The 55,416-nt window shown below is 67.2% G+C and carries 55 protein-coding genes and 2 pseudogenes (1 of these 57 running past the window's edge); 39 read left to right on the forward strand and 18 right to left on the reverse strand.

The window, feature by feature from the left end:
- Positions 1–387: 387 nt before the first annotated feature.
- From hda to ACTJJK_RS00175, 3 genes are read right to left on the reverse strand one after another with little or no spacing between them, the layout of a single operon-like run.
- Positions 388–1,113, reverse strand: coding sequence for a DnaA regulatory inactivator Hda (gene hda / locus ACTJJK_RS00165; RefSeq protein WP_440729157.1), 726 nt, complete (start codon positions 1,111–1,113; stop codon positions 388–390).
- Positions 1,110–2,303, reverse strand: coding sequence for an AI-2E family transporter (locus ACTJJK_RS00170; RefSeq protein ID WP_440729158.1), 1,194 nt, complete (start codon positions 2,301–2,303; stop codon positions 1,110–1,112). Before ACTJJK_RS00170 ends, hda begins: the two co-directional genes overlap by 4 nt.
- A gap of 3 nt (positions 2,304–2,306) precedes the next feature.
- Positions 2,307–3,389 carry a DUF2066 domain-containing protein gene (locus tag ACTJJK_RS00175; RefSeq protein ID WP_430536894.1) on the reverse strand — a complete coding sequence of 361 codons (1,083 nt, stop codon included), beginning with the start codon at positions 3,387–3,389 and terminating at the stop codon, positions 2,307–2,309.
- A 424-nt stretch (positions 3,390–3,813) separates the two neighbouring features.
- Between ACTJJK_RS00175 and purM the strand changes: the two genes are divergently transcribed.
- The 7 genes from purM (at position 3,814) to ACTJJK_RS00210 (ending at position 8,657) form a co-directional block, all read left to right on the forward strand.
- Entirely contained in the window at positions 3,814–4,878 is a 1,065-nt protein-coding gene (gene purM, locus ACTJJK_RS00180) for a phosphoribosylformylglycinamidine cyclo-ligase (RefSeq protein ID WP_223619906.1), read from the forward strand.
- Positions 4,879–5,033: 155 nt separating this feature from the next.
- Positions 5,034–5,636, forward strand: coding sequence for a DUF2238 domain-containing protein (locus tag ACTJJK_RS00185; RefSeq protein ID WP_036148128.1), 603 nt, complete (start codon positions 5,034–5,036; stop codon positions 5,634–5,636).
- 62 nt (positions 5,637–5,698) lie between these two features.
- The gene (locus ACTJJK_RS00190; protein ID WP_223619905.1) at positions 5,699–6,163 is read left to right on the forward strand and encodes a hypothetical protein; all 465 of its coding nucleotides are present in this window, start codon (positions 5,699–5,701) and stop codon (positions 6,161–6,163) included.
- 61 nt (positions 6,164–6,224) lie between these two features.
- Entirely contained in the window at positions 6,225–6,644 is a 420-nt protein-coding gene (locus ACTJJK_RS00195; protein ID WP_031370923.1) for a hypothetical protein, read from the forward strand.
- 27 nt (positions 6,645–6,671) lie between these two features.
- The gene (locus ACTJJK_RS00200; protein WP_223619904.1) at positions 6,672–6,920 is read left to right on the forward strand and encodes a hypothetical protein; all 249 of its coding nucleotides are present in this window, start codon (positions 6,672–6,674) and stop codon (positions 6,918–6,920) included.
- An 88-nt stretch (positions 6,921–7,008) separates the two neighbouring features.
- Positions 7,009–7,416 (forward strand): DUF4259 domain-containing protein, encoded by a 408-nt coding sequence (locus ACTJJK_RS00205; protein ID WP_223619903.1) that lies wholly within the window; start codon positions 7,009–7,011, stop codon positions 7,414–7,416.
- A 779-nt stretch (positions 7,417–8,195) separates the two neighbouring features.
- Positions 8,196–8,657, forward strand: a complete 462-nt coding sequence (locus tag ACTJJK_RS00210) for a hypothetical protein (protein WP_031370926.1) — start codon at positions 8,196–8,198, stop codon at positions 8,655–8,657.
- A 354-nt stretch (positions 8,658–9,011) separates the two neighbouring features.
- Here the strand turns inward: ACTJJK_RS00210 and ACTJJK_RS00215 are convergent, their stop codons facing one another.
- Positions 9,012–11,189: a tetratricopeptide repeat protein gene (locus ACTJJK_RS00215; RefSeq protein WP_440729159.1), complete on the reverse strand. Its 2,178-nt coding sequence runs from the start codon at positions 11,187–11,189 to the stop codon at positions 9,012–9,014.
- Between the two features lie 417 nt (positions 11,190–11,606).
- On the opposite strand from ACTJJK_RS00215, the gene purN reads away from it, so the two are divergent.
- The 3 genes from purN to ACTJJK_RS00230 all read left to right on the forward strand — a co-directional run bounded on the left by purN (position 11,607) and on the right by ACTJJK_RS00230 (position 13,794).
- Positions 11,607–12,290 (forward strand): phosphoribosylglycinamide formyltransferase, encoded by a 684-nt coding sequence (gene purN, locus ACTJJK_RS00220; protein ID WP_031370928.1) that lies wholly within the window; start codon positions 11,607–11,609, stop codon positions 12,288–12,290.
- An 89-nt stretch (positions 12,291–12,379) separates the two neighbouring features.
- On the forward strand, positions 12,380–13,099 hold the full coding sequence (locus ACTJJK_RS00225; protein WP_440729160.1) for a DUF3108 domain-containing protein: 720 nt from the start codon (positions 12,380–12,382) through the stop codon (positions 13,097–13,099).
- Complete coding sequence (locus ACTJJK_RS00230; protein ID WP_051884533.1) at positions 13,096–13,794, forward strand: DUF3108 domain-containing protein; 699 nt, start codon at positions 13,096–13,098, stop codon at positions 13,792–13,794. The genes ACTJJK_RS00225 and ACTJJK_RS00230 overlap by 4 nt, the downstream gene beginning before the upstream one ends.
- 561 nt (positions 13,795–14,355) lie before the next feature.
- On the opposite strand, the gene murA is transcribed toward ACTJJK_RS00230, so the two are convergent.
- Positions 14,356–15,609 carry a UDP-N-acetylglucosamine 1-carboxyvinyltransferase gene (murA, locus tag ACTJJK_RS00235; protein ID WP_031370931.1) on the reverse strand — a complete coding sequence of 418 codons (1,254 nt, stop codon included), beginning with the start codon at positions 15,607–15,609 and terminating at the stop codon, positions 14,356–14,358.
- Between the two features lie 144 nt (positions 15,610–15,753).
- Complete coding sequence (locus ACTJJK_RS00240) at positions 15,754–15,990, reverse strand: BolA family protein (RefSeq protein ID WP_031370932.1); 237 nt, start codon at positions 15,988–15,990, stop codon at positions 15,754–15,756.
- Positions 15,991–16,239: 249 nt separating this feature from the next.
- Here ACTJJK_RS00240 and ACTJJK_RS00245 point away from each other — a divergent pair, with 249 nt between their 5' ends.
- The 18 genes from ACTJJK_RS00245 to ACTJJK_RS00330 all read left to right on the forward strand — a co-directional run bounded on the left by ACTJJK_RS00245 (position 16,240) and on the right by ACTJJK_RS00330 (position 31,601).
- A complete protein-coding gene (locus ACTJJK_RS00245; RefSeq protein ID WP_051884534.1) occupies positions 16,240–17,265 on the forward strand; it encodes a KpsF/GutQ family sugar-phosphate isomerase in 1,026 nt (341 codons plus the stop codon).
- A gap of 109 nt (positions 17,266–17,374) precedes the next feature.
- Positions 17,375–17,923, forward strand: coding sequence for a KdsC family phosphatase (locus ACTJJK_RS00250; RefSeq protein WP_031370934.1), 549 nt, complete (start codon positions 17,375–17,377; stop codon positions 17,921–17,923).
- The gene (gene lptC / locus ACTJJK_RS00255; protein WP_223619898.1) at positions 17,920–18,486 is read left to right on the forward strand and encodes an LPS export ABC transporter periplasmic protein LptC; all 567 of its coding nucleotides are present in this window, start codon (positions 17,920–17,922) and stop codon (positions 18,484–18,486) included. Before ACTJJK_RS00250 ends, lptC begins: the two co-directional genes overlap by 4 nt.
- Entirely contained in the window at positions 18,467–18,994 is a 528-nt protein-coding gene (gene lptA, locus ACTJJK_RS00260) for a lipopolysaccharide transport periplasmic protein LptA (RefSeq protein ID WP_031370936.1), read from the forward strand. Before lptC ends, lptA begins: the two co-directional genes overlap by 20 nt.
- Entirely contained in the window at positions 18,994–19,713 is a 720-nt protein-coding gene (gene lptB / locus ACTJJK_RS00265) for an LPS export ABC transporter ATP-binding protein (protein WP_031370937.1), read from the forward strand. The genes lptA and lptB overlap by 1 nt, the downstream gene beginning before the upstream one ends.
- Before the next feature lie 82 nt (positions 19,714–19,795).
- Positions 19,796–21,205 (forward strand): RNA polymerase factor sigma-54, encoded by a 1,410-nt coding sequence (locus ACTJJK_RS00270; protein WP_036148117.1) that lies wholly within the window; start codon positions 19,796–19,798, stop codon positions 21,203–21,205.
- Positions 21,206–21,436: 231 nt separating this feature from the next.
- Entirely contained in the window at positions 21,437–21,766 is a 330-nt protein-coding gene (hpf, locus tag ACTJJK_RS00275) for a ribosome hibernation-promoting factor, HPF/YfiA family (RefSeq protein WP_031370939.1), read from the forward strand.
- Between the two features lie 42 nt (positions 21,767–21,808).
- Complete coding sequence (locus ACTJJK_RS00280) at positions 21,809–22,273, forward strand: PTS sugar transporter subunit IIA (RefSeq protein ID WP_031370940.1); 465 nt, start codon at positions 21,809–21,811, stop codon at positions 22,271–22,273.
- Positions 22,274–22,467: 194 nt separating this feature from the next.
- Positions 22,468–23,418, forward strand: coding sequence for an HPr(Ser) kinase/phosphatase (gene hprK / locus ACTJJK_RS00285; protein ID WP_031370941.1), 951 nt, complete (start codon positions 22,468–22,470; stop codon positions 23,416–23,418).
- Entirely contained in the window at positions 23,415–24,326 is a 912-nt protein-coding gene (gene rapZ, locus ACTJJK_RS00290) for an RNase adapter RapZ (RefSeq protein ID WP_223619895.1), read from the forward strand. The genes hprK and rapZ overlap by 4 nt, the downstream gene beginning before the upstream one ends.
- 416 nt (positions 24,327–24,742) lie before the next feature.
- The gene (locus ACTJJK_RS00295; protein ID WP_440729161.1) at positions 24,743–25,099 is read left to right on the forward strand and encodes a hypothetical protein; all 357 of its coding nucleotides are present in this window, start codon (positions 24,743–24,745) and stop codon (positions 25,097–25,099) included.
- Between the two features lie 66 nt (positions 25,100–25,165).
- Positions 25,166–25,495 (forward strand): hypothetical protein, encoded by a 330-nt coding sequence (locus ACTJJK_RS00300; protein WP_440729162.1) that lies wholly within the window; start codon positions 25,166–25,168, stop codon positions 25,493–25,495.
- A 273-nt stretch (positions 25,496–25,768) separates the two neighbouring features.
- On the forward strand, positions 25,769–26,161 hold the full coding sequence (locus ACTJJK_RS00305; RefSeq protein WP_031370945.1) for a PTS sugar transporter subunit IIA: 393 nt from the start codon (positions 25,769–25,771) through the stop codon (positions 26,159–26,161).
- 53 nt (positions 26,162–26,214) lie between these two features.
- Positions 26,215–26,484, forward strand: a complete 270-nt coding sequence (locus ACTJJK_RS00310; protein WP_031370946.1) for an HPr family phosphocarrier protein — start codon at positions 26,215–26,217, stop codon at positions 26,482–26,484.
- Between the two features lie 13 nt (positions 26,485–26,497).
- Positions 26,498–28,207, forward strand: a complete 1,710-nt coding sequence (gene ptsP / locus ACTJJK_RS00315) for a phosphoenolpyruvate--protein phosphotransferase (protein ID WP_031370947.1) — start codon at positions 26,498–26,500, stop codon at positions 28,205–28,207.
- A 222-nt stretch (positions 28,208–28,429) separates the two neighbouring features.
- Positions 28,430–29,791 carry a magnesium transporter gene (mgtE, locus tag ACTJJK_RS00320; protein ID WP_031370948.1) on the forward strand — a complete coding sequence of 454 codons (1,362 nt, stop codon included), beginning with the start codon at positions 28,430–28,432 and terminating at the stop codon, positions 29,789–29,791.
- Positions 29,792–29,984: 193 nt separating this feature from the next.
- Positions 29,985–30,677 carry a hypothetical protein gene (locus ACTJJK_RS00325; RefSeq protein WP_031370949.1) on the forward strand — a complete coding sequence of 231 codons (693 nt, stop codon included), beginning with the start codon at positions 29,985–29,987 and terminating at the stop codon, positions 30,675–30,677.
- Between the two features lie 198 nt (positions 30,678–30,875).
- A complete protein-coding gene (locus ACTJJK_RS00330) occupies positions 30,876–31,601 on the forward strand; it encodes a prolyl oligopeptidase family serine peptidase (protein ID WP_051884538.1) in 726 nt (241 codons plus the stop codon).
- A 271-nt stretch (positions 31,602–31,872) separates the two neighbouring features.
- Here ACTJJK_RS00330 and ACTJJK_RS00335 read toward each other — a convergent pair.
- From ACTJJK_RS00335 to ACTJJK_RS00350, 4 genes and pseudogenes are all read right to left on the reverse strand, one after another.
- A pseudogene (locus ACTJJK_RS00335) lies at positions 31,873–32,082 on the reverse strand (alkylphosphonate utilization protein); the annotation flags it as partial.
- A gap of 50 nt (positions 32,083–32,132) precedes the next feature.
- A complete protein-coding gene (locus tag ACTJJK_RS00340) occupies positions 32,133–33,068 on the reverse strand; it encodes an aspartate carbamoyltransferase catalytic subunit (protein WP_223619890.1) in 936 nt (311 codons plus the stop codon).
- A complete protein-coding gene (ruvX, locus tag ACTJJK_RS00345) occupies positions 33,065–33,550 on the reverse strand; it encodes a Holliday junction resolvase RuvX (protein WP_223619889.1) in 486 nt (161 codons plus the stop codon). Before ruvX ends, ACTJJK_RS00340 begins: the two co-directional genes overlap by 4 nt.
- Before the next feature lie 5 nt (positions 33,551–33,555).
- Entirely contained in the window at positions 33,556–34,122 is a 567-nt protein-coding gene (locus ACTJJK_RS00350; RefSeq protein ID WP_031370954.1) for a YqgE/AlgH family protein, read from the reverse strand.
- A gap of 203 nt (positions 34,123–34,325) precedes the next feature.
- On the opposite strand from ACTJJK_RS00350, the pseudogene ACTJJK_RS00355 reads away from it, so the two are divergent.
- Positions 34,326–34,889: pseudogene (locus ACTJJK_RS00355) on the forward strand (DNA-3-methyladenine glycosylase I); the annotation flags it as partial.
- Positions 34,890–35,117: 228 nt separating this feature from the next.
- Entirely contained in the window at positions 35,118–36,914 is a 1,797-nt protein-coding gene (locus tag ACTJJK_RS00360; protein WP_440729163.1) for a DUF4153 domain-containing protein, read from the forward strand.
- Between the two features lie 237 nt (positions 36,915–37,151).
- Here the strand turns inward: ACTJJK_RS00360 and ACTJJK_RS00365 are convergent, their stop codons facing one another.
- The 3 genes from ACTJJK_RS00365 to ACTJJK_RS00375 form a co-directional block, all read right to left on the reverse strand.
- Positions 37,152–41,984: an RHS repeat-associated core domain-containing protein gene (locus tag ACTJJK_RS00365; protein WP_440729164.1), complete on the reverse strand. Its 4,833-nt coding sequence runs from the start codon at positions 41,982–41,984 to the stop codon at positions 37,152–37,154.
- Positions 41,985–42,247: 263 nt separating this feature from the next.
- Positions 42,248–43,426, reverse strand: a complete 1,179-nt coding sequence (locus ACTJJK_RS00370; protein WP_051884544.1) for a PilT/PilU family type 4a pilus ATPase — start codon at positions 43,424–43,426, stop codon at positions 42,248–42,250.
- Positions 43,427–43,529: 103 nt separating this feature from the next.
- On the reverse strand, positions 43,530–44,567 hold the full coding sequence (locus ACTJJK_RS00375) for a type IV pilus twitching motility protein PilT (protein ID WP_031370959.1): 1,038 nt from the start codon (positions 44,565–44,567) through the stop codon (positions 43,530–43,532).
- 160 nt (positions 44,568–44,727) lie between these two features.
- Between ACTJJK_RS00375 and ACTJJK_RS00380 the strand changes: the two genes are divergently transcribed.
- The 3 genes from ACTJJK_RS00380 to ACTJJK_RS00390 all read left to right on the forward strand — a co-directional run bounded on the left by ACTJJK_RS00380 (position 44,728) and on the right by ACTJJK_RS00390 (position 46,875).
- A complete protein-coding gene (locus ACTJJK_RS00380; RefSeq protein ID WP_440729165.1) occupies positions 44,728–45,426 on the forward strand; it encodes a YggS family pyridoxal phosphate-dependent enzyme in 699 nt (232 codons plus the stop codon).
- A gap of 142 nt (positions 45,427–45,568) precedes the next feature.
- On the forward strand, positions 45,569–46,405 hold the full coding sequence (proC, locus tag ACTJJK_RS00385) for a pyrroline-5-carboxylate reductase (RefSeq protein WP_440729166.1): 837 nt from the start codon (positions 45,569–45,571) through the stop codon (positions 46,403–46,405).
- On the forward strand, positions 46,402–46,875 hold the full coding sequence (locus tag ACTJJK_RS00390) for a DUF4426 domain-containing protein (protein ID WP_440729167.1): 474 nt from the start codon (positions 46,402–46,404) through the stop codon (positions 46,873–46,875). The genes proC and ACTJJK_RS00390 overlap by 4 nt, the downstream gene beginning before the upstream one ends.
- A gap of 138 nt (positions 46,876–47,013) precedes the next feature.
- Here ACTJJK_RS00390 and ACTJJK_RS00395 read toward each other — a convergent pair whose 3' ends face one another.
- A complete protein-coding gene (locus tag ACTJJK_RS00395) occupies positions 47,014–48,000 on the reverse strand; it encodes a lipase secretion chaperone (RefSeq protein WP_440729240.1) in 987 nt (328 codons plus the stop codon).
- Positions 48,001–48,021: 21 nt separating this feature from the next.
- Positions 48,022–48,966 (reverse strand): lipase family alpha/beta hydrolase, encoded by a 945-nt coding sequence (locus tag ACTJJK_RS00400; protein WP_031370964.1) that lies wholly within the window; start codon positions 48,964–48,966, stop codon positions 48,022–48,024.
- A gap of 267 nt (positions 48,967–49,233) precedes the next feature.
- Between ACTJJK_RS00400 and ACTJJK_RS00405 the strand changes: the two genes are divergently transcribed.
- Positions 49,234–50,028, forward strand: a complete 795-nt coding sequence (locus tag ACTJJK_RS00405) for an ABC transporter substrate-binding protein (RefSeq protein WP_031370965.1) — start codon at positions 49,234–49,236, stop codon at positions 50,026–50,028.
- Positions 50,029–50,092: 64 nt separating this feature from the next.
- Complete coding sequence (locus ACTJJK_RS00410; RefSeq protein WP_031370966.1) at positions 50,093–50,518, forward strand: GNAT family N-acetyltransferase; 426 nt, start codon at positions 50,093–50,095, stop codon at positions 50,516–50,518.
- A 43-nt stretch (positions 50,519–50,561) separates the two neighbouring features.
- On the opposite strand, the gene pdxH is transcribed toward ACTJJK_RS00410, so the two are convergent.
- Entirely contained in the window at positions 50,562–51,167 is a 606-nt protein-coding gene (gene pdxH / locus ACTJJK_RS00415) for a pyridoxamine 5'-phosphate oxidase (protein WP_440729168.1), read from the reverse strand.
- Positions 51,168–51,184: 17 nt separating this feature from the next.
- On the opposite strand from pdxH, the gene ACTJJK_RS00420 reads away from it, so the two are divergent.
- Positions 51,185–52,078, forward strand: a complete 894-nt coding sequence (locus ACTJJK_RS00420) for a kinase (RefSeq protein WP_440729169.1) — start codon at positions 51,185–51,187, stop codon at positions 52,076–52,078.
- A 66-nt stretch (positions 52,079–52,144) separates the two neighbouring features.
- On the opposite strand, the gene ACTJJK_RS00425 is transcribed toward ACTJJK_RS00420, so the two are convergent.
- Positions 52,145–52,348 carry a dodecin family protein gene (locus tag ACTJJK_RS00425; protein ID WP_031370969.1) on the reverse strand — a complete coding sequence of 68 codons (204 nt, stop codon included), beginning with the start codon at positions 52,346–52,348 and terminating at the stop codon, positions 52,145–52,147.
- A 151-nt stretch (positions 52,349–52,499) separates the two neighbouring features.
- Between ACTJJK_RS00425 and ACTJJK_RS00430 the strand changes: the two genes are divergently transcribed.
- Positions 52,500–53,072, forward strand: a complete 573-nt coding sequence (locus ACTJJK_RS00430; protein ID WP_440729170.1) for a shikimate kinase — start codon at positions 52,500–52,502, stop codon at positions 53,070–53,072.
- Complete coding sequence (aroB, locus tag ACTJJK_RS00435) at positions 53,069–54,175, forward strand: 3-dehydroquinate synthase (RefSeq protein WP_440729171.1); 1,107 nt, start codon at positions 53,069–53,071, stop codon at positions 54,173–54,175. Before ACTJJK_RS00430 ends, aroB begins: the two co-directional genes overlap by 4 nt.
- A 263-nt stretch (positions 54,176–54,438) precedes the next feature.
- Here aroB and ACTJJK_RS00440 read toward each other — a convergent pair whose 3' ends face one another.
- Positions 54,439–55,116: a hypothetical protein gene (locus ACTJJK_RS00440; RefSeq protein ID WP_031370972.1), complete on the reverse strand. Its 678-nt coding sequence runs from the start codon at positions 55,114–55,116 to the stop codon at positions 54,439–54,441.
- Positions 55,117–55,311: 195 nt separating this feature from the next.
- On the opposite strand from ACTJJK_RS00440, the gene ACTJJK_RS00445 reads away from it, so the two are divergent.
- Positions 55,312–55,416, forward strand: the beginning of a protein-coding gene (locus tag ACTJJK_RS00445) for a hypothetical protein (RefSeq protein ID WP_223619872.1). The gene runs 480 nt beyond the window's last position; the window shows 105 of its 585 coding nt (coding positions 1–105); it begins with the start codon at positions 55,312–55,314; its stop codon lies beyond the right edge, outside the window.

The following is a 55,416-nucleotide window of genomic DNA, read 5'->3' on the forward strand; positions in this document are numbered from 1 at the left end:
AGCGGCGGGTAACTTTCTTTTGTCTAAAGCAACAAAAGAAAGTCACCAAAGAAAAGTGCTTTTGCTTTGAATCACAGGCCGGCACGAGCGATGCATACGCGGGGATTTTTCATACGGGACATCCCTGTCCCGATGAAAAACGGCCCGCATCCTTGCGGGCCGCCCTCCGGGTCTTCGATTGCCTTCGCTAGTGCCAAGCCGCGCACAGCAACGGCAACGGCAACGGCAAGGCAAGGCAAGGCAAGGCAAGGCAAGGCAAAAGCTCGCACACGCACGCGCTCAGTCGCGATGCAACTTCGCATGTGATTCAAACGCAACCGCAACCGACAGTGGGTGTCAGGGTCGAACCGAGAATCCTCGCCGACCAAACCCGACCCTAGGCAGCGCCTACTCGGCGCCCAAGGTCTGCCGCAAGAACGGCACCGTGATCCGCCGCTGCGCCGCGAGCGAGGCGCGATCCAATTTGTCGAGCAAGGCGGTCAAACCGCCGAGGTCGCGGTCGACGCGCTTGAGCAGCCAATCCAGCGCGGCTTCGTCCAAGGCCAAACCGCGGCGCTGGGCGCGTTGGCGCAGCACTTCGCCACGGCCGGCGTCGTCGAGCGGGGTCAACACGATGCGGGTGCACTGCGACAGGCGCGAGCGCAGGTCGGGCAGGCTCAACGGAAGTTCGTCGGGGTTGTCGCGCGCGGCATAGATCAACGACGCGCCGGCGGCGCGCGCGCGGTTGTGGGTGTCGAACAGGGCGATTTCGTCGTCGCGGTTGCCGGCGATCGCTTCGATGCCGTCGAGCGCCAGCAGGTCGTTGCCTTCGAGTGCGTACAAGGCATCGCGCAGACGCCCGGCGGCCGCCATCAAGGGCAGATAGGCGGCGCGACGGCCGGCCGATTCGGCGGCGGCGCAGGCGCCCAGCAGCAGGTGGGTCTTGCCCACCCCGGCCGGGCCGGCCAGATACACCCAGTCGGCGCCGGCCGGGTCGACGTAGCCGGCGGTCTCCTGGGTCTGGGTGGCCAGGGCGCGCAATTGCGCGATCGCGCCTTCGGGCGCGTCGACATAGGTATCCAAACGCTGGTCCGGCGGATAGCGCAGGGCCAGCGGCAACTGCGGGACGCTCACTGCGTTTCGCGCTCCGCGCGGTCGGCCTGCTCCGCGTTGTCCTTCGCCGCGGGCTCGGCCTTCGGCACCACCGGCACGGTCGCCGGGTCGAGCAGGATGGTCGGGTGGTCGCCTGCATACAGGCGGCTGTGGGTGTAGCGCTCTTGCGCGTAACGCAGCAGCACGTTGGCGACGGCGGCGACCGGCAGGGCCAGCAGCATGCCGAGGAAACCGAACAGGGTGCCGCCGGCGAGCACGGCGAAGATCACCGCGACCGGATGCAGGCCGATGCGGTCGCCGACCAGCTTGGGCGTCAGCCAATAGCTTTCGACGACCTGGCCGACACCGAATACCGCCAGCACGCCGGCCACGTATTTCCAGTCGCCGTACTGCACCAGCGCGGCGATCACGCCGAGGATGATGCCGCTGGCCGGACCGAGGTAGGGCACGAAGGTCAGCAGGCCGGCGATGATGCCGATCAGGATGCCCAGGTCCAGGCCGACCGCCCACAGGCCCAGGCCGTACATCACGCCGAGCGCCAGCATCACCAGGAACTGGCCGCGCAGAAAGGCGCCGAGCACGTCGCTGGACTCCCTGGCCAGGCGGCTCGCCGTGGCAAGGTGGGCGCGCGGGATCAACGAGGCGACGCGCTCGACCAGCACGTCCCAGTCGCGCAGGAAAAAGAAGGTCAGCACCGGCAGCAGGGCGATGTTGGCGATCAGGCCCATGATCGCGAAGCCCGAACGCGACAGATAGCCCAGCAGGGTGGTGGCGACGCCGCCGGCGCGCTCCCAGTTGCTGCGCACCAGCTCGATCAGGTGGTTGAGGTCGAGCCAGTTGCTGATCTCGAAACCGCTGCGCTGCTCCAGCCACGGAATCGCGGTGGCGGTGAACCATTCGCGATAGCGCGGCAGCGACACGATCAGGGTCGAGATCTGGCGTTCGATCAGCGGCACCAGCAGCACCAGCACCAGGATCACCAGCAGAGCCATCAACCCGAACACCAGCGACACGGCGACGTTGCGCGAGCGGCCGGTGCGTTCGAGCCGGTCGACCCAGGGGTCGCCGAGCCAGCCCAGCATGGCGGCGATCACGAACGGCGTCAGCACTGGCGCGAGCACCCACAGCAGCCAACAGGCGCCGACGCCGAGCGCCGTCCATTGCAGGCGGCGCAGGAACAGGGCGATGTCTTCCAACGGGGCGCGGTCCATGCGTCAGTGCAGCCGGTACACGGGCGGCTGACCTTCAAGGCCTTCCAGCGCTTCGAGGGTATCGCCGCTGTCGGCCATGCGCTTCAGGCCGGACAGGCCGGAGATCAGGTCGAGATCGAACTCGACGCTGTCGGGCGTAGCGCGCACGGGGGTCATCTTGCGGATCACCGCCAGACCCTGCAGGTAGCCGGACAGGCGGATGTAGTCGTCGGCGCTGTGCAGGTTGGTGAACACCACCCGGTAGACGCCGGCCGGACCGGCCGCGCTGCGCTTGGCGTAGCGCTTCATCAGCGCGTCGGCCGCGCCGTCGGCGCCGCCGGCCATGACTTTGCGTGCGTCGGGATCGGTGTTGGACCAACTGCCCAGCACCTTGCCGCCGTCGACGAAGGTCCAATCGCCCTTCCAGCCGCCGGTCTTGACCCGGTAGACCTTGCCGATCAGCTGCATCGGCGGGCTGTAGCGCGACGAGGCGCGGGCCACGGCGGCGGCGTCGCCGCGCCAGATGGCGCCGACGCTGGCCTGTTCGGCGGCGTTGCCGCTCGGCAGGCCGAGGCGGTAGCCGCGGTCGATGGCGCGGTTCAGCGCCGAACGCGCGGCGTTGACCTGCGGCAGACCGACCAGGCGCGGGCCGCTACCGTCGTCGATCGCCATCCACAGCACCGGCTTGGGACGCGGCTGCGGCCAGATCGGCAGGCCGAGGGTCGAGGCCAGGGTCTCGACCTTGGTCTGGTCGAAATTGACCACCAGGGTGGTCTGGAAGGTCGGCGCGCCGGTCGAGCGCGACACGCCCTCGTCCTGGCGGTAGTCGTAGCCGGTGACGTAGTCCTTGGCCCGGCGCAGTTCCTGGCCGACGCCCGGCCGGCTGGCCGCGGCGCGGTCGCCGGACATCTTGCCCAGCACCTGGGCCAGGGCACGCGCCATGGCGCCGTTGCGCTCGGCTTCGCCCTGGCCGTTGACCTGGACCTCGGCCGAGAACGGACCCGCCGCCTCGGCGCGGTCGCCCTCGACGCGCTGCGCGGCGGCGGCAAAGCTCGCCAGCATCAGCGCTGCGACCACAAAACTCCGGATTGCCCGAACCATCGCCATCCTTAACTGTATGTAGAAAAACCGGCGTCCCGCCCGCCGTTCCAGTCGCGAGCCGGGCTGCGGGCCCGGCATCGTAGCGCTGGACCCACCACCGCGGGCGAAGGCCATGCCCTCGCCCACCCTCGCCTCCTGCTTCGGTCCGGCGGTCGCGGGTGCGCTCCGCCAACGGTGCTCAAGGTCCGAAATGTTGCCGTAGTGGCGCCGGCACGTCCATTCGCGCGCCTGAACGGACCGGTTCAGGCAACGCCCGCCGGAGCCTTGGCGGAGGCCATGCCTAGCCTTGGCGGAGGCCCTGCCTAGCCTAGGCGGAGGCCTAGCGCAGCCTCGGCGGAGGCTCTGCGCGGCCCGGCTGCAGGGCAAACCGGTTCGGACGCCCCATGGCTGCTAAAATCCCACGTTTCCTTCCGCGACCGCCGGGGCCGCCGTGACCGCATCTCCTTCCGACACCTCCCCCAAGCCGCTGACCTACCGCGACGCGGGCGTCGACATCGACGCCGGCAACCAGGTCGTCGAACGCATCAAGCCCTTGGTCAAGCGCAGCTTCCGTCCCGAGGTGATGGGCGGCCTGGGCGGCTTCGGCGCCCTGTTCGATCTATCCGGCAAGTACCGCGAGCCGGTTCTGGTCTCGGGCACGGACGGCGTCGGCACCAAGCTCAAGCTCGCCCAGCAGCTCAACCGCCACGACACCATCGGCATCGACCTGGTCGGCATGTGCGTCAACGACGTGCTGGTGCAGGGCGCCGAGCCGCTGTTCTTCCTCGATTACTTCGCCACCGGCAAGCTCGATGTCGACACCACCGTGGCCGTGGTCGGCGGCATCGCCAAGGGCTGCGAGCTCGCCGGCTGCGCCCTGATCGGCGGCGAGACCGCGGAAATGCCCGACATGTACCCGCCGGGCGAATACGACCTGGCCGGTTTCACCGTCGGCGCGGTCGAGAAGTCGCAGTTGCTCGACGGCGCGCGCGTGCGCCGCGGCGACGTGCTGATCGGCATCGCCTCGAGCGGCCCGCACTCCAACGGTTACTCGCTGATCCGCCGCATCTTCGATCGCGCCGGCCGTCCGGGCGACGTCGCCGTCGGCGGCGTGCGCCTGATCGACGCGCTGATGGAACCGACCGCGCTGTACGTCAAGCCGGTGCTGGAACTGCTGCGCGCCAACGGCGGCGAACACCGCATCCACGCCATGGCCCACATCACCGGCGGCGGCCTGACCGAAAACATCATCCGCGTGATTCCCGACGGCCTCGGCCTGGACATCCGCACCGCCACCTGGACCCTGCCGCCGGTGTTCGACTGGCTGCAGCGCGAAGGCGCGGTGCCGCGCGAGGAAATGTGGCGCACTTTCAACTGCGGCATCGGCTTCGTGCTGGTGGTGCCGGACGAGGCGGTCGCCGCGACCGAAGCCGACCTGGCACGCCTGGGCCTGGCGCACTGGCGCATCGGCGAGGTGGTCGCTCATTCCGAAGGCGAGCGCGTGCACATCGGCTGAGCCGCGCACGATCGCGAAAAATCGAACGGCGGGCCGCGGCCCGCCGTTTTTTTGCGCACTGCGTTGCGGTTTCTTTCTCTGCGGCGCTCGGGTAGCGTGCGATGCATCTCACTTCGCAGAACCCGACCCCGATGACCGCAACGCCGGCAGGACGCATGAGCGTCGCCAAGAAATTCGCCCTGGCCGTCGTGCTGGCGGTGTTCGCGCTGTCCTGGATCGACCCGAGCAGCCCGTTCGAGCAGGGCATGCACAGCGTGCTGACCGTGGTCGGCCTGCTGTGGCTGTGGCGCCACGACCGCCGCTGGCCGCTGCGCGACGGCCACTTCCTCGCCATCTGCGGCTTCATGGTGGCGCACTGCATCGCCGCGCGCTGGCTGTATTCCTACGTGCCCTACGACCAGTGGATTCAGTCGCTGACCGGCGGCTGGTCGCTGGATCGCGCACTCGGCTTCGAGCGCAATCATTTCGACCGGCTGATCCATTTCCTCTACGGCGTCTGCTTCGCCCCGGCCGTGCGCGAGTACCTGCGCCAGCGCTGGCCGGCGCTGTCGCCGCGCCAGGCCTTCGTGCTCGCGATCGCCGCGATCATGTGCACCAGCCTGATCTACGAGTGGATCGAATGGGCGATCGCCCTGACCATGTCGCCGGAAGCCGCCGAGTCCTACAACGGCCAGCAAGGCGACGTCTGGGACGCCCACACCGACATGTTTCTTGCGACACTGGGCGCGCTCGCCGCCTGGCCGCGCGCGCGGCGCTGAAGCCGCCGGCCGGCCGGCGATCGCGCTATTCGATCGGGATCCGACCAAGACCAAGAGAAGCCATGTCCGAATTCGAGTCCAGGTTCGATCCGGCAACCAGCGCCGACAGCTCCGCCGCCGCGACCGATGCGGCGGATGCCTCGCAACTGCGTACGCTCAGCATCTTGTATTACGTCCTGGCCGGGCTCAACGCCTTCATGCTGCTGTCGTTCGTCGGCGTCTTCGCCATCATCGTGGCCCTGGCGCCGGCTGGCCCAGCGACTTCGGAGACCTCGTCGGGCGACTCGACGATGGCGAGCGGCATCGCGTTCGGCCTCATCCTGGCCAGCTTCGTTTTCAGCCTGGCCTGCGCCGGGTTGCAGTTCATGACGGCGCGGCGTTTGCGCGAACGCCGCAGCCCCCGCTTCTGCCAGATCGTCGCCGGCCTGAGCTGTTTGTCGGTGCCACTCGGCACCTTGCTCGGTGTGTTCACCTTCATCGTATTGGCGCGTCCGTCGGTGCAGGCGCAGTTCGCCGCGCGCGATTGATTCGCCCCCGTCGCCGCAAGCCCGGAATGCGGCCGCAACCTCCCACCCAGGAAATCCATCCATGAACCAGGTCCCAGCCGCATCGGCGGTCGAAAACCCGCAGGACGCCTCGCAGCTCAAGACGCTGAGCATCCTGCACTACGTGTTCGCCGCCCTGTATCTGCTGCCGCTGCTGGTGGCCTTCCTGTACGTCTTCATGGGGGCGGCGATCCTCAACGGCGGCATCCAAAGCCAACCCGGCGACGAGGTCGGCGGCTATGTCCTGATCGGCTTCGCGGTGGCGTTGTTCCTGGTGGCCATCATCGGCGGCAGCCTGACCTTCATCGCCGCGCGCCGCCTCGGCCAGCGCCGCAGCCGCACGCTGTGCATGGTCGTCGCCTGCATTTCCTGCCTGTCGGTGCCGCTGGGCACCGCGTTGGGCGTGTTCACCCTGATCGTGTTGAGCCGGCCTTCGGTGAAGGCGCTGTTCGGCGAACGCTGATCGGAAGGTTTCGACATGGGAGCCGCCATGGTGCGATACAGCGACGGACTCGAAGTCAGGATCGGCGACCAGGTCCTGTCCTATGAACTCAATCGCGGCAGGATCGTGGCCCTGATCGACCGAGGCGAGTACTCGGCGCGGTTCCCGCAAGCCGAGTGGGCCTACCTGGAACGCGGCGTGCTCGTCGAAACCGACTTCGGCGGGCTGGTGCACTATCCGAACGGCTTCAAGCACGACGAGTTGTCGTTGATCGCCAGGGCCCCGGACCAGCAATAAGCCGGGCGCATCGTCGGCAGCACGCAACACCATGCAACACATCGACCCGCCCCGGCGGCTCGCGAATTTCATCAGCAGGAGCGAATCGATGGGCGCTTGGGGCATTAGCACGTTCGACAACGACGATGCGGCGGACTGGCTGGCCGATCTGTCGGACCACCAAAGCCTGGCCTTGGTGCGCGAGACCATCGCGGCCGCGCTCGAGGCGGACGATTATCTGGAAGCACCGGAAGCCTCGACCGCGTTGGCCGCCTGCGAACTGATCGCCGCCGCGATCGGCCGCCCCTCGGCCACCGCGCGCAAGCAGGAAACGCTGACCCACTGGATCGCGCACCGCAAGCCTTCGCCGGATGCCGCGCTCATCGCCGATGCGCTGCGCGCCATCGACCGCGTACTGGGCCCGGAGTCGGAGCTGCGCGAGCTATGGGAAGAGACCGACGATTACGCCGCCTGGCAGGCGGACGTCGTCCAATTGCGTTCGCGGCTGTCGCACTGAGGCATCGCCGTCGGTGGCGACTCTCACCGGCCTCCGCCTTCCAACCCCGCCCTCGCCCGTCGAGCCACGCACCGATCCAAACGCGGGCTATGGCGGCCTGANAGCCCGCTGCGTCCAGCCCGTTGGCTCCCCCGTCGGACCGATCGCTCCCGCCTGCGCCGCGCGTTGCGCGCAGCGCCAGCGACCGCGCCGGACCGTCCATGGCCGACGCGGGGCGGGCGGCATGTCCCTATGCCTCATCACCGGCCCGACCGGATCGCTGCCTGCGTTCCCGCCCGTGAGACTCGCCTGGAGTCGCGGGACGTGCACGCGCGATCACGGCGGGCCGCGAAGTTCATCGTCACCCATCGTCGCCGGCATCGCCGATCCGCCTCGACCCTGCACCGGCCGATGGATCGGCCGCGTCGGCATGCGAACGAGGACTGAGCGGTACCCGATGCGCATGCCGACGCGCCCTGTCGACGCGATCGCGGTGCGTCCTTCCAGTGGACGAGCCCGGCGTTGACCAGGCCGACACCGCGCCGGCGACGTCTCTATTTACTGTCGGCGCGCGTCGATTTGCGAGGAACGTTCAGGGACCGAATCGGGACGCGGCGGGAACGTTTCGCGATCGGGGGCGATGCCGAACATGCAGACCGCCAATGAGGTCACAGTGCAATCGTGTCGTCCGACAAGTTCGCGCCGATTCGTTCCCGCTTTGGTCCCCGAATTGCTTGGACTCGGCTTCGGCGCGTTTCGTAGGCTGGGCTTCCATCGAGCTTCGCCTACAGGGGGCGGACATGCGTACGACACTCAAGGGATTCATTCTCGCGGCCGCGTTGCTCAGCACGAGCGCCATCGCCCACGACACCGACGGCGCCTGCGCACAGGAAGGCGCCCGCATGACCGTGGTCGGCTCGTTCAATTTCAGCTCGCAAGACCTGCTGGAATTCCAACAGCGCGAACTCGGCGGCGGCATCCGGCTGCCGCCGGGCGGCATGTGTACGCCGAGCAGTTGCGGCATCGTCGACGACCATTGGGCGGTCGCGACCCGCCGTGCCTTCCAGTACTGCGAGCAGATCGCACCGGGCAGCATCGCCCAGGTAACCTCCCCGGCCACCTACAACGACACCTTGCTGCACCACTCCGCTTACAGCTTCGGCCCGAACACGCCGAACCTGCAGGGCCTGTGCGTGCGTTGCCAGGTGCTCAGTGGCACGCCGATCAAGCTGACGAAGGCGGCTAACGCGCTGCGGCCGTAAGCAGCGAAGCCGCCCCTCTGTAAACGGCGAAACCCATCGGTCGTAAGCGGCGAAACCCACCCGCCGTCATTCCCGAGAAGGCGGGAATCCAGAGACTTCAGAGGGATGCCCCGATAAAGCCCTGGATCCCCGCCTTCGCGGGGATGACGGATGGCGCAGTCGTGCGAACCGGGACTCCACGCGAACTGAAGTCTGCGGCCCGGCCAGGGCGCACAGCGCCCTGGCGTTCACGGATGCGCGAGCCGGTGGCTCGCAAGCGGATCCCTTCACCCCGCTTTCGCTGCGAAGACGGATTGAATTGTCGCGGGCTAGCGATGCCAGGCAGGCACAACCCAACAACCTGCAGGCAGTCGCTCACACCAGCGCGTGGCGTCGCGTATACGTCAGCACGGTATCGACGTGCTTCTGCAGTTCGCTGCGCACCGACTCTTCCAGCGGACACTCGGCCAGCACGTAATAGCCCGAACGCAGCACGTCGCGCCAGCGCGGCTGGCGCGGCAGCTTGGACAGGCTCAGGTAACGCTCCATCGCCCGCGCCCGCAGCCGGCCGTCGTCGACGGTGACGCGCCAGATCCGGCTTTTCTCGGCCAGTTCCAGCCGGCCGTGACCGGTGCTGCGTTCCCAGGCTTCGACCACCGCCAGCATCAACTCGACCAGGGCGCGGCGGAACGACGAGCGCATGGCCTCGTTGGCGGTAGCGTCCAGGGCCGAGGCGGCTTCGACGTCGGCCAGCGCTTCGACCGCGCCGGTGTCGATACCGACCGGCTCCAGGCCGACGCGCTCAACCTGTCCGACACCGAGCGCGTCCAGTCCGAGTACGATCAAACCCTCGCCCTGCCCGGTTTCGCTGAGCTGCGCGCGCAAGGCGCCGCCGCTGAGGCCGAAGTCGAGGCGCTGCGAGGCCGAGGACTCATCGAGCCGCTCCATCGCCTGGGCGAAGCGCGACGCGTCCGACTCCCCGAGCAATTCGCCGAAGGCACGTCCGGGCAGACTGTCGCCGGCCTGTCCGAGCAATTGCCCGGCACTGCGGTTGGCGGCGAGCACCTGGCCGCCGGCGTCGAGGACCAGCACCGCATCGTCGCGGCTGTCGAGCGCGGCCTGCAAACGCGTGCGGTCGACGCCGAGCTCGGCCGCGGCGCGACGGTAGTACTCCACTTCCTCGGCCAGGCGTGCCTGCCGAGCCGCTTCGGCGAGCCGGGCGCGCTGTTGCCGGCGCAGGAAGAACACGATCAGGCCGAGCAAGGCCGCCACTGCCGACACCGCGGTCAGCCACAAGGCCAGCGTGCGTTGCCGCAGGCTGAGTGCGCGCACTTCGTTCTCGGCGGCGAGCGCGGCGATGGTGCGGTCGCGTTCGGCGGTTTCGAAGCGGATCTGCATCCACTTCATCTCGCGGTCGTAGCGCGCCTCGCGCAAAGTGCGCGCGGCGACCTCGGACTCGCGCAAGGTCGTCAGCGCGCGCGGCCATTCGCCCAAGGCTTCGTAAGCATCGGCCAATTCGGCCAACAGCGCCGGCCGGTCGCTGTCCTGCGCCGGCAGGCTCGACAAGGCATCGCTCAGGCGCAGTTGCGCCGCACGCGCCTGCCCGGACAAACGCGCGGCGCGTGCGGCCTGCAATTGCAGCGGCGCCGGCGGCCGCACGCCATCTTCGGCGGCGAGGGCGAGACCGCGATCGGTCCAATCGCGCGCCTTGGCCAGATCGCCGCGCAGGATCGCGGCGCGGCCGAGTTCGGCATGCACACGCAGTTGGTAGGTGCGTTCGCCGGCTTTGACGAACGCGGCCAAGGCCTGCTCCAGCAGACCTTCGGCGCGTTGCGTATCGCCCGAATCCAGGGCCAGCACGCCCATGCTCTGCAGCACGTGAGCGGCTTCGATCGGATTGCCGACGCGGCGGAACTCGGCCAATGCCTGATCGTAATGACGCGCGGCATTATCGGTCGCGCCGAGATCGCGATAGATATCGGCGATGTTGTTGAGCACCGGGCCCAAGGCCGGCTCGCGGGCGTCGCGCTGAATTTCCAGACTCGACAGGAATGCCTGCAAGGCGCCGCGATAGTCGCCGAGCCGTCGCAGCGAGGCGCCGATGTTGTTCCAGCTCTTGGATTGCGCCGGGCGGTCTTGCTGGCGCTTGGCGATCTGCAAGGCCTGATGGAATTTGCCCAGGGCTTCGACCGTACAGTCCTGGCGGTAATCGAGCACGCCGCGACGGCGCACGAGTTCGTAGTCGACCTGCCAACCGGCGTCGGCGCCGGCCACGGCCTGCGCGCAATCGAGCGCACCGGCCGCCGCGGAAAAATCGCCGCCGCGCGAGCGCTGGTCGCCGGCCTCGTACAGTGCTGCGAGCGCATGCGCGCGATCGCCGCCGGGCGTCAGGCCATAGCGCCGCGAGCACTCGTCCGCGTCGGGCAGCGCCACGCTCGGCTGCAGCGGTCGACACGCCGCGTTCGCATCGGCCTGCGCTGCCGCCGCCGGCATGTTCAACAGGAAACTGGTCAGTACCGCAAAAGCCCAACACCTCGAACTGTCCTTGCCCACGCCCCGCTCCCGGCTGCCGCTATCGGCAGCTTTGCCGATCCGGCGCTGAAGCGGAAGCGATGGCGTTGGAGAAAGTCCCCATCGATCGCGCCCATTTAGCGCATTCGGTCACAGTGATCGTGGACTTCATCGACACTCGCACTTTCGCAGCAGTGCTCGTTCACCCCTGTCCCGGCCCTCTCCGTCTTGCGGTCCTCCCCTCGCTTCAAGCGCGGGAGAGCGGGAGTGGCCGCTTCCAGAGCAGGAGCGGCGGGCTACGGGATTTCTTTCGGTCACGAGGCGCGACCGCGCCGCCGCCGGTCGCCGCGCCCCTGCCAGGCGTTGGCACATTCCGCAGCGCCCGCCCCCGCCAACCGCCACATCGCGCACCCGGCGAATCGCTTAAAATGCCGGCCTGTCTCGACCCGATGGCCTGTAATGTCCCAGCCGCTTCCCCGGATCGCCGTCCTCGCATCGGGCCGCGGCAGCAATCTGCAGGCCGTGCTCGACGCCATCGCCGCCGGCCGGCTCGCCGCCGAAGTGGTCGGGGTGTTCTCCGACAAGCCTGGCGCGGCCGCGCTGGAGCGCGTGCCCGAGGGTTTGCGCTGGTCGGCCCCTGCCAAGGCCTACCCGAGCCGCGAGGCCTTCGACGCCGATCTCGCCGACGCCGTCGCCGCCTGCCGGCCCGACTGGATCCTGTGCGCGGGTTATCTGCGCATCCTCGGCAGCGCCTTCGTCGAGCGCTTCCGCGGCCGCACGATCAACATCCATCCCTCGCTATTGCCGAAGTACCGCGGCCTGCACACCCATGCACGCGCCCTTGCCGAGGGCGAGCGCGAACACGGCGCCAGCGTGCACTTCGTCATTCCCGAACTCGACGCCGGCGCGGTCATCGCCCAAGCGGTCGTCGCGATCGAAGCCGGCGACACGCCGGAAGCCCTGGCGCAGCGCGTGCTCGGGGTCGAACACCCGTTGTTGCTCGCGGTAATGAGACTGGCCGCCAGTGGCCGCCTGGCTGAACACGGCGCAACCGTCACCCTCGACGGTCATCCGCTATTTACGCCGCTGCGTTTAGATTTCGCCGGCGATCTGACCCACCCGGCCACCGGCCTCGCGGCCTGAACTCCGCACCCCGCGCACGGGTCGAACGCGTTCCGCACACGCCCTCCACGCGCTGCACTCGAGCCCTTTCAGGATTCTTCGCGTCGCCCATGAAGTCCCACCTGCCCCTGCTCTTGGCCGTGCTGATCGGCGCGGCCCTCCCCGGCAGCGCCTTCGCGCTGGAACCGTTCGTGGCCAATTACCAGGTCTTCAACAGCGGCAAGGCGCTCGGCGACGCGACCATGCAGGTCAAGCCCGAGGGCGGCCACTGGCGCATCGACCTGAACATCCATGCCGAACGCGGCATGATGGGCCTGGCCGGCGCCGCCGCCCAGCAAAGCACTTTGTTCGAAACCGCCGGCGAAGGCTACCGCCCGCTCAGCCAGACCATGGTGCGCAAGGTGCTGTTCTCCAAGCGCACGATCACCGGCGTCTACGACTGGAACAAGCGCAGCGCGCAGTGGAGCGGCGACGTCAAAGAACACCGCCGCAAGCCGATTCCGCTGGCCGACGGCGACATGAGCGGCCTGCTGATCAATCTCGCCGTGGTCCGAGACGCCCAACCCGGCAAGACCCTGAATTACCGCTTCGTGGATTCCGGCCGTGCCCGCCCCCATCAATACCTGGTGGCCCAGGAGCTGGAAGGCGTCAAGGTCGACGACATGAGCTTCAACGCGATGCGCGTCAACCGCGTGCAGAGCGGCAACGAGGAAACCTCGATCTGGGTGGTCGACGGCGTTCCCACCCCGGTGCGCATCCTGCAACGCGAAAATGGCCAGGACACCTACGATCTGCGTCTGGTCGAATACAAAGGAGTCAACGAACAATGACGACCCAAACGAATAGTCGAATCCCCAAGATTCGTTTTGCCTTGCTCGCGGCCGCGCTGACCCTCGCCAGCGCTCCGGCGTTCGCGGTCAAGCCGTTCAGCGCCGACTATTCGGCCAGCTACATGGGCATGCAGGGCAACGGCCGCATGACCGTCGCCGCCGCCGGTGCGAACCGCTGGAAGTACAGCCTGGCGGTGACCAGCCCGCTGGCGAATCTGCAGCAGTCGACCGTATTCGAGGAAAAGGCCGGCCAGTTGCGCCCGATCAGCGGCAGCGACAGCAGCAAGGTGCTGACCAAGAACAAGAACAAGAACGCGACCTACGACTGGGCGCGCGGCGTCGCCACCTGGACCGGCGACGTCAAGCCCGACCGCGCCGGCCCGATCAAGCTGGAGACCGGCGATCTGGACGCGTTGTTGATCAACCTGGCGTTGGTGCGCGATGCGCCCGCCGGCAAGCCGATGAGCTACCGCATGGTCGAAGACGGCCGCGTCAAGCAACTGACCTACACCGTCGAAGGCAAGGAAGCGATCACCGTCGGCGGCAAATCGCAGCAGGCGACCAAGCTGGTCAGCAAGAACGGCGACAAGGAAACCATCGCCTGGGTCGTCCCCGGCATGCCGGTGCCCGCGCGCATCCTGCAGCGCGACAAGGGCGCCGACGCGATCGACCTGCGCGTGCAGTCGGTGCGCTGAGGCGCCGCGCGACACCGGCAGCGCTGGCGCCGCGCCGGCACGAAAAAGCCCCGCTTCGGCGGGGCTTTTTCGTTGTCGTGGCGATTCGGGCGGGATGACATCGAGACCCTCGGCATTCCTGCAGCAGAGGGATTCCGCCTTTGCCGAGCGGCCGGAGGATTTGCCCTGCTTTGCGACGGCAATCTTTCGCCGAACGAAGAGCGAATCCCCCGCGCCAGTCACTGACGAATCGACTTCGTGCGACGCAAGGCGCAGCCCCCTTGTGCAAAGGGGGCGAACTATCGTGGCTGCATCGAGAGAGTTTCGGGAGCACAGGCGCTTCAGGGCGCTTCGTCGCAGCGAAGAACCGCCGAACCCCGCGCGCGGTTACTCCCCCTTTGAAAAAGGGGGGCTAGGGGGGATTTGCTTTGGGTTCTGCGGCGACATGCATTCGCCAACCCCAAAGCCGCCTCCGCATCCGATGCATGCGAGTCCACTTCATCACGATGCGAAGCGCCGCCCCTCTTCTCAAAGGGGCGACTCTCAAGGGCACTGGCTATCGCAAGTGCAATACGCTCGTCGTCAAACCCGGCGGATCTTCGCGCCCAGCTTGGACAGCTTGGCTTCGATGTTTTCGTAGCCGCGATCGAGGTGGTAGATGCGGTCGATCGTGGTTTCGCCCTGCGCCACCAGGCCGGCCAGGATCAGCGACGCGGACGCGCGCAGGTCGGTCGCCATCACCGGCGCGCCGCTGAGCTTGGGCACGCCGCGGATCACCGCGGTGTGGCCGTCGACGCGGATGTCGGCGCCCAGGCGCAGCAGTTCGTTGACGTGCATGAAGCGGTTTTCGAAGATCGTCTCGTTGATCACGCCCACGCCTTCGGCGACGCAGTTGAGCGCCATGAATTGCGCCTGCATGTCGGTCGGGAACGCCGGGTACGGCGCGGTCACCATGTCGATGGCGCGGGCGCGGCGGCCGCCCATGTCGAGGGTGATGCGGTCGCCGTCGACTTCGATCTGGGCGCCGGCATCGCGCAATTTGTCGAGCACCGAGTCGAGCGTGTCGGCACGGCTGTGGGTGACGGTGACGCGGCCGCCGGTCATCGCCGCGGCGACCAGGAAGGTGCCGGTTTCGATGCGGTCGGGCAGCACGTCGTGGCTGCCGCCGTGCAATTTTTCCACGCCGTGAACGACGATCCGGCCGCTGCCGGCGTTCTCGACGCGCGCGCCCAGGGCGTTGAGGCAGTCGGCCAGGTCGACGATCTCGGGCTCCATCGCGGCGTTTTCGAGCACGCTGGTGCCCTCGGCCAGCACCGCGGCCATCAGCACGTTCTCGGTGCCGGTGACGGTGACCACGTCGAAGACGAAACGCGCGCCCTTCAGGCGGCCCTTGCGCTGCGCCTTGATGTAGCCGTTCTCGACGGTGATCTCGGCGCCGAGCGCCTGCAGGCCCTTGATGTGCTGGTCGACCGGGCGCGAACCGATCGCGCAACCGCCCGGCAGCGAGACTTCGGCTTCGCCGTACTTGGCCAGCAGCGGGCCGAGCACCAGCACCGAGGCGCGCATGGTCTTGACCAGCTCGTACGGCGCGACATGGCTGTTGACCGTGGTCGGGTCGACGGTGATCGTCGCGCCTTCGCTGCGCACGCCGGCACCGAGCTCGCCGAGCAGCTTGGCGGTGGTCAGCACGTCGTGCAGTTGCGGCACGTTGCGGATCGTCACCGGCGCATCGGCCAGCAAGGTCGCGCACAGGATCGGCAACACGGCGTTCTTGGCGCCGGAAATCTGGACTTCGCCATTGAGCGGCTGCCCGCCTTCGACCACGATTTTTTGCATTTAGGGAGCCGGGTATAGGAAATGAAGAATCAGCAATGGTAAGAGCAGACGGCCGGGGACGGGTGAGGTCTCGGTGAAGTGCCGCCTTGGGCAGGTCGCAGGGTCGGCGCGGGCCCGCTGGCGAGCGCTCGCCGCGCCACCGCTTCAGCGATTGCCGGCCTCTTCGGGGGTGAGGGTCTTCAGCGCCAGGGCGTGGATCTCGCCGCCCATGCGCTCGCCCAGGGTCGAATAGACCAGGCGGTGGCGCGCCAGCGGCAGCTTGCCGCGGAACGCCTCGGCGATCACGGTGGCCTCGAAGTGGACGCCGTCGTCGCCGCTCACTTGCGCTTGCGCGCCGGGCAGGCCTTGTTCGATCAGGGAGCGGATGGTTTCGGCGTTCACTACTCGAGCCTCTGGGTGATGCGGCCCGCCGTGCGGGCCAAGGGATGAAGCGGCAATGCGGACGACGCAGACGCGCTGCGTGCGCCGGAAGCCGGCTGAATGCGGGGTGGCCGCCGCCCGGGACGGATCCTTGCCTGGCAGGATCTGCCGCGCGGGACGGCGCTGGGCGGACGAACCGCTTAGAATTGACGGATTAGCCTAGCGGAAAGCCCTCCGGTCCGAAATGGCGACCTTCGAAACGGCCACTCTATGACCAGCACCGCACGCCCCGCCCTCGATCCCGCCTTCCTGCAATCGCCCGCGGCCCAGGCCGGCCTGGCCCAGAGCGGCCGCCGCGTGTTCGAGATCGAGGCCCAGGCGCTGGCGGCGGTCGCGGCCCGGATCGACGGCGATTTCACCGCCGCCTGCAAGCTGGTCCTGGCCGCGCGCGGCCGGGTCGTCTGCACCGGCATGGGCAAGTCCGGCCATATCGCCCGCAAGATCGCCGCGACCCTGGCCTCGACCGGCACCCCGGCTTTCTACGTCCACCCGGGCGAAGCCGGCCACGGCGACCTGGGCATGATCACCGACGCCGACGTGGTCCTGGCCCTGTCCTACTCGGGCGAAAGCGACGAAGTGCTGATGCTGCTGCCGGTGCTCAAGCGCCAGGGCAACCGCCTGATCGCGATGACCGGCCGGCCGCAGTCCACCCTGGCGCGCGAAGCCGACGTGCACCTCGACGTCAGCGTGCCGGCCGAGGCCTGCCCGCTCGACCTGGCGCCGACCTCCAGCACCACCGCCTCGCTGGCGATGGGCGACGCGCTCGCGGTCGCACTGCTCGAGGCGCGCGGCTTCACCGCCGACGACTTCGCCCGCTCGCACCCGGCCGGCGCGCTCGGCCGGCGCCTGCTGCTGCACATCACCGACATCATGCATGCCGGCGAGGAAGTGCCGCGGGTTCACGCCGATGCCAGCATCAGCGAGGCTCTGGTCGAGATGAGCCACAAGCGCCTGGGCATGACCGCCATCGTCGACGACGCCGGCTGCCTGATCGGTCTGTACACCGACGGCGACTTGCGCCGCACCCTCGACGACGCCGGCGTGGACCTGCGTTCGACCCGCATCGCCGAGGTCATGACGCGCTCGCCCAAGACCATCGGCGCCGACGCGCTCGCGGTCGAGGCGGCGCAGCTCATGGAAACCCACAAGATCAGCGGCCTGCTGGTCGTGGACACTGAACGCCGCGTGGTCGGCGCTCTCAATATTCACGACTTGTTGCGTGCGAGAGTGGTTTAACGGCCGGGAATGGAGAATCGAGAATAGGGAATCGCAAAGCGGTTCCTCGCGATTCCCACCCCATTCGGTGCAGACGATTCCCTATTCCCCATTCTCGATTCCCGATCCCGTGCCCTACAGCCACCTCAACGATTACCCCGCTGAAATCCGCGAACGCGCCGCCCGCATCCGGCTGGCCTGCTTCGACGTCGACGGCACGCTGACCGACGGCCGGCTGACCTACGACAGCGAGGGGCGCGAGCTCAAAAGCTTCCACGTCCAGGACGGCCAGGGTCTGTCGCTGCTCGGCAAGTTCGGCATCGCCGTGCATTTCGTCACCGCCCGCGGCGGCGTCATCGCCGCCCAGCGCGCGGCCGAGCTCGGCGCCACTGCCCACGGCGACGTCGCCGACAAGCTCGCCTGCGTACAGCAGATCGCCGCCGGCCTGGGGCTGTCGCTGGACCAGGTCGCTTTCATGGGCGACGACCTTGCCGACCTCAAGATCCTGCCCCACGTCGGCCTGTCGGTCGCCCCGGGCAATGCTCACCCCTGGGTGCGCGAGCGCGTGCACTGGCGCACCGTCGCGCGCGGCGGCGAAGGCGCGGCGCGCGAACTGTGCGATCTGCTGCTGGGCGCGCAAGGCCATGCCGAGCGCGTGCTGACCGGTGCGCTCGGATGAGCTGGCGCGGCATGCTGACCCTGATCCTGATGGCCGCCGCGGCGCTGAGCGGCTGGGCGCTGTGGTCGCAACGCGACAAGAACGGCGGCGACGGCCGCGCCGAGGCGCGCCCGGACTACGTGCTCAACCAGTTCGAGGCGGTCGTGCTCAACAAGGAGGGCAAGGAATCGTTCACCTTGCGCGCTCCCAAGCTGACCCGCGACCCGAACGAAAAAACCCTGGACGTCACCACCCCGCTGTTCCTGATTCCGCCGAAGGCCGGCGGCAGCGGCGGGCCGTGGGAAGTGCGCTCGCAGCGCGGCTGGGTCAGCGCCGAGGGCGACGAAGTACGCCTGCGCGGCCAGGTCAAGGCCGACAGCACCAATGCCGACGGCAAGCCGATCAATATCTCGACCGAGGAACTGAACGTGTTCCCCGACACGAACAAGGCCACGTCGGCCGTTCCGGTCAGGTTGATTCAGCCCGGCACTATAATGACGGGCTCGGGACTGCAGGCCGATCTCGAAACCAAGAACGTCACCATCCCCAACGTCAAGGTCCGCTATGAAGCGAAAGCCCGCTAACTGGCCGGCGCTGTGCCTGGTCGCCCTTCTGCTGGCGCCGGCGGCCGCGCTCGCGCGCTCTTCGGACCGCAACCAGCCCATGGATGCCGGCGCCGACAGCAGCAATTGCTCGGTCAGCACCGATTCGGGCCCTTGCGTGCTCACCGGCAACGTCAAGATCACCCAAGGCACCTTGATCATCAATGCCGCCAAGGCCGACATCAAGCGCGCCGGCGGCGACATCAGCTTCGTCACCCTGACCGGCTCGCAGGCGACGCTGAAGCAGGAACTCGACGACGGCGCTCCGTTCAACGGCCGCGCCAACAAGATCGAGTACGACATGCCGAAGGACACCATCGTCCTGACCGGCAACGCCTACGTCGACAAGAACGGCGACACCATCAAGAGCGAACGCATCGTCTACAACTCCAAGACCGGCCAGGTCGAGAGCGGTGGCACCGGCGGCCGCGTCAACATTCGCATGCTGCCCAAGAGCAAGACCGCCGCGCCGGCCAAGGGAGGCGGCTGATGCTGGTCGCACAAGGCCTGCGCAAGGCCTACCGTTCGCGCGAGGTCGTGCGCGACTTCGGCCTGACCCTCGATGCGGGCGAAGTGGTCGGCCTGCTCGGCCCCAACGGCGCCGGCAAGACCACCTGCTTCTACATGATCGTCGGCCTGGTCCCGGCCGATGCCGGCCAGATCGTCCTCGACGGCAAGGACATCACCTCCGAGCCGATGTACGCCCGCGCCAAGTACGGCGTCGGCTACCTGCCGCAGGAACCCTCGGTGTTCCGCAAGCTCAGCGTCGCCGACAACCTGCGCCTGGTGCTGGAACTGCGCGACGACCTCGACCGCGCCGGCATCGAGCGCGAGCTGGCCAGCCTGATGGACGAACTGCAGGTGACCCATGTCGCCGAGCAGCTCGGCGCCAGCCTGTCCGGCGGCGAGCGCCGCCGGGTCGAGATCGCCCGTGCCCTGGCCGCCCGCCCGCGCCTGATGCTGCTGGACGAACCCTTCGCCGGCGTCGACCCCATTTCGGTCGGCGAGATCCAGCGAATCGTGCGCCATCTCAAGAATCGCGGCATCGGAGTGTTGATCACGGACCATAACGTCCGTGAAACCTTGGGCATTTGCGACCGGGCGTATATCCTGAACGACGGTGGCGTGCTCGCGCAGGGGGCTCCGGACGCGCTGCTGGCCAATCCCGATGTCCGCCGTGTCTATCTGGGTGAGCAGTTCCGTCTGTAACCTAGCGGTTGCCGGGCGCGGACGGCGCCCACGACGCGCGGCCCGGGCCGACAGCCATCTCAGGTCGCGTTAGCAATCGATGATGAAGCCCCGCCTCCAAGCCTCGCTCGGACAACAGTTGGTGATGACGCCGCAATTGCGGCAGGCGATTCGCCTGCTGCAGCTGTCGGCTGTCGAACTGGAAGCCGAACTGGCCACCGCGATCGAGAGCAATCCGCTGCTCGACTGGACCGACCCGTCCGCGGTCAACGAAGACGAACCGCGCCCGCCGCCGAGCACCGAGGAAGGCGCCGAAGCGCCGACCGCCGAACCCGAATGGACCATGGACGACGGCGAGACCTGGTACGAGCGGGTCGGGCCCTCCGATCACGGCGATGAAGACTCGCCCGCGGCCGAACAGGTCGCCGAGGCCGAGACCCTGCACGACCATCTGCTGTGGCAACTGCACCTCAGCCCGCTGTCGCAGCGCGACCGCAGCATCGGCGTGGCCCTGATCGAGGCGATCGACGACGACGGCTACCTGCGCGAAAGCCTGGCCGCGATCGTCGAATCGCTGGCGATGGGCGTCAGCGAGGAAGAAGTCGCGACCGTGCTGCACCAGGTGCAGCGCTTCGACCCGGTCGGCTCCGGCGCTCGCTCGCTCAGCGAGTGCCTGAGCCTGCAGCTCAACACCTTGTCCGACGACACCCCGGGCAAGGCCCTGGCCCTGGTGATCGCCGGCGAACCGCTGGAACGCCTGCCGAGGATCGGCGCGGCCGGCCTGGCCAGCGAACTCAAGCGCGACATCGCCGAGGTCGAGACCGCGGTGCAGTTGCTGCGCTCGCTCGACCCGCGCCCCGGCGCGCAGATGGGCGCGATCTCCACCGACACCTATGTCACCCCCGACGTGGTGATCTGGCGCCAGAACGGCCTGTGGCGCGTGGCCCTGTCGGAAGCGATGCGTCCGCGTATCTCGATCCATCGCGGCTACGAAAGCATGATCCGCCACGCCAACGCCTCCGACGCCAGCTATCTGCGCGGCCATCTGCAGGAAGCGCGCTGGCTGCTCAAGAGCCTGGAAGCGCGCGGCGACACCTTGCTCAAGGTCGCGCGCTGCCTGCTCAAGCAACAGGCCGGTTTCCTCGAATTCGGCGACAGCGCGCTGCGCCCGCTGACCCTGCGCGAGGTCGCCACCGAAGTCGGCCTGCACGAATCCACGGTCTCGCGCGCGATCGCCCGCAAGTACGCGCGCACCCCGCGCGGGACCATGCCGCTGCGCGCTTTCTTCGCCTCCGGCATCGACACCGGCTCCGGCGGCGAGGCCTCCAGCACCGCGATCCAGGCCATGATCCGGCGCCTGATCGAGGCCGAGAACCCGCGCAAACCCCTGTCCGACGCGCGCCTGGCCGAAACCCTCAAGGCCACCGGCGTGCCGGTCGCGCGCCGCACCGTGGCCAAGTACCGCGAGGCGATGAGCATCCCCTCGTCGCAAGAGCGCGTGCGCATGGCCTGAGGCCGCCAAATCCCGCAAAGCCGCGGGATTTCGGCCTCTATTCCCCATCGAATCAGTGACTTAACAACGACCTACGACCATTGTTGCGGTCTTGCCACTTGCACCCAGAGCTGAGCGTGAGATGCTGGAATCCCTGGCCCCGGCCAGGGCGTCAATCAGGCCCCGAAGCCGTCGACGACCGACGGTCCGGAGCCCAGTCTGCATTCTCCCGCGACGTGAAGGAGGTCTCCGATGCGTATCGAAACCCACGGCCAGCAACTGGAAGTCACTGCAGCCCTGCGTGACTATGTGGAAACCAAGCTGGCCCGTCTGCAACGCCATTTCGACCAACCCTTCGACGTGCGTACCCAGCTCAGTCTCGACAAGCCCGACCATCGCGCCGAGGCCACCGTTCTCATCGCCGGCCGTACCCTGCACTGCGACGCCGCCGCCATCGACATGTACGCCGCCATCGATCTGCTCGCCGACAAGCTCGACCGCCTGCTGATGAAGCACAAGAGTAAGCAAGTCGACCATCACCGTGGCGAAAGCCTCGCACGCAACGGCGAATTCGTAGGCTGAACCCGCTCCCCGGGACCCGGTCATCGATCCAGACACGCTGTCATGCCGCTTTATGAATTACTGAGTGCGGAACGGGTCGCGATCGTGGTCGAGCCCGGCGATCGCAATACCGTGCTCGATGTCGCCGCACGCATGCTCTGCGACGGCAATGCCTCCACTGCGTTCGCCCTGCGCGCAAGCCTGGGCGAACGCGAACGCCTCGCCAGCACCGCCATCGGCCACGGCGTCGCCATTCCGCACGCGCGCACGCCCTTGTTCGAAAACAGCCGCGGCGCCTTTCTCAGATTGGCCCAGCCGATCGATTTCGGCGCCATCGACGGGCGCCCGGTCGACCTGGTCCTGGCCATGGCCATTCCCGAGCACCACGTCCAGCAACATCTGCAGTTGCTGGCGGAACTGGCCGAACGCTTCGCCGATAGCGGCTTTCTCGAGCGATTGCGCACGGCACCGAACGTCGCCGAGCTGAGCTATCGCCTGCTCGATCACGTTCGCCGCAGCGCGGCCTGAGCCGTGCCGTTCTGGGCTGCGGCGATTCGAGGCGTACGCATCTGAGACGCACTGATCCCAGCCCCGCTCGTTCCCCGAGCCGCTGAGCCGGTCTATCGGCTCGCCCGCCCCACTTGCTTCACACCGCGCCGCGGACGCGACCGGGTCCGCGCCGATGCGGACACTGCCATCGCTTTGCTCGTAAACTTCCGTCCATGAGCAAGAGCATCCGTGCAGGCGAACTGTTCGAACAGCAGCGCGAGCGCCTCGCCCTGCGCTGGGTGGCCGGCCAACGCGGCGACGGCCGCCTGGTCGAAGCGGTCAATACGGTCGCGCGGCGCCCGTCGCTGGCCGGCTATCTCAATGCGATCTATCCGAACAAGGTGCAGATCCTCGGCACCGAAGAGCTGACCTGGCTCGACGGCCTGGACTCGCGGCTGCGCTGGGAAACGATCGAGAAGATCATCCAGTTCCGGCCCTTGGCCCTGGTCATCAGCAAGGACCAGCCCTGCCCCGAAGACCTGCGCATCGCCGCCGAGGAAACCGACACCCCGTTGTGGGTCTCGCCGCGCCGTGGCCACGAGTTGCTCAATCACCTGCAATACCATCTGGCGCGCGCGCTGGCGCCGCAGATCACCCTGCACGGGGTATTCATGGAGATCTATTCGATCGGTGTGCTGATCACCGGCGAATCGGGATCGGGCAAGAGCGAACTGGCGCTGGAACTGGTGACGCGCGGCCATCGCCTGGTCGCCGACGACGCGCCGGAATTCACCCAGATCGCGCCCGACGTGCTCGACGGCACCTGCCCCGACATGCTCCAGGACCTGCTCGAAGTGCGCGGCCTTGGCGTGCTCAACATCCGCCAGATGTTCGGCGACACCGCGGTCAAGAACAACAAATACCTGCGCCTGATCGTGCACCTGACCAAGCCGATGAGCGAACCGCTGCCGGCCGGCATGGAGCGCCTGACCGGCGACACCGGCATCCGCCGCGTACTCGATCTCGACGTGCCGATGATCACCCTGCCGGTCATGCCCGGCCGCAACCTCGCCGTGCTCACCGAAGCGGCGACGCGGCTGCACAGCCTGCGCATGAAAGGCCTCGACCCGGCCGCGGCCTTCATCGCCCGGCACAGCAACTTCCTGGAGCGCGGCGAATCGTGAGCAACTCCCCCTTCGACACTGCCTCGGCCGCCGAGAGCAACGCTTTCACCCTGGTCATCGTCAGCGGCATGTCCGGCTCGGGCAAGTCGGTGGCGCTGAACACCTTCGAAGACCTGGGTTTCTACTGCGTCGACAACCTGCCGGCGGAACTGCTGCCGCAGTTCGTGCAGAACGTGATCAAGGCCGAGGAAGGCATGCCGACCAAGCTCGCGGTCGGCATCGACGTACGCAACCGCCACAGCGACCTGGCCAATATTCCCGAATGGCTGTCGGCCGTCGGCGCGCTCGGCGCCGACCCCAGGCTGGTGTTCTTCGAATCCAGCGACGGCGTGCTGCTCAAGCGTTACGCCGATACCCGCCGCCGCCATCCGCTGAGCCAGTTCGGCCTGGCCCTGGCCGATGCGATCTCGCTCGAGCGTCAGGTGCTCAAACCCCTGCGCCAGATCGCCGATGCGATCGTCGACACCAGCGAGCTCAACGTTCATCAGCTGCGCCGCCACGTCATCACCGAATTCGCGATGGGCGGCGACGCCGGCATGTCGCTGCTGTTCGAGTCCTTCGCCTATCGTCGCGGCGTGCCGGCCGACGCCGACTTCGTCTTCGATGCGCGCGGCCTGCCGAACCCGCACTGGAACCCGGCGCTGCGGCCCTTGTCGGGCCGCGACGGCGGCGTGCGCGATTATCTGGAAGCGCAGGCCGACGTGAACCTCTACGTCGAGCAGATCAGCCAGTTCCTCGACACCTGGCTGCCGCGCCTGCAAGCCGACAGCACGCGCAGCTACGCGACCATCGCCTTCGGCTGCACCGGCGGGCGCCATCGCTCGGTGTACCTGGCCGAACGCATGGCCGAACACGCCCGCACCCGCGGCTGGAACGAAGTCGCCGTGCACCATCGCGAGCTCGACTGAGCCGCGCGCCGCAGCTCATCCAGACCTCGAACGCAGCCCTCTTCTTGAGCGTGTTAACGCAGCCCTCCTCCCCCTTTGCAAAGGGGGCTAGGGGGATTTGCTCTTAAGCACCGTCAAGCCGCGCGTGCAGAGCAAATCCCCCGCGCCAGTCGCTTTCCACAGACTTCGTACCACGCAGGGCGCCGCCCCCTTCTGCAAAGGGGGCGAACTGACGCATGCGCCTTGCAGAGGGGAGGCGAACGCAGTTCCCCCTTTGCGGCGATATGAACGCGCTCTGAGCCTCGCCCGCGACCGGCTTGGCGTCCTTACAAATTTTTCCCATTGCCGTGTCGCGACGCTTGCAAGCCTCGCCTTAGTTTCGGGCTGTGCCGGGCGCTGAGCGCTCCGGTGCGTCTGAATCCCCACGGAGCCACGATATGAAAGCCATGATCCGCCGCCTCGCGCCGATGCTGCTTGCGGTCGGCGTGCTCGCCTTGCCGCCGGCCGCGATGGCGCAAGCGCAATCCGCACCACCGGGCGATGCGATGCAACGCACCGAGCCGCCGGTCAACGATCAACGCGGCCAGGCACCGATACCGCCACCGGCCGACACCACCGTACCGGCGAGCTTCGCGGACCTCGACCGCAACGGCGACAGCAAGATCAGCCGCGACGAAGCCGCGCTCGATGCGCGCCTCGCCGCGAACTTCGCCACGCACGATCACGACGGCGACGGCGCCTTGTCGCTGGCCGAGTACCAGGCCGGCGATGGCAAGCGCGGCGGCGACAAATGACGCCGCCGCGTCCGCTGCCGATCGCGCCCTCTCCTGACCGCCAAGGATCACCCGCCAAGGATCATCATGAATATCTTTACCACTCGCGCTCACCCGCGTGCCCTGGCCGCGGCCTTGAGCGCCCTGTTCGCCGCCGGCCTGCTCGGCGGTTGCAACAAGCCCGAGCCGGCGCCGATGGAATCGAGCGGGCCGGCCCCGGCCACGACCGATCCGGGGCCGACGCCGCCCGCGAACGACCCGGCACCGGCAACCGCCATGCCGCCGGGGGACCTCCCGCCGGCGAACCTGCCTCCGCCGACCGACACCCCCAGCGACACCCCGCCGGTGCAGAACCCGCAACCGACACCGACCGGGCCGCCACCGCCGTCCGAGGACCGCGCACCGTCGATGCGGTGACGCGGCACCATCCGCAGCGCAGCGGGCCGTCACAGCAAGGCCCGCCTGCGCCGTGATCCCGATCGGCCGCGGCGCCCATCGATCACGCTTCCATCGCGCCCCGGGCACCCCGCTCGCGGCACCGCTCGCCCCGCATTCGCCGCGGGCGGACTCGAAGAATCAAACAGTTGCCCGCCGCGTTCCGGCCCTCGACCCGGAGCGCCCGTCGCCGTGCCCGCGGACCGCCGCATTCGGCGCTTCCGGCTTGTCACTCCGCTCTGTTAAGTTGGAGGCATGTCCGTCGGCGTCCTTCTCATCACCCATTCCGGTATCGGCAGCGCACTCGTCGCGGTCGCCAACCGCCTGCTCAACCCCTTGCCGCTGCGCACCGAAGCGCTGGAGGTCCCGTTCGACGCCGACCCCGACGCTCTGCTGCCGCTCGCGAGCGCGGCGCTGCGCCGCGTCGACGACGGCGACGGCGTGCTGGTGTTGACCGATCTCTACGGCGCCTCGCCGAGCAACCTCGCCGCGCGCGTGTCGCGGCTGGGCACGCCGGTGCGGCGCGTGTCGGCCTTGAACCTGCCGATGCTGCTGCGGGTGATGAACTACTCGGAGCTGGAACTGGACCAACTGCCGGCGATCGCCGCCGCCGGCGCCCGCAACGGTGTAATCCTGGATGACGCCTGACCGCATGACGCGACTCGCAACGACGCGTAAGACCATTGCCTGAGGACCCCGACATGATCGAACGCGACCTGACTGTTTCCAACCGACTCGGCCTGCACGCCCGCGCCACCGCCAAACTGGTGCAGGTGCTGTCGGCCTTCCGCAGCAACGCCACGCTGACCGCCAAGGGTCGCGAGGTCAACGCCAAGAGCATCATGGGCGTGATGCTGCTCGCCGCCGGACAAGGCACCCACGTCAAACTGCGCGTCGAGGGCGAGGACGAAACCAATGCCGCCGACGCGGTGATCGCCCTGTTCGACCGTCGTTTCGACGAAGACAGCTGAGCCGGAGGCGCGCATGAGGCAGGAATTCCAGGGGCATGGGGCATCGCGCGGCAGCGCGCTCGGCCGCGCCCGCGTCCGCCTGCCGCATGCGCTGGAAGTCGCCGAGGAACGCATCGGCCACGACCAGGTCGAAGCCGAGCTGGCCCGCCTGCACGTCGCCATCGATACCGTCCGCAACGAAATGCACACCCTGCGCGACCGCCTGCACGGCGCGCTCGCGCACGAGGTCGGCGAGTTCCTCGATCTGCACACCCTGCTGCTCGACGACCCGGAACTGCTGCACGGCCTCGACGAACTGATCCGCAGCGGCCACTACGCCGCCGACTACGCCCTGCGCCTGCAGCGCGACCGCATCGCCTCGGTGTTCGAGGCCATGGACGACGCCTATTTCCGCAGCCGCGTCGACGACATCGACCAGGTGATCGGGCGCATCCATGCGGCGCTGCATCGGCGCGACCACGATACCTCCGGGGTCGCGGGCGAGATTTTGGTCACCGACAACGTCGCCCCGGCCGAACTCGCGCAACTGCAGGCCCAGGGGGTGATGGCGATCGTCACCGCCGCCGGCAGCACCCTGTCGCACAGCGCCATCCTCGCCCGCAGCCTGCACCTGCCGCTGGTGGTCGGCACCGCCCAGGCGCTGCTGAAGATCAACGACGGCGACGCCCTGGTCGTCGATGGCGCCACCGGCACGGTGATCCTCGAACCCAATGCCGAGGACCTGCGCAGCCACCGCACCCGCACCCGCGAACTCGCCCGCGAACGCAAACAGTTGCATCGCCTGCGCCGCGAGCCGACCCGCACCCTCGACGGCGTCGACATCAAGCTCTACGCCAACGCCGAATCACGCGAGGACGTGGCCGAGGCGCATTCGCTCGGCGCCGCCGGCGTCGGCCTGTACCGCACCGAGTTCCTGTTCCTGCAGCGCAACGAACTGCCCGACGAAGACGAACAGTTCCGCGTCTATCGCGACGTCGTCCTCGGCATGACCGGCCGCATGGTCACCATCCGCACCCTCGACCTCGGCGCCGACAAGGCCGACAAGACCGGCCTGGCCCTGCGCGACGAGCCCAATCCGGCGCTCGGCGTGCGCGGCGTGCGCCTGTCGCTGGCCCGCGACGGCCTGCTCGAAACCCAGTTGCGCGCGATCCTGCGCGCCTCCGGCTACGGCCCGGTGCGGATCCTGGTGCCGATGGTCAGCTCGGCCGAAGAGATGCGCCGCGTGCGCGAGCTGTTGAACCGCGTCGCCGCCGACCTGCGCCGGCAGGGGCAGGAGATCGCCGACGACGTGCCGCTCGGCGCCATGATCGAAGTACCGGCCGCGGCCATCGCGCTGCCCGGCTACATCAACACCATCGACTTCCTGTCGATCGGCACCAACGACCTGGTCCAGTACCTGCTCGCGGTCGATCGCAACAACGAAGCGCTGAGCGAGCTCTACACGCCGCTGCATCCGGCGGTGTTGCGGGTGATCCGCGACGTGATCCGCCTGGCCCAGGCGCGCGGCAAGCCGGTCGCGGTGTGCGGCGAAATGGCCGGCGACGCCAACTTCGCGCCGCTGCTGCTGGCCCTGGGGCTGGAGGAATTCAGCCTGCATCCGGCGACCTTGCTGGAATTGCGCCGCGCGATCCGCTCGCTCGACCTGAGCGTGCTGCGCAAACGCGCGCCGGCGCTGCTGCGGGCGCGCGACCGCGCCGGCATCGAGGCCTGGCTGCGCGGCTGATGCGCGCCTGACACGCAGCTGATATGCGGCCGCGGTCTGCGCGGCCTTGGCCCGGCGCCGCTGCGCCGCCGCGTCGTTCATCTCCAGGCGCCGCAATCACGCCTTCTTCCGACGCAAGGCTGAAAGCTGGGCTTTGTAAGCTGCAGGGGCGATAATCGCCGCATGAACATCTGACCCTCGCCGGCTTCGTGGCCGCGTCCGTCACCCGCCAGGAAGTACCGTATGGCCGAAGCCGTCCGCCACGACAAAACCGCACGTCAGCTGCGCCTGCTCTCCGACGCGCTCGACAGCGGTCGTCTGGGGCCGGTGCGGCGCCTGGTCAACACACTCTCCCCGGCCGAGATCGGCAACCTGCTCGAATCGCTGCCTCCGGGCAAGCGCGTGGTGGTGTGGGGCTTGGTCGACCCGGAAGACGACGGCGAGGTGCTGGTCCACGTCGGCGAGGAAGTGCGCGAAAGCCTGCTCGCGGACATGGACACCGACGAGATCGTCGCCGCGGTCGAAGACCTCGACATCGACGACTTGGCCGACCTGGTCGAAGACCTGCCCGACACCGTCATCGACGAAGTGCTCAAGTCGATGGATCGCGAGAACCGCGAGCGGCTCGAACAGGTCCTGTCGTATCCGGAAGACACCGCCGGCCGCCTGATGAACCCGGACGTGGTGACGGTGCGCGCCGACACCACCATCGACGTGGTGCTGCGCTACCTGCGCCTGCGCGGCGAGCTGCCCGAACACACCGACCACCTCTACGTGGTCAGCCGGCGTCATCAGTACCTTGGCCGCATCGCCCTGGCCGCGCTGCTCACCCATGAGCCCGGCACCGCGATCAACAAGCTGATCGACGACGAACAGCCGGCGATCGACGTGGGCGAAACCGCCGCCGAAGTCGCGCGCCAATTCTCCGACCACGACTGGATCAGCGCCCCGGTCGTCGACGACAACAACATCCTGCTCGGCCGCATCACCATCGACGACGTCGTCGACATCATCCGCGAACAAGCCGAGCACCAGGCCTTGAGTGCGGCCGGCCTGGACGAGGACGAAGACTTGTTCAGCCCGGTCCGGCGCGCGTTCCGGCGCCGACTGATCTGGCTGTCGATCAACCTGTGCACGGCCTTCCTGGCCGCCAGCGTGGTCGGCCAGTTCGAGGACAGCATCGCCAAGCTGGTCGCCCTGGCCGCGCTGATGCCGATCGTCGCCGGCATGGGCGGCAACGCCGGCACCCAGGTGCTCGCGCTGATGATCCGCGGCCTCGCCCTCGGCCAAATCGGCGCCTCCAACGTCGGCGTGCTGCTGCGCAAGGAATTGATGGTCGCGTTGATCAACGGCCTGGTGCTCGGCGTCGGCCTGGGCCTGATCGTGTTGGCCTGGTTCCGCCAGCCCGGCCTGTCGCTGGTGATCGGCGCCGCGCTGACCATCAACCTGCTGACCGCCGCCGCGGGCGGCGTGTTGGTGCCGATCACGCTCAAGCGGCTCGGTTTCGACCCGGCCCTCGCCGGCGGCGTGATGCTGACCACCCTCACCGACGTGATGGGCTTCCTGAGCTTCCTCGGCTTGGCGACGCTGATCTTGATTCATTGATCTTGATTCATTGATCTTGATTCATTGATCCTGATTCATTGATCTTGATTCATTGATCTTGATTCATTGATCCTGATTCATTGATCCTGATCCATTGATCGCGCCGCACTGAGCCATCGGGCGCGAGCGGCGACCGCTCGTACCCGGACGAGCGGCCTCGGCGGCGCCGCAACGGCCGACTAAGATCGCCGGCATGTTGCAGGAAGCAGACATCGAACAGGCCGTGGACCTGCAGGCACGCAGCTACGCGCTGCTGAAGTGGATGGCCGAAGGAATCCGGCGCGGCTTCATCGGCTTCGACGCCGCCCATGCCTATGCCCACGATGCACAAGCCGCCGCGGCCTGGATCGAACGCCACTACGCCGACCTGCCGCCGCCGGCGCGCCCGCCGCGCGAACACCTCGCCGCGTTCTGCCGGTTATTCACGACCTATCTCGACGGCGGCCAGCGCCTGGTCCGCGATCCGGGCCAGCGCCTGTACTCGCCGGATGCGCATTGCTTCTGCGAGATGTGCAGCTGGTACATCCACAACGCCTCGCTGAAAGCACGCACGATCTCCAGCGGCGACCGCCGTCGCGCCAACCGTCAGATGCGCCACAGCCTCGACGAGCTGGCGCTGAAGCACGATCGCCTGCTCGAAGACCGCGATGTCGATGTCCTGATGCGTGATGCGGCATTCCGCGAAGCCTTGGCGCTGTATGCCTACACCGAGACCCTGCTGCGCCGCCTGCGCGGCGGCGGCGCCGAGATCGGCGTGCCGCTGGCGCTGTGGCGGCGCTTCGCCTGGACCGAGCAAGGCGCGCCGAAGCGCAAGTTCCGCCTCAGCGTGGCGGCGGTCCTCGATGCATCGGCCTTGCTGCGGCAGCGCCTGGCCGCGCCGGGCTGAAAGTCCCTAATGCGAAGCCGTCGCTGCGCCGCGCTTGAATCGCGTCCGGGCGCGATCGATGATGCGGGCAACCCGCTACGGAGAACGTCGATGCCGCATGGCCGTCCGCTTCGTCTTGCAACCGCCTTGCTGATAGTCGGCTCGCTCGTTCTCGCTGCCGCTTGCACGCCCTCCGCCACCCGACCCGACGCCGCCCCCATGTCCGACACCCGAGCGCACGGCCATTTCGTTTCGCGCCAACTCGAACGCGACGGCATCGTCCACCGTTATCAGGTGTTCCTGCCATCGCGCCGCGCCGGCGGCGAACGGCCGGCCTTGATCATGTTCCTGCACGGCTCGGGCGAGCGCGGCGACGACAACCGCAAGCAAGTCGAGGTCGGGCTCGGGCCGGTGGTCCGTTCGCGCCTCGACGAGTTCCCCGCGATCGTCGTGTTCCCGCAGATGCATACGGACCAAGCCGACCTCGAACGCTTCGGCGACACGGCCTTCGCGATTCTCGATGCGGTGCAGGCCGAGTTCGACGGCGACCCGCAGCGGGTGTTGCTGACCGGTTTGTCGCTCGGCGGTTATGCCAGCTTCGAGCTGGCCCTGATGCAACCCGAGCGCTTTGCCGCGGTGGTGCCGATCTGCGGCGGCTTCGACCCGCCGGAAGCGCAGTTCGTCGCCCGCCGCAAAGCGCTCGGCGGCGTGTCCAGCCACGACGAAGCCGCGCAGAAATTGCGCGGCATTCCGTTCTGGGTCTTCCATGGCGCGAAGGACGACGTGGTGTCGGTGGAAAATTCGCGCCAGATGGTGGCCGCTCTGAAGCGCGCCGGTGCCGAGGTGCGCTATACGGAATTCCCGGAAGCGAAGCACAACAGCTGGGATCCGGCCTATGCGACCGCGGCGCTGTGGCCTTGGTTGTTCGCGCAACGCAGGCCTTGATGGATTCGCATCGTTCGCTGGAGGAAAACAAATCCCCCTCAATCCCCCTTTTGCAAAGGGGGAGGCCTAACGATGGGTGTTGAGTGATGCAGCGAGCTGGTGAGCGGCACCGCTAACGGCGGCCTGCCTGGACATGCACTAAGCAAGGTTGTGCCAGCCGCATAGCGACTAGCCGCCAAGACGACCTTCCCCCTTTGGAAAAGGGGGACCGAGGGGGATTTGCTCTCCCCTTACGCCCGGCGCAACAACCAGCCGCCGCACAACCAGCGAATCAAGCCTTCTTCAAGAACTCGGTCTTCAGCACGAGTCCCTTGACCTTGTCGACGTTGCACTCGATCTCGCCTTCCTCGTCGGTCAGGCGGATGTTCTTGCACAGGGTGCCGCGCTTGAGGGTCACCGAGGTGCCCTTCACTTTCAGGTCCTTGATGAGCAGCACCGAGTCGCCGTCGGCAAGCGGGGTGCCATTGCTGTCTTTCACGATCATGTCGATATCCGGTAAACGGCCGCGCCACGACGGCGCGGCGAAAAACATCAACCCTTGAGCAGGGCCTCGAGCACCGCCATGCGCACGGCGACGCCATTGGCGACCTGGGTCAGGATCAGCGATTGCGGGCCGTCGGCGACCTCGTCGGTGATCTCGACGCCGCGATTCATCGGCCCCGGATGCATCACCACCGCATCGGCCGCGGCGCGCTTCAGGCGCGCCGCGCTCAAACCGTAGTCGCGGTGGTAGTCCTGCAAGGAACTGACCAGGCCTTCTTCCATGCGCTCGCGTTGCAGGCGCAGCATCATCACCGCGTCGACGCCGTCGAGGGCGGCATCGAAGTCCTGGGTCACGGTACAACCGTCGAGGGTCCCGTCATCGGGCAACAGCGAGGCCGGGCCGCAGACGCGGATCTCGCCGGTGCCGAGCGTACGCAGGGCCTGCAAGTCCGAGCGCGCGACGCGCGAATGCTTGACGTCGCCGATCATCGCCACGCGCAGGCCCGAGAAGTCGCGGCCCTTGGCCTGGCGCAGGCTGAGCATGTCGAGCAGACCCTGGGTCGGGTGCGCGCTGCGGCCGTCGCCGGCGTTGACCAGGCAGGTGCCTTCCCGCGCCTGCCCGGCCAGCGCGGCGACCGCGCCGTCTTCGCGATGGCGGACGATGAAACCGCGCACGCCCATCGCTTCGATGTTCTTGAGGGTGTCGAGCGCGGTTTCGCCCTTGCTGGTCGACGAGGTCGAGGCGTCGAAATTCAACACGTGCGCGCCCAGTTGCTGGGCGGCGAGCTGGAAACTCAAGCGGGTGCGCGTGGAGGGTTCGAAGAACAAGGTGCAGACCGCGATGCCGTCGAGCGCGCGGCGATCGTAATGGCCCTCGGCGAAGGCCTGGGCGCGGATCAACAGGGCTTCGAGCGTCTCGCGCGAGGCATCGGCCAGGCTCAGCAGATGGCGCGAGCCGGCGACGGTGGAAACAGGGGCGTTCATATGTGCGGAAGCTCGTCGATATCGGTTGCGTCGTCGGGTGAAGCCAGCCAGCGTTCGACGATCACCGCCGCGGCCACCGCATCCAGAGCCTCGGCATCGCGGCGGCGCTTGCGGCCTTCGGCGCGGTCGGCGGCGAAGCGGTGCGCGGCCTCGATCGAGCTGGAACGCTCGTCGACCAGCACCACCGGAAGTTTGTAGCGCACCCGCAGTTGCCGGGCGAACTCGATCGCGCGCACGCGCGCCGGCTGATCGTTGCCTTCCAGCGTCATAGGGTCGCCGACGATGAAACCGTCGGGGCGCCATTCCTTGTGCAGACGATCGATGGTGCCCCAGTCGGGACCGGTGCCATGCACGTCGATGACCGCCAACGCACGGGCGCCGTGGCCGAAGGCGCTGCCGACGGCGACACCGATGCGGCGCGAACCCACGTCGAACCCAAGTACGGTGCCGTCGCGGCGGATGCTGACGGGCTTGCTCGCCACCGAACTCATGCGTGACCGGCGTAGTCGGCCAGGTGGGCGAAATCGACGCCGATGCGCCCCGCCGCCGCCTGCCAGCGCACATCGAGCGGCAGCTCGAACAGCAGCTCGGCGTCGGCCGGCGCGGTCAGCCAGTCGTTCTCGGTGATCTCGTGTTCGAGCTGGCCCGAACCCCAGCCGGCGCAACCCAACGCGACGATGGCGTTGTCCGGGCCTTCGCCCTTGGCCATCGCTTCGAGGATGTCGCGCGAGGTGGTCAGAAACAGGTCGTTGCCGATCACCAGGGTCGAGTCCCAGCGGGTGCCGCCGTCGTGCAGCACGAAGCCGCGTTCGGGATGGACCGGGCCGCCGGCCAGCACGACCTGCGAACGCAGCGACTCGTCGCCGCCGTCCACGCCCATCTGCCCGAACACTTCGCCGAGCGTGTATTCGGAGGGGCGGTTCACCACGATGCCCATCGCACCGTCGTCGTCGTGCTGGCAGATCAGCGCCACGCTGCGGGAGAAATTGGTATCGGCCAGCGCGGACAGCGCGATCAGGACCTGATTGGCGAGGGGTGTGGGCATCACGGACATGGCCCCATTCTAACCGCCCCGGCGCGAATTCGGACCCGGAAACGCACGGTCCGCGGCCACCCCCGAGGGCCTGCGTCCCGAATCCAGGACATGTGCCGGCCCGCATCCCGGCACGCATCCGACCATACGGTCCGCGGCCCCCTGCCGCTGGATTCCCCCGAGCCCCGGCACCACAATCGGGACCCACGTCCCACGAGGTTCCCATGTCGGGCTATTGCGACATCGCACCGGGCCACCCGGTCCACGGCCACTACCACGATCACGAGTACGGCTATGCGCGGCGCGACGAAGCCGAGCTGTTCGAGCGCCTGATCCTGGAGATCAACCAGGCCGGCCTGAGCTGGGAAACCATCCTGCGCAAGCGCGACGGCTTCCGCCGCGCCTACGGCGGTTTCGACGTCGACACCGTCGCCGGCTACGGCGAGAACGAGCGCCTGCGCCTGCTCGACGACGCCGGCATCATCCGCAACCGGCTCAAGGTCGACGCCGCGATCCACAACGCCCAGGTCGTTCAGGGTCTGCGCGCGAGCCACGGCGGCTTCGCCCAGTGGCTCGACGCCCATCTGCTGCTGGACGGCCGGCCGCGCGACAAGGCCGCGTGGATCAAGCTGTTCAAGCAGACCTTTCGTTTCACTGGCGGCGAGATCACCAACGAATTCCTGATGAGCCTGGGCTACCTGCCCGGGGCCCATCGCGAAGATTGCCCGGCCTATCGACGCATCGAGCAGCAAGGGCCCTACTGGCAGCAAGCGCAGGCGCAGGCCAGCGCGCCGCCGGCTGGGCCCAAGGCGGCGCCCAAGCCGGCCGCGAAAAAAACGGCGGCAAAAAAGGCCGTCACGAAAAAAACGGCCGCGAAGAAGACCGCAAGCAAAGCGCCGGCGCGCAAACCACGCCAGACCCGCTGAACCGAACGTCATGGATGGCAGCGCCGTACCCGCCTTCGCAGGCCGGCTGGCACCGCCACAACGACCCAGGCCATCGATCAAGGACAGAACATGAGCACGGCCTCCGCACTGCCCCGCTCCACCCGCGGCTTCATCGTCGCCATCGCCCTGCTGCAAGGTCTGTTGCTGTACCTGGCGCGCAGCGGCCACGTCCTCGATGGCCATAGCGCGCAGATCTGCTGGTACGCCCTGGTGCTGTCGGTGCCGAGCGCGATGATCCTGTCGGTGCAGGAGTTGCGCGACCGCCGCTTCTGGCAGCAGAGCCTTGGTCTGGCCGCAATCTATGCCGTGCTGGCCGCGTGGGCCGGCTGGAGCGTCACCGGTGCGCCGCAGATCAAGGCCGGCGCGGTGCTGTGGCCGTTCGGTGCGAGCGTGGCGATCGCCTTGTTCATCGCCCTGCCCTACCTGCAATGCCGGATCGCGCGCCGGCGGTGGAGCGCGCCCTACCCGGACCTGTTCGAGTACGGCTGGCAGAACGCCTTGACCCTGATCCTGACCGGCGTCTTCGTCGGCATCAGCTGGGGCGTGCTGGCCCTGTGCGCGGTGTTGTTCGAGCTGATCGGCATCAAGTTCTTCGGCGACCTGTTCTCGGACCCGCGTTTCGCCTATCTGGCCACCGGCACCATGGTCGGCCTGGGCATCCTGGTCGGGCGCACCCAGCAGCGGCCGGTGCAGGTCGCGCGCCAGATCCTGTTCGCGATCTTCAAGGGCCTGTTGCCGCTGTTGTCGTTGATCGCGGTGCTGTTCGTCGTCAGCCTGCCGTTCACCGGTCTCGACGCGCTGTGGCGCACCCGCTCGGCGACATTGATCCTGATGTGCCTGATCGCCCTGCTGGTGTTGTTCGTCAACGCGGTCTACCAGGATGGCGAAGGCGAACCGCCCTACCCGGCGTGGCTGCGGCGCATCGTCGAGGCCGCCCTGCTGAGCTTGCCGATCTACGCCGCACTAGGCCTGTACGCGCTGGTCCTGCGCATCGCCCAGCACGGCTGGACCGGCGACCGTTTCTGGGCCCTGGTCGCTTCCTTGCTGCTGAGCGCTTATGCCTTCGGCTACGCCTGGGCCGCGCTGCGGCCGCGCCAAGGCTGGTTGCGCCCGCTGATGCGGGTCAACGTCATCGTTTCATTGGTCGCGTTGGCATTCGCGATCGCCGCCAACTCCTGGCTGCTGGACCCGCACCGGCTCAGCGTCGGCGACCAACTCGCGCGCCTGCACGACGACCGCATCGCCGCGGAAGATTTCGACCTCAGGCACCTGCGCTTCGATAGCGGCCGCCGCGGCTACGAAGCCTTGCTGGCCCTGCGCAAGGATCCCAAGTTCGCCACCGCTGCCGAGAAAGCCGAACTCGAACGCGTCATCAAACTCGACACCCCCTGGGATTACCTGGCCAACCGCTCCGACAAGTCGCCGAACACACTCGCTGCGGTGCGCGAACACATCAAACCCGCACCCGGCGCCGACACACCGGACCCGGCCTGGCTGCAGATAGTGCTCGACGGAAAGCTGTTCACGCCCGATTGCCTCAGCGAACACGCCGAATGTCTGCTGTTCACGCCCGACCTCGACCGCGACGGCCGCAACGACTACCTGCTGTGCAACACCAACCGATACGGCGCCAGCTGTTTCGTCTACGCCTTCGAGAACGGAGCCTGGATCAAGATCGGCAGCAGCTATCTCGGCGACCGCTTCGAAGCGATTCAACCGGCCCTGCGCAAAGGCGACGTCCGCCCGGTGCCCCGCCGTTGGGCTGATTATCAGTTCGGCGAGGGTGGCGAGGTGATTCGGCTGGAGCTTGAGCGTGTGGAGCGGGCGAAGGCGGCTGCGCCGGCTACGGCTACGAAACCTGAGTAGCCCAACTGCGCCTGATCGCCGCTCCCTTGTAGGAGCGGCGTCAGCCCCCTCCTTAAGAATCCTCTTATTTCTTTCTTGATTTTTTGCATAGCCATTCGGAAATTACAAACAAACCAAAGAATAAGAAAAACGCCCAGCGCCAATAGGGAAACCCCCAACCTCCAGCAACAATGGAGCCGAAAATTCCAGCGCACAACAATATCAAACGCAGAAGTCGACTCACTCTTATCGTTCCAGTCAAGGAATACGTAGGGAATTCGGCTTGCCCGGCGACTTCATACCGAAACGTTGACATAGATCCACAGGAAGCAACGCTTCAAGATATGTTTCTAACAACAAATTAGACAAAAAGCCCCCGACGCCAGACAAAGTCACTCCCGTTCCACCAGTACCTGCACCGATTAGGCCCCCAACCAAACAGCCTGTTGCACACGCCTTAAGCGCCGAACAAGGATCGGGCGTACATTCCGAGCTGCATTGATTCAATGAGTCGCGCCCTATATCCCGTCTTTGCCAAACTCCTTTTGCAACACACTTAGTGAAGTCGCCGACCACAGCCCCCACACAGCCAGAAATACATCCAGCTACAAGCCCCTCAAGCATTGCAGTAGCCACAAGGTGAGGACTCAAACCGAGTCGGTCCATGTATTCCAAGGGCTTTGCGTTCGCGTACACAAATGTCCCTAACCCGCCTGCTTGGCCGATCGGGTCACTCTGCACATAACGACCAGTAGTCGCATCATAATTCCGGAAGTAGTTGTAGTTCAGCCCCGTAGCCGCGTCAAAGCTCTGCCCCAGAAACCGCATATCGAACACGAACGCGATGCCGTCCTGATCCGGGTCCTGGTTCGGCGGGTTGTTGCCGAAGGCTTCGCTCTTTGCGTCCCAGGACCAGACCGCGAGGTTGCGACTCGGGTCGATCACCACTCGCGGGGTGCCCAGGTGGTCGGGCTGCACGTAACGCAGGGTCTGCGCGACGCCGGCGCCGACCACCAGACCGACTGGGGCATCGCCCAGCCAGATGGCCTGTTGCTTGGTCGCACCGTTGGCGTCGTAGTCACCGAGCCAATGGCCGGCTTCATCGTACAAGGTATAACCAGTGATCACGCCGGTCGCGTTATCGGCACGCGAGACCAACTGACCTTTGGCGTTGTAGCGGTAGCTGGTCTTGACCACGCCGGCCTGCTTGACCTGGCTCATGCGGTCATTGGCGTTGTAGACGAACTCCCTGGCCGTGTCGCCGATGCTGGTGGTGTTGCCGACCGCATCAAAACTGCGACTGACGCCGCCGACATTGCTCAGGCGATGGCTAGTGCTCGGATAGCTGTAGTCGGTAGTGATACCCGCATGCAGCAGACTGGTGCGGTTACCGGTCGCGTCATAGCCATAGGTCTCCAATGGCGTGCCGGTGGGGCCATCGCGGGTGACCTTCAGCCGGCCTAGGGCGTCGTAGTCGTACTGAGCCAGGGCAGCGCTTTGCAAGCCATCCTTGAGCTGGGTCAACTCACCGACTTCGTTGTAGCCGTACGACAGCGACAAACCACCGCTGGCTGCATCGAAGATCGATTTCGGTCGGTAATCCTGGTCGTAAGTCCGCTGCAGATTGCGGCCATTCCCATAAGTCCACCCAGCGACGGGGCCGAACGGCTTGTAACTGGCATTGTTGAGCAACACGCTGCGCACGCCGCCGGCCGGCGTCACGCCAATTTCGGTGACCCGCCCCTGGTTGTCGCGGACGTAATCGGCGACTGCGCCATCGGGATAGGTCAGAGCTTGCAGTTGCCCTGCCAAAGTGTAGGCATAGCGCAAGGTGAAGCTCTGGCTGTCGACCGACTGCACTTTGCGCACGACTCGACCGAAGCGGTCGTAGCAGTATTTCAGTTCCGTACCTTCGGTACGCATTGCAATTACCCGACCGACTGCGAAGGTTTCTCCGGCGGCACAAACTGAGTTGACGGTGTCGTAGTCGTACTCGACATCGGCGTTGCCGCTGCCGTAGGACACGGTCTTCGGGCGTCCTACGGCGTCATATGTATAGACGTGCGGATTCGCGTCGTTGGCGTCCTGCTTGGTCGCCACCTGGCCGGCTGCGTTGTAGCTGAAGTTCGTGACGCCCGTGTCCGGACTCGACAGTTGCACCTGGTCGCCCAGGCCGTTGTAGCTGTAAGTGGTGCTCAGGCCCTTGGGATCGGTGACCTGGGTCACCCGGTCGAGTGCGTCGTACTTGTATTCGATCTTGGCATTGATGCCGCCGACGTCCTGCAGGGTCTTGGCCAAGCGATCGAGCGGATCGTAGTCGTTGTCGGTCTTGCGGCCGAGCGCATCGGTGGTGATATCGCCGTTGCCGTTGGCGTCGTAGCTGAAGCCGGTGGCGTGGCCCTGCGCGGTCTTGGCGGTCTTGAGCTGGCCCAACTGGTTGTAGACGCGCGACAGGGTCCGCATCAGCGCCCCGTTGCTGTCGTTCGTGTCTTCCTTGGTCCGGTTGCCCGCACTATCGAGCGTGTAATGGATGCGGTTGCCGGCGTTGTCGTAGATGTCGGTCAGGCGATGCGCCGCGTCGTATTCGTAACGCACGAACATGCCGTCGGGCTGGATGACTTTCTTGACCTGTCCGATCAGGTCGTACTCCATGCGGGTGATGGCGTCGTCGGCTTCCGAGCCATTATTGGCGCCGCGCACCTTGCGTGCCGCCAGCCAACCGCGCGGCGTGTATTCGAGGTCGGTAACGACGCCGTTCGCATCCTTACTCGACAGCGCCCGGCCAGCGACGTCGTAACGCAGGAATTCGGTGGCGTGGCCGAGCGCATCGGTGACCTTCCACAGGTCGCCCTTGCGGTAGGCGCAGGTTGCAGGCGATGTGGCGCAGGCTGGATCGTCGCTGGCGTAGTACGAATAACTGGATACGTCAGCCACGTCCGTGCGCGGCCCGTCCACGGCCTTGACCGCGCCGAGCACCGGGCAGTTTCCGCCTGCGGCGACATCGGCCGCCTCGCAGTAGGTCGTCGTGGTGGTGCGCTCGGCGTTCGTGACCGGATCGACCTGGGTCGAGGTCAGGACTTGGCCGCGATCGTTGTGGGTCCACTTGGATTTGGCGACCAGGGCATTGGTGTTATCCAATACTCGGCGCTCGGTGGGCAGCGCGTAGTTGGGCCTCCAGTCCGTTTGCGTCGTCCGAGTGAACGCCGTGGTACCGCCGCCTGTCGTTAGCCCCGCCTTGCTGCTGATCTCGTGGAAATGGTCGTAGGTGAACTGGGTACGGACGTTGCGCGCATCCTGACTCCATTGCCGCCGATTATTCGAGTAGAACGCCGTACTCGCCCCCGCCAACGATCCATCGGTTACGGACATCGCGATCTTCGTCGGTTGACGAAACGCTTCCGTCGAGAATGTATAAGCCTTGGTCGAGCCGGTAGGAAGAGTGACCGTAGCTCCGCCGGCTGCGTCGTAGGTCAAGGTGACCTTGCCTGCACCACCCGCATGATCGCTGATCGTCACCCGACCCAGATCATCGTAGTCGTAGGTCGCGTAACGCTGACCGTTTTCGTCAATAACACCGGTCAAATGATGGGGAAAGAGCGCCGCATTGCAACCGGGCACCACACTGCCGTTGGCCGCACGACATAGGTGCGCAACCTCGGCATAAAGGTACTCGCGCCCTTCACCGGCGCTTGCACCCGCTTTGCTGGCATGCGTAAGGCGTCCGACGCCGTCGTATACGTAATCTACGAGGACAGCCCCGTCGGCGGTCACTCGTGCCAGACGAATACCGTTGTCACCAACTCGCGGCGTCATCGCAGCCAGATAAGCGAAGTTGAGAGTTCGGCCCGAGGGGCTGCGAACCCTGAGCAGATCGCCATCAGCCAGGCACGCGCCCGATTGCACATCGGCGCTGGTGCAGTAATCAAGATAAAAAGCCCGGCCGGATCGATCGAAGCTGGCCAATCGCCCCTTATCGTCGAACCACTTCAATTCCTCCGACGCCACGGAAATCCGCCAACGCCCACGCAGAGCGGCAACCTCGTCTGATTCCTTGACGACAACAACGCCCGGGCGATTGGCGGACCCATAGGAAGATGTCGTTGAATTCCAAGTCAGATACTCGAAGTAACCATCGGAGGTAATCCAGGCTTCCGGCCACCCGCCAACCATTAACAGGCGCGTAGAGAATGAGTGCGCCCAGTTATCGGTCAAGCCCGATTGCAAAGACAAATCCCGAATGGAGTTATACGCGCGCGCAAAATCGCCGCCCTCCCAATCGAAATCGGTCTCGCGATACTCCTTGTTGCCGGTTGCCGCGACGGCAGGATTGCCATCCTTGCAGCAAGAATTGTATTGCCCGGACTTCTTGGTGATAGTCGCGCGCGCTGTGTTATGGCAAACGATCGGCCACTTTGGATGTTCGGTCGTCGTGTGGTCGCCGAGCGCGGCAAACAGAGGCGGGCAGCGGTACCAATCGACGCGATCGATAGACCAATAGTGCGTCACCGTCGGTGTGAGCTGAAGATTGAATATGCGTCGTCCCTCGCCGACGATATTTCTATATACGTAAAGATAACCGCCAGAGGGATGCACCGTCCATTGCTGCGGCGTAGAAAGATCATAACTGCCGGTATAGAAACCAGGCGGATACGAATCGCCATAGGCCGATGAACGCCGAATTCTCTCGGCCATCGAAGCCTCGTCGTCGCACCATGTCGAACCATCCGGCGCTACCACACCAGGCACCTTGGTATCGCACCGTACGCTTCCCAGTGGCGAACCTGCTTTATAAAAATCGCCTACGAATGCAGCTATGGCCTGTCTCGGCACTTTGTAGGAATAAAGAAGCGAACCGGCACCGGGCATCTCCTGGGGCGCGCGCTCAAGCAAAGCATTGCCAATGGGCACGCTCGGCTCGGTCCTGATATAGCTTTCAGCTTCACCCAGGGTGTTGAAACACGCCGTCTCCTGCCCCGGCATATAGCGCGTGGCGCAGTACTGGTCCGCAGCAAGCGAAACACGGGGAAGCAGCAGGATCGCCAACGTCGCGCAGACGAGGGATACGAAGCGAAGCAATGCGCTATGCGCCATGACAGGTCATCCGATGAAGAGAGCCGCGGGGCGGCTGGAACGTCCTTGGTCCTGTGCAATCGATGGCGATGCCGGCGAGTACGTGAAAGCGACCGAGTCGGGCTTTTGCCCGTGGCGATGATCACGCTTGGCGATCTCAGGTTTCAAGACGCGCGCGCTGCAATTCGCCGATTTGTGAATTCAAGCAGCCAAAAGCACATAGACCGCAAACAAAAAACCCGGCCGAAGCCGGGTTCTTCATTTCTGACGATGTCGCCGATGTCTCAGCGCACTTCGGCCACTTCGACGCCGTCCATGCCTTGCGACAAGGTGCGCGCGTCGCCGCCCTGGGCGAGCTTGATGCGCAGACGCACTTCGTTCTGCGAGTCGGCGTAGCGCAGGGCGTCTTCGTAGCCGATTTCGCCGGCCTGGTAGAGCTCGAACAAGGCCTGGTCGAAGGTCTTCATGCCGAGCTGCACGGATTCCTTCATCAGCTCCTTGAGCTTGTGGATCTCGCCGTCGCGGATGTAGTCCTGGGCCAGTGGGGTGCCGAGCAGGATTTCCATGGCGACACGGCGGCCCTTGCCGTCCGGGGTCGGGATCAGCTGCTGGGCGACCACGCCCTTGAGGTTCAGCGACAAGTCCATCAGCAGCTGGTCGCGGCGGTCTTCGGGGAAGAAGTTGATGATGCGGTCCATCGCCTGGTTGGCGTTGTTGGCGTGCAGCGTGCACAGCACCAGGTGGCCGGTTTCGGCGAAGGCGATGGCGTGGTCCATGCCTTCGCGGGTGCGCACCTCGCCGATCATGATCACGTCCGGCGCCTGGCGCAGGGTGTTCTTGAGCGCGTTCTCCCAGCTGTCGGTGTCGATGCCGACTTCGCGCTGGGTGATGATGCAGCCTTCGTGGCGGTGGACGAATTCGATCGGGTCTTCGATGGTGATGATGTGGCCGGTCGAGTTCTGGTTGCGGTAGCCGATCATCGCCGCGAGCGAAGTCGACTTACCGGTACCGGTCGCGCCGACGAAGATGATGATGCCGCGCTTGGTCATCGCCAGCGTCTTGATGATCGGCGGCAGATTCAGCTCTTCGACGGTCGGGATCTTGGTCTCGATGCGGCGCAGGACCATGCCGACCTGGTTGCGCTGGTAGAAGCAGCTCACGCGGAAGCGGCCGACGCCGGTCACGCCGATGGCGAAGTTGCACTCGTGGGTCTTTTCGAACTCTTCGCGCTGCTGCGGGCTCATCACGTTGAGCACCAGATCGCGGCTCTGCTGCGGCGTCAGCGGGTTCTGGGTGATCGGGCTGATCTTGCCGTGGACCTTCATCGACGGCGGCATGCCCGAGGTGATGAACAAGTCCGAGGCGCGCTGGTGCGCCATCAGCTTGAGGAACGAGGTGAAATCGATGGCGCCGGTGGCGGGGCTGGCCGGGCCGGCCGGATTGGGATTGGCTGGGTTGTTCATGGGGCTACCTCCTCGGGAGGTCTGGAACTAGGGGAAGTCGTGCGCAAGCGGCGATCGGCGCGGTGCGGAGGCCGGCGAAGCGGATACTTCGCCGGCGGGCGCATCAGTCGAACAAACGCTTGTCCTTCGCGTACTCGCGCGCCTGCGGCCGCAGGATCATGCCGCGCTTGACGAGGTCTTGCAGGTGCTGGTCGAGCGTCATCATGCCGTGGCTCTGGCCGGTCTGGATCGCCGAGTACATCTGCGCGACCTTGTCTTCGCGGATCAGGTTACGGATGGCGGGGATGCCGACCATGATCTCCCACGCCGCGGTACGACCGCCGCCGACCTTCTTGAGCAGGGCCTGCGAGATCACCGCGCGCAAGGACTCCGACAGCATCGAACGCACCATCGGCTTTTCGCCGGCGGGGAACACGTCGATGATGCGGTCGACGGTCTTGGCCGCCGACGAGGTATGCAGGGTGCCGAACACCAAGTGGCCGGTCTCGGCCGCGGTCAGCGCCAGGCGGATGGTTTCCAGGTCGCGCAACTCGCCGACCAGGATGTAGTCGGGGTCTTCGCGCAAGGCCGAACGCAGGGCCTCGTTGAAGCCGTGGGTGTCGCGGTGGACTTCGCGCTGGTTGATCAGGCACTTCTGCGAGGTGTGCACGAACTCGATCGGGTCTTCGACCGACAGGATGTGCGCGTACTCGTTCTTGTTGATGTGGTCGATCATCGCCGCGAGCGTGGTCGACTTGCCCGAACCGGTCGGGCCGGTCACCAGGATCAGACCCTGCGGCTGCTCGATCAGCTGGCGGAAGATCGGCGGGCAGCCGAGGTCTTCCAGCGACAGCACTTCCGACGGAATGGTACGGAACACCGCACCGGCGCCGCGGTTCTGATTGAAGGCGTTGACGCGGAAACGCGCCAGGCCGGGAATCTCGAACGAGAAGTCGACCTCGAGGAATTCTTCGAAGTCGCGGCGCTGCTTGTCCGACATGATGTCGTAGACGAGCGCATGGACCTGTTTGTGGTCCAGGGCCGGGATGTTGATGCGGCGTACGTCGCCGTCGACCCGGATCATCGGCGGCAGACCTGCCGACAGATGAAGATCGGATGCTTTGTTCTTGACCGAAAACGCCAGAAGTTCGGCGATATCCATGCGTGCTCCCCGCACTGCAGGGACCCGTCAACCGGGTCCGTGAAAAGCCAGCCTCAAGGGCTTGATTGCAACTTCAAGCTGGAACCAAACCACCCCTGCGAGGCAGTATAGCCCCCTCACGGCATGTCCGATCCAGCCCTTTCACTACAGGATTCCCCTCGTGCACGAGCACGTCCTGCACGACATCTTGCATCAGTTGACGCATACGGCGCATGACGCCGGAAGGCCGGTACCTCGATTGCTTGCGGTCAGTAAGACCCGGGATGAGACGGCGGTCGCGAATCTGGCGCTGAAAGGGCAAACCGCGTTCGGCGAGAACTACGTTCAGGAGGCCCTGGCCAAGCAAACCGCGATGGCCGGGACCGCCGCGGCCGGGCTGGCGCTGGAGTGGCACCTGATCGGCCACCTGCAGTCGAACAAGGCCGCCGAGGCCGCCACGCGCTTCGATTGGGTCCAGACCGTCGACCGCCTGAAGCTGGTGACCGCCCTGGCCCGGTACCGACGCGCCGACCAGGCCGCGCTCAACGTATTGATTCAAGTGAATATCGACGACGAAGCCAGCAAGCACGGCTGCCGTCCCGAGGAAGTGGAGGCGCTGGCGACGGCTATCGCCGCCGAGCCGCGGCTGTGCCTGCGCGGGCTGATGGTGATCCCGGAGCCGCACGACGATCCGGAACTGCTGCGCCCGGCGTTCCGGCGCAGCAGGCAGTTGTTCGACTCGCTCACTCAAACTCACCGCAGCGTCGACACCTTGTCGATGGGCATGAGCGACGACTACGCCGTGGCGATCGCCGAGGGCTCGACCATGGTCCGGATCGGCACCGCCCTGTTCGGCGCGCGGACCAAACCGCAGACCTGACCGACCCGGCTCCTGGGTGCCTGGGTGCCTGAGTGCCTCGGCACCCAGACGGACACAGCGGACACTGCAGGCGCGGCGGACGCGGCGGACGCCGCCGACGCCGGTTGTTATCCTGCGGTCCGGTTTTCCGCAGTGGTCGAACATGTCCGAATCCGCTTCCCTCCCCTCCGGGCCGATCGCCTTCATCGGCGGCGGCAACATGGCGCGCAGCCTGATCGGCGGCCTGGTCGCCCGCGGCGTCGCCGCAAGCGACATCCGCGTCGCCGAACCCGTCGCGGCCCTGCGCGAAGCCCTGCAGCACGACTTCGGCGTGCAATGCTTCGACGACGCCAGCGCCGCGGCCGAGGGCGCGTCGGTATGGTTGCTCGCGGTCAAGCCGCAGGTCATGCGCGAGGTCTGCGCGAGCCTGTCGGCGCAGGCGGTCGCGCAACGCCCGCTGGCGATCTCGATCGCCGCCGGCATCACCGCCGGCCAGCTCGACCGTTGGCTCGGCGGTGGCGCCGCGGTCGTGCGGGCGATGCCGAACACCCCCGCCCTGCTCGGCGCCGGCATCACCGGGCTGTACGCCAATGCCGCCGCGGCTCCGCGTTTCGACCAGGCGGCGAGCCTGCTCGACGCGGTCGGGCCGACCGTGCGCATCGACGAGGAAGCGCAGATGGATGCGGTGACCGCGGTGTCCGGCAGCGGCCCGGCCTACGTGTTCCTGCTCGCCGAGGCGATGCAGCAGGCCGGCCAGGCCCAGGGGCTGAGCGCCGAGGCGGCGCGCGCCCTGGTCCGGCAGACCCTGCTCGGCGCGGCGACCATGCTGACCCATAGCGACGACCCGGCCGAAGTGCTGCGCGCACGCGTGACCTCGCCGGGCGGCACCACCCAGGCCGCGATCGAGACCTTCGAGGCCGGCGGTTTCCGCGCCCTGGTCGACCGCGCGATCGCTGCGGCGACCGAGCGCGGCCGCCAGTTGTCGGCGGCGAACGAATGAACGGCTTCGCAGGCAAGGCCGCGGCGGGATTGATGCTGGCGCTGCTCGCCGGCTGCGGCGGCGAAGGCCCGGCGCCGGCGCAGAATCCGAATGCCGCGCGCAGCGAGGAAGTGGTGCGCGTCGGCGACATCAGCGTGCGCGCCAGCGCCATCCAGGCCAAGCAGTTGTCGCCGGCGATCGCGCAACGCTACGGCGCCAGCCACGACGAACGCACGGTGCTGGTGGTGGTGTCGCTGCGCAAGGGCGACGACGCCACCTCGGTGTCGGTGCCCGCAAAGGTCACGGTGACCAGCGTCGATCTGCTCGGCCGCAAGCAGGCTCTGAGCATGCGCGAGATGCGCGACGGCGACCTGCTCGACTACGTCGGCGTGGTCGCGATCTCGCCGCCGGACACCTTGCGCTTCGACGTCAAGGCCGTCGGCGAACAGGGGCAGCGTTATACCTTGCAGTTCAATCGGGATTTTTTCTGAGGTTGTCGGTCGCACATCCATTCACCCCGCTTTCGCCGGGATGACGGGCAAGGGCGATGGACATTTGGATGTAACGGGTCGTTGCGCAGCGCAGTCGTTGACCATGGCGGTCGCGGCTCATGACCGCCGACGCAAGCTCTACGGCCCCGGCAACAACCCATTGCGCGTCAACACATCGACGCGGCGGCGTTCGTTGGCGTCGAACCCCTGCAGTAGCGAAGCCATGCGCTGCCGACGCTGGCTGTCGCTGAGCGCGGTATCGGCCAGCACGCGTCGGCGCTGCGCGGCATAGCGACGCAAGCGCTCCTGCCATTGCGCCTTGCGTGCATCCAGAGCGGCCAGGCGCTGCGCGGCCTCGCGCCCGAACAAGGCTTCGCGTTCGGCGTAACGCGTGGCGGCATCGACCTGGCGCAATTCGAAATCGCGGCTTTGCCGCACGGCGCTGTCGAGTTCGAGGCTTTGCGCCTGCACGACCTGCCGTTGCGGGTCCAAGCGCGCGTCCAGTTCGACCAGACGCCTTGCGCGCGTGGCCTCGTCGAGGCTGCGATCGGCTAACAACCTGCGCCGAGTAAGCGCATCGTCGTAGGCACGCTCTTCCTCGCCATACCAGGCCTGCGCGAGTTCGGCGCCGAGGCGCTCGCGGCGCAGCGAACGCACCCGCGCCACCGCGGCCGCCATGTCGCGGGCCTCGTGTCCGGCCGCGACCGAGTCGCGTTCCAGGGCGACATAGGCATCGAACCAGGCCAGCACCGTCGCCAAGGCATCGGCGGCCAGCCGCGGCTGCAGATGCGCGATCAAGGCGACGCGGATCGCTTCCGGCGATTGCTCGCCGATGCGGCTGAGGAAGTAATCGAACAAGCGCCGCAACTCGCGATCCGGCTGCGGCCGTCCCTGCGCGTCGACGCGCACAGCGCCGTCGACGTCGGTCTCGCGCAGGGAGTCGGACGGCGACGATGCCGCCGTGCCCGTCGCCGGGCCGCCCGCAGAGGCCACAACGATCGATGGCGGATCGATGTCGCGCACCGCGGTCACCGCCGAGGTGGTGATCGCCGACCCGCGGTCGCGGCTCGACAGCCACCACCCGCCCGCGAGCATCGCGGCGAAGGCACACGCCGCCGCGAGCATGCCCGGCACCGGCCGCATCGCTTACAGACCGGCGTTCTTGAGGCGGTTGACCTGACTTCGATAAACGCTGGTCGGGCTGGAACTGAAGAGGCCGCGCAGGCCGGCGATCTGGTTGACCTCGTCGAGATGGTTCCAAGCGTAGTCGTCGCGGATCACCTGGCCCCAATGCGAGGAGCAGCGCCCGACCAGGCCGTCGTTGGCTTCGCCGCCGAACAGCAGGCCGCCGGCGACCATGGCCACGTCGGAGGCATCGAGCAGGTGGGTGCCGCGCGAGGTGCCGCCGAGCGAGTAATAGCGAATGCCGTTGACGCTTGCGGCGCCGGAACCGCAGGCGGTGGTCGGCGCGCCCTGCGGGTAGCGCGCGTTGAACCGCGCCGAACCGGCGCTTTCCAGCGCGGCCAAGGCGGCCAGCGAATCCTGGGTGTCGTCGCTGCCCGACAACAGGCCGATCAGGCCGGCGAAGGCGTTGGCGAACGAGGCCACCAGAGGCCGCAGCGGCGAGCCTTCCGGCAGGGTCGTGCCGACGAAATCGGCGACCTTGCTGCCGGCATGGGGCGAGCCGACCGACGTCATCGACGCGACCAGGTCGGGACGCACCGCCGCGACATAGCGCGCGGTCGGGCCGCCCTGGCTGTGGCCGATCAGATTGAACTTGCCGTAACCGTGCAGGGCCTGCAGGTGTTCGAGCTGGTCGATCAAGGCTTCGCCGCGGACTTCGTTGGATTGGGTCGCGGCCACTTGCGCGACGTGCACGCGGGCGCCACCGGCGCGCAGGGCCTCGGGTATGCCGAACCAGTAACCGTAGACGCCGCCGATCGCGTCGAAACCGAACAAGCCGTGCACCAGCACCACCGGGTAGCGGGTCCGGGTGTAATCGTCGGCCGATGCCGGGAACACGCCGGCCAACAGCAGACAGGCCAGCAGCAGCGGTGCGCGCAACAGGCGCCGGTAATGAAGTCGCGACATGATCCCTCCGATCGTGGGTGGACGTCGGCAGGCACCGACGGCCCGACTGTACGAAGCGGTATGGTCAACACACGCCGCGCTGCACCATACGGCGACGAACTGTGATCCCGCCGTGCGATTCCGCCGTTTACCCCGCCTGGAAGGGCCTGCGATTGCTGCGCTGCACCCAAATCTGCGCCGAGTCGCCCTTCCGCCGGCCATGGGCCCCTCGCCGCGGATCGCCGGCTTGGCCGACAATCCCCGCTTCGTCGTCAGCATCGGAACCCCATGGGCCCGCAACGCATCGTCTGCCTCACCGAAGAGCCCACCGAAACCCTGTACCTGCTCGGCGAACAACACCGGATCGTCGGTATCAGCGGGTTCACCGTGCGGCCGGCGATCGCGCGCAAGGAAAAACCCAAGGTCAGCGCCTTCACCAGCGCCAAGATCGGCGAGATCCTCAAGCTGCAGCCCGACTTCGTGGTCGGCTTCTCCGACATCCAGGCCGAGATCGCCAGCGAGCTGATCAAGCACGGCATCGAAGTCTGGATCAGCAATCACCGCAGCGTCGCCGGCATCCTCGACTACATCCGCCGCCTCGGCGCCCTGGTCGGCGCCGGCGACCGCGCCGATGCCCTGGCCAACGAATACGAGCGTCGCATCGCCGAGGCGCAGGCGCGCGCCGCGGCGATGCCGCGCCGGCCGCGGGTGTACTTCGAGGAATGGGACACGCCGCCGATCACCGGCATCCGCTGGGTCTCCGAGTTGGTCGGCATCGCCGGCGGCGACGACGTCTTTCCCGAACGCGCGGCGATGTCGCTGGCGCGCGACCGTATCCTGGCCGACCCGCTCGAAGTGGTGCGGCGCGCGCCGGACCTGATCCTCGGCAGTTGGTGCGGCAAGAAATTCCGCCCCGAACAGGTGGCGGCGCGCGAGGGCTGGGACGCGATCCCGGCGGTGCGCGACGGCGAACTGCACGAGATCAAGTCGCCGATCATCCTGCAGCCCGGCCCGGCCGCGCTGACCGCGGGCTTGGACGCCCTGAGCGGCATCATCCAGGCTTGGTCGGCCAAACAGCGCTGACACCGCTGAGCGCGCGCCGAACGCGCGTTTGCACCGCGCCGCGGGCGGTGCGAAGGTGCCGGCCATGGCCGAACCCATCCGCATCGTCTATGCCCGCGAACCGACGATCGAGGTCGCCGAGTTCCGGCAGGTGCTCGAACGTTCCGGCCTCGGCAGCATCCGTCCGGTCGCCGACGAGCCGCGTCTGCAGGCGATGCTGTCGGCCGCGAACCTGATCGTCACCGCGCGCCTGGACCGGGCCGATGCGACCTTGGTCGGCGTGGCCCGCTGCGTCACCGATTTTTCCTGGTGCTGTTATCTGTCGGAACTGGCGGTGTCGGCTTCGGCGCAGGGGCTCGGCATCGGCAAAGGCCTGCTCGACGAAGTCCGCCGTCAAGTCGGACCCAGCGTCAGCGTGATCCTGGCTTCGGTGCCGGACGCGGTCGGTTTCTACGAACGCGCCGGCATGGCGCGGATGCAGGACACCTTCTGGTACAAGCGCGAGCACTGATGCGCGTGGCGCGAGCCCGCCGCGCGCATCGCAGCGGCGAGCGTCACGGATACAGCATCCGCTTGTTCCAGTCGCCAGCGCGGTCGCATTCGTAGGACCAGCGCTCGTGCAGGCGGAAGTCGGCGCCGTACCAGAACTCGATCTTCTCGGCGCGCACGCGCAAGCCGGTCCAACGCGGCGGGCGCGGCACGTCGCGGCCCTCGAACTGCTGTTCGGTCTGGGCCAGACGTTGCTCGAACGTCTCGCGGTCGGCCAGAGTTTCGGACTGCTTCGAGGCCCAGGCGCCGAGCTGGCTGCCGCGCGCGCGGGTGGCGAAATAAGCATCGGCCTCGGCATCGCCGACCACTTCCACCGCGCCCTCGATGCGCACCTGCACGCCGTGGCGCACGCGCGGCCAATGGAACAACAGCGCCGCATGCGGGTTGGCCTGCAATTCGCGACCCTTGCGCCCGTCGAGGTGGGTGTAGAAGACGAAACCGCGCGCGTCGTGGGCCTTCAGCAGCACGGTGCGCGCCGACGGCCGCGCATCGAGCGAGGCGGTGGCGACGGTCATCGCGGTCGGGTCGGGCTCGCCGGCGATGAAGGCTTCTTCGAACAGCGTGTCGAAGGTGGCGAGGGCTTCGTTGAGCAGGTCGGGGGTCGTGGTCATTGCGCTATTGTGAGCCGATGTCGACGCGCCTGCATCCGTCAGCCCTATCCGGCAAAGCGCCGGGCCACGAGCGGGCCGCAGCGGCCGGCTTTGAACCGGCTGGCTTTGGACCGGCCTGCTTTGAAGCGGCCTGGGTCGCCCACGTGCTCGACGACGCGCTTGCCGCGAACGCCCGCATCTACGCCATCTGCGGCCTGCAGGGCAGCGGCAAATCGACGCTGGCGGCGCAGGTGGCTGCGCTCGCGCGCTCGCGGGGGTTGCGCGTGGCGGTGTTGTCGATCGACGACTTCTATCTCGGCCGGCGCGAACGCCTGCGCCTGGGCCGCGAGGTCCATCCACTGCTGGCCACGCGCGGGCCGCCGGGCACCCACGACGTCGATCTGGCCTGCGATGTGCTCGACCGCTTGCGCGCCGGCGCCGCAGTGCGCTGGCCGCGCTTCGACAAGTTGCGCGATACGCGGGTCGTGCCGTCGCGTTGGGCACAGGCCGAAGCCGTCGACCTGACCCTGTTCGAAGGCTGGTTCCTGAAGACGCCTATGCAGACTGCGGCCGAACTGGTCGCACCGATCAATGCGCTCGAACGCGATGAGGACGGCGACGGCCACTGGCGCGGCCACTGCAACGCCGCCTTGGGCCGCGACTATCCGGCGCTGTGGTCGCGGCTGGATCGCTTGCTGTTCCTGCAGCCGCCGGGTTTCGGGGTCGTCGCCGATTGGCGCTGGCAACAGGAATCCGCGATGCAGGCGCGGCGCCCTCGCCGCCAGGCGATGACGCGGGCGCAGGTGGAGCGCTTCGTAAGCCTGTTCGAACGGGTCAGCCGCCAGGCGCTGGCGCGGCTGCCGCAGATCGCCGACGCGAGCCTGCGCCTGGATGCCTCGCGACGGGTTCTCTCAGCCGCGAACCCGCAGTGACGCGGCGAGTGACGAAGCGACGGCAATGCCGGCTTCGTCACTCCCGATCGGTCGCAGCGGTCGCGCTTACTTCACGACGAACGTCACTTTCAGGTTGACTCGCCATTCGGTGATGTTGCCGGAACCGTCGGTGACCACCTTGACGTCGTTGACCCAGGCGCCCTGGATGTTCTTGACCGACTCGGCACATTTGGCCAGGCCGGTCTTGACCGCGTCCTCGATGCCGATGGTGGACGAGGTATTGAGTTCGATGACTTTGGCGACCGCCATGTCTTTCTCCTGATGGGTGCTGCGAATGGGACGTCCCGGAGGACCGCCCGCCGCCTGCGCGGCGACGGAGATCCGAGCCTAGGCCGGTGCCTGTTAAGACGACGCAAGCACCGTCGCACGGGCGCCCTACTGCGTGCCCTACAATCGGGGCATGAACCCCGCCAGCAACCTGATCCTGGTCGGCCCCATGGGCGCCGGCAAGACCTGCATCGGCAAACGCCTCGCCGAGCATTTCGGCCTGCGCCTGGCCGACGCCGACCGCGAGATCGAGCAACGCACCGGCAGCAGCGTGGCGGCGATCTTCGAACACGAAGGCGAAGCCGGTTTCCGCGCCCGCGAAAGCGCGGTGCTGGCCGAGCTGCTCGCAGGCGACGGCCTGCTGCTCGCCACCGGCGGCGGCGCCGTGCTCGCCGCCGACAATCGGCGCTTGCTGCGCGAACGCGGTTTCGTGGTGCAGTTGCTGGTCACCGTCGAGCAACAGCTCGAACGCCTGGCCCAGGACCGCAGCCGCCCCCTGCTCGCCGGCAGCGACCGCGAGCAGGTGCTGCGCACGCTGGCCGAGCAACGCGCGCCGCTGTATGCGCAAGTCGCCGACCTGCGCTTCGACACCGGCGCGCTGACCTCGGCCGAGGCCGCGACCCAGCTCGCCGAGCAACTCGATCGGCTCTGGCGACGCCCGCACGCCTCGTCGCCGCCCCATCCTTATTCCGGAGTCAACGCATGAGCGCGATACGCAGGGTCGAAGTATCGGGCGGGACCACCTACAGCATCGAGATCGGCGCCGGCCTGCTCGACGACGGCGCACGCCTGGCGCGCACCGTGCGCGGACGCCACGCGCTGATCGTCAGCGACGAAAACGTCGCCCCGCTCTACCTCGCCCGCGTCGAGGCCGCCCTGCATGCGGCCAGGCCGGGCCTGAGCGTGGCGCATTTCGTGATCCCACCCGGCGAACACGAAAAGACCCTGGCGCGGTTCGGCGAATGCCTGGCCGCACTCGCCGCGCTCGGCGCCACCCGCGACGCCAGCGTGATCGCGCTCGGCGGCGGCGTGGTCGGCGACCTGGCCGGCTTCGCCGCGGCCTGCTGGATGCGCGGCATCGACTGCGTACAGGTGCCGACCACCTTGTTGGCGATGGTCGACTCCTCGGTCGGCGGCAAGACCGCGGTCGACCTGCCCAGCGGCAAGAACCTGGTCGGCGCCTTCCATCCGCCGCGCGCGGTGATCGCCGACACCACCGCCTTGCGCAGCCTGCCCGATCGCGAACTGCGCGCCGGCCTGGCCGAAGTGGTGAAGTACGGCGCGATCTTCGACGCCAGTTTTCTCGATTGGCTGGAGGCGCACGCAGAGGCCTTGCTGGCCCGCGACGACGAGGCCCTGGCCGAAGCGGTCGCGCGCAGTTGCCGCTACAAGGCCGACGTGGTCGCACGCGATCTGTACGAACACGGCGACCGCGCCATGCTCAATTTCGGCCACACCTTCGGCCACGCGATCGAAACCGAACAAGGCTATGCCGGCACCCGCGGCGATGGCCTCAACCACGGCGAAGCGGTCGCGGTCGGCATGGTGTTGGCGGCGCGTTTGTCGGCGGCGCTCGGACGCGCGAGTCCGGCCGACGTCGATCGCCTGAAGCATTTGCTGGAGCGGCTGGACCTGCCGACCTCGATTCCCGACGGCCTGGCGCCGCAAGCCTTGCTGGAACGCATGCGCCTGGACAAGAAGGCCGACGCCGCCGGCCTGCGTTTCATCCTGTGGGACAAGGCCGGCGCGGCGCGGATCGTCGCGGGCGTGCCCGACGACGCGGTGCTGTCGGTGCTCGCCGCCGGTTGATCGCACCACGCGGGTGCGGCTCGATAGCGGCCGCACCCGCTTTCTTCAGCCTTGAGAACAAACCGTCGTCCGGCAAAAGCGGACTTTCAGCGTCTTGCTTCGGCGAAACCCTGGGTATTCGGCTCCGCCGAAGCGAAGCGGAGCCCGCCTTCGCGGGAACGACGGCAGCTAAGTTTCGCGGGCGATCTTCCAATGCCCTCGCGGGAACGACAGCGGGAAAGTTCCCCCCATCTGCGTCCAACGCCCCGCATCCAGCGCTTGGCTCAGGGCCAACCGACGGCGTGTTGCAGATACTCGATATGCCCGGGCAGCAGCTCGGCGACGTAGAGCGTGGTGAGGATCGGATGATTCCCCCAGACGATCCCGCAACGCGTATTGACCGGGTTCACGCCGGCATCGCGTTGAGTGTATTGGACCGCCGGGTTATCCGGTGCGCCGACGTTGTTCGCCAAGCCCAAGGCCCAATGCTCCCAAGTCCGCCAACCGTCCGAGGCCATGACGATGGAATACTGTGTCGGCGCGGCTCCGCCGTTGCCCGATAAGGTCAGGCCGCTGAGGATCATGCACAGGCGCGCGAGCGCACGCGTGCAGGCCTGTTTCGCGGCGGCGCTGCCGGGCGCGGCATCGTTGCCGGCGGTGGCGGCGTTCGCCGCGAGAATCTGCGCTTGCGCATCGGCCGCGGCGTTGCCGAAGCTGTCGTGGACCCAGTCGACGAACCCCGGATTGAGCACGAAGTCTTCGGCCTCGGCATCGAACGACCACGCCTGGTCGAAGATCGTCGGCGGCGTGTTGGCGGCATGCCCGCCCGGGCCGCCGAACAATGCATAGCCCCAGCACGGCGCATCGGGATAAGGATCGGGCCAATCTGGATCGAGCTCGGTGCCGGCACCGAGGTTGTTGCTGGCGAGTCCTTGCAGTTGTGCGGCGGTCAATACGGGCATCGGGGCGGGCTCCTGGCGGTCGGGACGAGATCGAAAGCGGTGCGCTCGCAACGAACGGCCCGCCTGCATCCACTGCCCGAACTAACGCAGCCGCGCCGCCCCTGTGAACCCCGTCGCGGCGCGCCGCCGCGCTTCACAACACCCCCGCCCTCACGTTTCCAGATGTGCACCGCCCGCGCTGAGGATCGGCACCGCATGGCCTTGAACCCCCTCGAACTGCTGCTTCTGCACAACGCCCTGACCCGGCCCTCGCCCGCGACGGATGCGGCGGGCGCCGGCCAGCCTACTTCCGCACAACCC

Origin of the sequence: Lysobacter sp. 22409 (genome assembly GCF_052045105.1) — a bacterium.
GTDB classification, from domain to species: domain Bacteria; phylum Pseudomonadota; class Gammaproteobacteria; order Xanthomonadales; family Xanthomonadaceae; genus Lysobacter; species Lysobacter antibioticus_B.

What these genes read in the sequence shown, in the direction of transcription:
- ACTJJK_RS00425 (WP_031370969.1), bottom strand. Translation starts at nt 52,348, where the DNA reads ATGGCGGTCGCCAAAGTCATCGAACTCAATACCTCGTCCACCATCGGC.
- ACTJJK_RS00365 (WP_440729164.1), bottom strand. Translation starts at nt 41,984, where the DNA reads ATGGCGCATAGCGCATTGCTTCGCTTCGTATCCCTCGTCTGCGCGACG.
- ACTJJK_RS00370 (WP_051884544.1), bottom strand. Translation starts at nt 43,426, where the DNA reads ATGAACAACCCAGCCAATCCCAATCCGGCCGGCCCGGCCAGCCCCGCC.
- ACTJJK_RS00295 (WP_440729161.1), top strand. Translation starts at nt 24,743, where the DNA reads ATGAAAGCCATGATCCGCCGCCTCGCGCCGATGCTGCTTGCGGTCGGC.
- mgtE (WP_031370948.1), top strand. Translation starts at nt 28,430, where the DNA reads ATGGCCGAAGCCGTCCGCCACGACAAAACCGCACGTCAGCTGCGCCTG.
- ACTJJK_RS00170 (WP_440729158.1), bottom strand. Translation starts at nt 2,303, where the DNA reads ATGGACCGCGCCCCGTTGGAAGACATCGCCCTGTTCCTGCGCCGCCTG.
- ACTJJK_RS00440 (WP_031370972.1), bottom strand. Translation starts at nt 55,116, where the DNA reads ATGCCCGTATTGACCGCCGCACAACTGCAAGGACTCGCCAGCAACAAC.
- ACTJJK_RS00420 (WP_440729169.1), top strand. Translation starts at nt 51,185, where the DNA reads ATGTCGACGCGCCTGCATCCGTCAGCCCTATCCGGCAAAGCGCCGGGC.
- ACTJJK_RS00300 (WP_440729162.1), top strand. Translation starts at nt 25,166, where the DNA reads ATGAATATCTTTACCACTCGCGCTCACCCGCGTGCCCTGGCCGCGGCC.
- murA (WP_031370931.1), bottom strand. Translation starts at nt 15,609, where the DNA reads ATGCAAAAAATCGTGGTCGAAGGCGGGCAGCCGCTCAATGGCGAAGTC.
- hpf (WP_031370939.1), top strand. Translation starts at nt 21,437, where the DNA reads ATGCGTATCGAAACCCACGGCCAGCAACTGGAAGTCACTGCAGCCCTG.
- ACTJJK_RS00210 (WP_031370926.1), top strand. Translation starts at nt 8,196, where the DNA reads ATGCGTACGACACTCAAGGGATTCATTCTCGCGGCCGCGTTGCTCAGC.
- hprK (WP_031370941.1), top strand. Translation starts at nt 22,468, where the DNA reads ATGAGCAAGAGCATCCGTGCAGGCGAACTGTTCGAACAGCAGCGCGAG.
- ACTJJK_RS00280 (WP_031370940.1), top strand. Translation starts at nt 21,809, where the DNA reads ATGCCGCTTTATGAATTACTGAGTGCGGAACGGGTCGCGATCGTGGTC.
- ACTJJK_RS00410 (WP_031370966.1), top strand. Translation starts at nt 50,093, where the DNA reads ATGGCCGAACCCATCCGCATCGTCTATGCCCGCGAACCGACGATCGAG.
- ACTJJK_RS00325 (WP_031370949.1), top strand. Translation starts at nt 29,985, where the DNA reads ATGTTGCAGGAAGCAGACATCGAACAGGCCGTGGACCTGCAGGCACGC.
- ACTJJK_RS00395 (WP_440729240.1), bottom strand. Translation starts at nt 48,000, where the DNA reads ATGCTCGCGGCGGCGTGTGCCTTCGCCGCGATGCTCGCGGGCGGGTGG.
- ACTJJK_RS00195 (WP_031370923.1), top strand. Translation starts at nt 6,225, where the DNA reads ATGAACCAGGTCCCAGCCGCATCGGCGGTCGAAAACCCGCAGGACGCC.
- ACTJJK_RS00270 (WP_036148117.1), top strand. Translation starts at nt 19,796, where the DNA reads ATGAAGCCCCGCCTCCAAGCCTCGCTCGGACAACAGTTGGTGATGACG.
- ACTJJK_RS00360 (WP_440729163.1), top strand. Translation starts at nt 35,118, where the DNA reads ATGAGCACGGCCTCCGCACTGCCCCGCTCCACCCGCGGCTTCATCGTC.
- pdxH (WP_440729168.1), bottom strand. Translation starts at nt 51,167, where the DNA reads ATGACCACGACCCCCGACCTGCTCAACGAAGCCCTCGCCACCTTCGAC.
- ACTJJK_RS00225 (WP_440729160.1), top strand. Translation starts at nt 12,380, where the DNA reads ATGAAGTCCCACCTGCCCCTGCTCTTGGCCGTGCTGATCGGCGCGGCC.
- ACTJJK_RS00305 (WP_031370945.1), top strand. Translation starts at nt 25,769, where the DNA reads ATGTCCGTCGGCGTCCTTCTCATCACCCATTCCGGTATCGGCAGCGCA.
- ptsP (WP_031370947.1), top strand. Translation starts at nt 26,498, where the DNA reads ATGAGGCAGGAATTCCAGGGGCATGGGGCATCGCGCGGCAGCGCGCTC.
- ACTJJK_RS00405 (WP_031370965.1), top strand. Translation starts at nt 49,234, where the DNA reads ATGGGCCCGCAACGCATCGTCTGCCTCACCGAAGAGCCCACCGAAACC.
- lptB (WP_031370937.1), top strand. Translation starts at nt 18,994, where the DNA reads ATGCTGGTCGCACAAGGCCTGCGCAAGGCCTACCGTTCGCGCGAGGTC.
- ACTJJK_RS00375 (WP_031370959.1), bottom strand. Translation starts at nt 44,567, where the DNA reads ATGGATATCGCCGAACTTCTGGCGTTTTCGGTCAAGAACAAAGCATCC.
- ACTJJK_RS00205 (WP_223619903.1), top strand. Translation starts at nt 7,009, where the DNA reads ATGGGCGCTTGGGGCATTAGCACGTTCGACAACGACGATGCGGCGGAC.
- ACTJJK_RS00185 (WP_036148128.1), top strand. Translation starts at nt 5,034, where the DNA reads ATGAGCGTCGCCAAGAAATTCGCCCTGGCCGTCGTGCTGGCGGTGTTC.
- ACTJJK_RS00245 (WP_051884534.1), top strand. Translation starts at nt 16,240, where the DNA reads ATGACCAGCACCGCACGCCCCGCCCTCGATCCCGCCTTCCTGCAATCG.
- lptC (WP_223619898.1), top strand. Translation starts at nt 17,920, where the DNA reads ATGAGCTGGCGCGGCATGCTGACCCTGATCCTGATGGCCGCCGCGGCG.
- purN (WP_031370928.1), top strand. Translation starts at nt 11,607, where the DNA reads ATGTCCCAGCCGCTTCCCCGGATCGCCGTCCTCGCATCGGGCCGCGGC.
- ACTJJK_RS00230 (WP_051884533.1), top strand. Translation starts at nt 13,096, where the DNA reads ATGACGACCCAAACGAATAGTCGAATCCCCAAGATTCGTTTTGCCTTG.
- ACTJJK_RS00310 (WP_031370946.1), top strand. Translation starts at nt 26,215, where the DNA reads ATGATCGAACGCGACCTGACTGTTTCCAACCGACTCGGCCTGCACGCC.
- ACTJJK_RS00330 (WP_051884538.1), top strand. Translation starts at nt 30,876, where the DNA reads ATGTCCGACACCCGAGCGCACGGCCATTTCGTTTCGCGCCAACTCGAA.
- ACTJJK_RS00175 (WP_430536894.1), bottom strand. Translation starts at nt 3,389, where the DNA reads ATGGCGATGGTTCGGGCAATCCGGAGTTTTGTGGTCGCAGCGCTGATG.
- ACTJJK_RS00430 (WP_440729170.1), top strand. Translation starts at nt 52,500, where the DNA reads ATGAACCCCGCCAGCAACCTGATCCTGGTCGGCCCCATGGGCGCCGGC.
- proC (WP_440729166.1), top strand. Translation starts at nt 45,569, where the DNA reads ATGTCCGAATCCGCTTCCCTCCCCTCCGGGCCGATCGCCTTCATCGGC.
- ACTJJK_RS00400 (WP_031370964.1), bottom strand. Translation starts at nt 48,966, where the DNA reads ATGTCGCGACTTCATTACCGGCGCCTGTTGCGCGCACCGCTGCTGCTG.
- aroB (WP_440729171.1), top strand. Translation starts at nt 53,069, where the DNA reads ATGAGCGCGATACGCAGGGTCGAAGTATCGGGCGGGACCACCTACAGC.
- ACTJJK_RS00190 (WP_223619905.1), top strand. Translation starts at nt 5,699, where the DNA reads ATGTCCGAATTCGAGTCCAGGTTCGATCCGGCAACCAGCGCCGACAGC.
- ACTJJK_RS00340 (WP_223619890.1), bottom strand. Translation starts at nt 33,068, where the DNA reads ATGAACGCCCCTGTTTCCACCGTCGCCGGCTCGCGCCATCTGCTGAGC.
- ACTJJK_RS00200 (WP_223619904.1), top strand. Translation starts at nt 6,672, where the DNA reads ATGGTGCGATACAGCGACGGACTCGAAGTCAGGATCGGCGACCAGGTC.
- ACTJJK_RS00390 (WP_440729167.1), top strand. Translation starts at nt 46,402, where the DNA reads ATGAACGGCTTCGCAGGCAAGGCCGCGGCGGGATTGATGCTGGCGCTG.
- lptA (WP_031370936.1), top strand. Translation starts at nt 18,467, where the DNA reads ATGAAGCGAAAGCCCGCTAACTGGCCGGCGCTGTGCCTGGTCGCCCTT.
- ACTJJK_RS00350 (WP_031370954.1), bottom strand. Translation starts at nt 34,122, where the DNA reads ATGTCCGTGATGCCCACACCCCTCGCCAATCAGGTCCTGATCGCGCTG.